A 56,716-nucleotide genomic window follows, 5' to 3' on the forward strand; every position below is an offset into this window, starting at 1 on the left:
TTTTTTTCACAACGAAACCCCAAATGTTGTTTTCTGTTCTTTGGAAGTCGTACTGCAGCAAAACGGCACGTGCAGCTCTGACCCACACAACGACAACTTGACAGAAAAAGGGGTACTTCTTCCCTAAAAAGTAGTAGGGAGCTGAACTCTTTACACGCATCGCACGCTGTGGTGTCCGGTGCAAGTGCTTGTGTGATCAACAGGTTTGAAAGTTAGGCTACTACACACAACTCGTTAGGACGACTACAGCGAGAGTAGAAGCATTCCCAAAAGCAACCCATCCCGACGGAAGGTCATTACTCCTGCAACCAAAGTGGCATCGGTCTGAGGTGCGCTACTCTTGCAGGCAGACGACACAGTGCCGCCAGAGCGAAAATCTTCTACCAACGGGAAGTCCCGCGCGTCCCGCGAGGAGCGCGCATTGCGTGCACCGGCGACCCGTCTCGCGTTCCTGCTCAGTCGATATCCAGCCATCTCACACACATTTTTCCTGCAGGAGATTCGCGGACTCCGTGAGCTGGGCCTGTCCATCGCCACGGCGTCGATCAACGATCCGGACCGCCGGTTCGATCAGCTCACGGCAAGCGAGCAGCAGGAGACACGCGCCACGTTTTATGTAAAGTCGATGCCACGGTCACGCGCCGTGCTGCAGTTGCTGGGCATCGCCCTCCGCTCGCCGAAGACGGTCTGGCGCGCACTGCGCGCTTCGCAGCAGATGGGGCCTGCATCCTTCGTCCGTCGTATCTATTCGCTGTTCTATGTCGGCGAGGCGCTCCTGCTGAGCCGTTGGATGCGGCAGCAGCGCGCTACCCATCTGCATGCGCACTTTGGTGGCGCCGTGGCTACGGTGGCGCTGATTGCCGCCGCAGCCGCACGGCTTCCCTACTCGCTGACCATCCATGGACCGGATGAGTTCTTCGACGAGCGGCACTTTCAACTGAAGGCCAAGCTGGAGCAGGCTGCGTTCGTGATCGCGATCAGCGACTTCTGCCGGAGTCAGCTGATGCGGATCGCCTCTCCCGAGGCTTGGCCGCGCTTCGACGTGGTGCGTCTCGGCATTCGGCCAGAGTTGCTGCCGCCGCGTCCTTCGCGTGCAAACGACGGGTCTGCTCCCGTGCGCCTTGTGATGGTGGGCCGGCTGGTGCCGGCGAAGGGCCCGATGCTGTTGCTCGAGGCATTCCGGAAAGCACGCGCGGCCGGCGCAGCGGTGACACTCACGCTGGTGGGCGACGGACCGGTGCGCCCGGAGATCGAGCGCTTCCTAAAGGAGCATGGGCTGTGCGATGTCGTGACGCTTGCGGGCGCGCTCAACCACGACCAGACCCTGGCCGCTGTGGCTGCGGCGGATCTGTTTGTACTCGCGAGCTTTGCGGAGGGCATTCCTGTCGCGCTGATGGAAGCGATGGCGCTGGGTGTGCCGTGTATCAGTACGCTGGTGGCCGGAATTCCCGAGCTGATCGTAAGCGGACGCGACGGCATCCTGGTGCCTGCGGGATCGGTCGAGGCGCTGACCGAGGCGATCCTCCAACTGGCGCGGGATCCGGAGCAGCGGCAGCGGCTGGGCGAATCCGGTCGCCAGCAAGTGCTGCGCGAGTATCTGCTCGACACCAATTTGCAAAAACTGGCGGAGACGTGGACGCGTCGGCTTTCTGCTGAGGAGACCCAATGACAGGAGACACCGCAGCGTTCGACGTTTCGATCGTGATCGTTTCGTTCAACACGCGCGACGTGTTGCGCGAATGCCTGGAGGCGCTCGCTCGTGAGTCGGAGGGCTTGCGCGTGCAGACGCTGGTGGTCGACAACGGATCGAAGGACGGCTCCGTCGAGATGGTGCGCGAGCGTTTCCCGCAGGTGGAACTGATCGAGACGGGCGAAAACCTCGGCTTCGGGCGCGCCAACAATCTAGGGTTTGAGCGAGCGCGGGGCCGCTACTTTGTCTTGCTTAACTCGGACGCGTTCCTCACGCCGGGCGCACTTCACCGCTCGATCCGGCATATGGACGAGACGCCGCGCGCGGGCGTCGGTGGCGGGCAATTGATGGGCCGGGATGGCAGCTGGCAGGCCTCGGGACGCCGGTTTCCGACCCTCGCGTCGGACATCTTCATGTACAGCGGCCTGTCGGGCCGTTTTCCCAAGTCGCGCATCTTCGGCAGTTACGACCGGACCTGGGTCGACCTGATGCAGCCGGCCCAGGTGGACTGGATCGTGGGCGCGTATTGCATCGTGCGGCCTGAAGCGTTGGCTGGCGCACGGGCCTCCGTAGGGCAGGCGTTTGACCCGCGCTTCTTCCTTTATTACGAGGAGGTCGACCTGTGTCGCCGGGTCAAGGAGGCTGGGTGGGAGGTCTGGTACTGGCCCGACATACTGGTGGTCCACATCGGTGGCGAGTCGTCCCGCACAGTCAAGCGTCTTGAAATGTCACGCAGTGGCGCGCAACTGACGCGTTGGCGCATGCGCAGCACACTGCTCTACTACCGCAAGCACCACGGACTGACCAGCCTTGGCGCCCGTGCGCTCGAGTTTGCCTGGAACCACTTCCGCGCGCTGCGCCGGGAGATGAGCCGCGATCCCGAACGACGCAAGGAGGCGGCGTACTTTCGCCAGCAGGCGGACCTGATGGAACAGGCCTGGCAGGAGACGCGAGGGGGCCGAAGTTCCCCACCCCAGCCCTGGTAGGGCGGCTGATCTGCGGCGGCGAACTCTGCTGCGCGCCAAGAAGCCGTAGGAACGGCCCACTCCGGTCCGAGACCCGGTGTGTGACTATTACGCACCCTGAGGGTACTTCAGGCCTCCCGCCAGGTCGAAAACGGCTCCTATACTGAGAGCGCAAGCGGCCCGCGTGGGCTGCGGGAGGCGCGACCATGGCGACGCAAACAGTATCCGGTTCGGAGTGGCTGGGCGGAGGCTCAATTTTGCAGCCAACCGAGACCGCATCGCAGGAGACCTTCCGCTCCAGCTTCGACGCACAGCCGTTCGAGTTTCACCACGCGCTGAGGGAGAGTCACCCGCTCTTCAATCTGGCGGCGATCCGACGCCTGCTGGAGGTCCCGTCGGTCAAGAACGGGATCGCTTACGATGCCGGCGATGTTCGGGTGGACCAGCGCTGGGATTCCCTGCCGCAGGAGAAGCCCCCGATCGAAGAGGTCTTCGACAACATCAGCAACTCGGGCGCGTGGATCGTGATGCGCCACGTCGAGCGCGTGCCAGAGTACAAGGCGATCCTTGATGAATGCCTGACCGAGGTGCGCCGCCTGAGCGGGCGTGAGGTCAGCCAGGAGGAGAAGAGCCGCGAGGCCATGCTGTTCATCACGTCGCCGCGCCGCGTCACGCCGTACCACATCGATCGCGAATGCAACTTCTTAATGCAGGTTGCGGGCGAGAAGATGATCAGCGTGTTTGATCGGAACGACCCGGAGGTGGTGCCGCAGCACGAGCTCGAGACCTTCTGGTCGAAGGACAACAACGCCGGGGTCTACAAACCGCACCTGCAGGATCGCGCGTTTGTCCGCACCATGCGGCCGGGCACTGGCGTGCACATCCCGGTGAACTTTCCGCACTGGCTCCAGAACAGCGACAATGTGTCGATTTCGCTCAGTATCAGTTACCAACACAAGGACTGGAGGCGCAAGAATGTCTACCAGGCGAACTACTATCTGCGCCGCATGGGCCTTAACCCAACCCCTCCTGGGCAGTCGGCCGCCTTGGACTCGACCAAGCGGGTGTTGATCGAGGCGCTGCAGCGGACGAAGCGACTGGTGAAGCCGAAGAAGTAATCCAGGGACAAGAGAGAGCAAAAAGAGGGGAGCCCGAGGGCTCCCCTTGCGCGTTTCAAACTTGTTGGTCAGCAGTCCGGGCTCAAGCAGCCTGCGCTCGCGGGGCGGGGGCATAACTGGCCCGCTGCGAGCGACGAACGAGATGCCGCTCCAGTCGCTTGGCCGTATAGGCAGAGCCATAGGCGAAGCGCATCATCGAGCCGAAGCTGAGTGCCGACGAGATGCCGATGAAATAAAGCCCGGGGATACTGCTCTCGAAGTGGCTGGAGAGCACCGGAATGTGATCCACGGTGCGGATCTGGCGCTCAAGGTCCGGTCGCAGAAAGGGCAAGCGGCGGAGATCGACGTGGTAGCCGGTCGAAGCCACAATGTGGTCGAAGGCAATCTGCTCGATCGACCCATCGCCGCGCGCGAATGCGACCAGCGGCCGGCCTTCGCGCATCTCGGCAGTGCGGACCTTGACGCTGGTCAGGACGCGAACCTTACCCTCGATGCGCTCCCGCATGGGCCAGCCGGCCGAGGGGCCGAGCAGCCGCTGCAGCAGGTCCATCCGCGTACGGGCGGGCAGGTAGCGGAACAGGTGAGGAAATTCGGTCAGCAGGCGCGATTTCCATCCCGGTCCGAGGCCCGATCCAGGACACCGCAGCTTCTCAAGCATGGTGCGCTCGCGGTCCACCGGCTTGGCATGAAATTTGAGTGCAGTCCGGCGGGAGGCGATCGTTACCTCCGCCCCGGCCTCCTGCAGCAGCGCGGAAAGGTCAATCGCTGAGGCTCCGCCGCCCACGACGAGCACCTTCTTGCCCGCCAGCCTGGACGGATAACGAACCTGGGAGGAGTGGCTGAGCACGTCCGATGGCAGACCGCGCAGCACCTCCGGAATCCATGGATAGTGTGAGATGCCAACGGCAAGGACGACGCGGCGTGCGACGAAGCTCTCGCCCGTATCGAGTGTCAAGACGAAGTTGCCGTCGCCGCGCTGCAGATTGACGAGCTTCGCGTTCTCCAACTCCGGGACCATGCGGCGCTGAAATTCGCGGCAATAGTTTGTGAACAGCTCAAGCGAGACCGGGATACATGTCGCGTGGTACGGCAGCTTGTGCTCTTCGCAGTAGTGGTGGAGCCGGAACTTACCCTGCGGATCGGAAAGGTCGCTGGCAAAACCGTCACTCTTCAGCAGCATGCCCTCGGGCATCTGCTCGGACCACGTCTCCATCACGCGTCCTACGATACGAAACGGCACTCCTGCGGCGTGTAGATGTGCTCCAAGTGAGAGTCCGTACGGGCCCGCGCCAACAATTGCCACTTCCGTGCTCTGCATCGATTCTCCGTCTGCCATAAAACCGCGAGGGATTCTCCTAACTGTCGCTCAACCCTGACTCAGATGTCTTCGGAAAGAGGAAGGCTGTCATGACATCGGTTTTCGTCCCGATGGTTACGATCAACGTAAAAATTTCAGCACAAGACTTTTTGCCAGTTCAATACAGGGGATCGCCGTCAATAGGACGGCGCTCAGCCGTCCGGGGGTTTGCCGCATCTCGTAAGATGGAGTGGAGCGGTTGCCCCTCGAAACTGCCATGGCTGAATCCTCCTCCAGCGCACCCATCTGCGCACTGCTGTTAGCCACGCAACGCTGGCCTACGGGCGCGCGCCTTGGGCTGGCGCTCGCCGCGGCGGGGTTCCGCGTCAGTCTCTGGGGACCTCACGAGCATCCGCTGCTGGCCACGAAGGCCTGCGCGCAACATTTCCCCAGTTCGATGTTCGAACCGATGGCCTCGCTCGAGTCTGCCGTGCTCGCAGCAAAGCCGCGACTGATCGTGCCATGTGACGATCTGGCCACGCAGCGCCTCCAGGCACTCGGCCATGACGCGATGACGAACAGTGGCAAGCGTGCACTGCTCTCGTTGATCGAGCAGGCGATCGGGTCGCCGGAAGAACTGGGCCGCTTAACGGCGCGCAGTTACGTTCTCGGAATCGCGGCGGAGGAAGGGATCGCGGTGCCACTCAACGCGCCGGTCCAGACGCCCGTGCAGTTGCGGACTTGGCTCGATGCAAATGGCTTCCCTGCTTTCCTCAAGGCGGACGGCACCTCCGGGGGCATCGGCGTGCGGCCGATCCACAACTATGAGCAGGCCCGCACCACGCTGCGGACAATGGATACGCCGCCGCACCCGTTGCGAGCGTTGAAGCGCTTCACCTTTGATCGCGACTCGACGCTTCTGGGACCGCTGGTGCGGCGGGAGCGACCGGCGATCAGCGTGCAGCGTGCGGTTCCCGGCCGCGATGCAAACAGTGCGCTGTTCTGCTGGCGGGGCAAGGTGCTGGCGTCGATCAGCGTAGAGGTGCTGGCGACCGCTTACATGCGCGGCCCATCGACGGTGTTGCGTCGCATTGAGCATCCTGCGATGGATCGCGCAGCAGACGTGCTGGCGGCTCGGCTTGGATTATCCGGCTTTTATGGACTGGATTTCATTCTGGAGGAGCAGACTGGCGCACCCTGGCTGCTCGAAATGAACGGCCGCGCCACCCAGATCTCGCACCTCGCACTGGGCGCAGGACACGATCTGGCTGCTGCGGCCTTCTCGGCGGTGACGGACACGCCTCTGCACCCGCGAGCGATTGTTACCCAGGCAGATACGATTGCGCTCTTTCCGCAGGAGTGGCAGCGCGATCCGGCGAGCCCGCTGCTCAAGACCGCCTTCCACGACGTGCCGTGGGACGCGCCGGGCTTTGTGCGCTTCTATGTCAACCAGCGCGGCGGATGGCGGCGGCTGCTGAGCCACCAGTACTGGCGCGAGCGTCGCAGCGGGAAGCAGATTCTCGAAGGCGCCGCGACCTCAAAGGCAGCCTCCCGCATTCCCTAGCGTCGGCTCCTCTACAGGCCCAGGCCGCCATCGACGCTGAGGATCTGACCCGTGATGAAGCGCGGCCCGGTGGCAAAGAAAAGCACTGCCGCGGCGACATCATCCGGAGTGCCGTTTCGGCGCATCGGCGTCTTCTCGATGAAGTGCTCGTAGCCGGCATCGACCTCTCCGTTGACGATCATGCCCGGTGCTACGCAGTTCACGCAGATCTCGGGCGCCCACGCCTTGGCCATGGTCTGAGTCAGCATGTGCAACGCTGCCTTGGACACACAGTAATGTCCATGGGTGGCCCACGGATGCAGCCCACCGAGCGACCCGATGTTCACGATGCGGCCCTGCCGCTGCTTCAGCTCTGCATGGGCGGCCTGCGCCATCAGGAACGGTCCGCGGGTGTTGGTGTTCAGCATCGCGTCCCACTGCGCTGGTTGGATCGACTCGAGCGGCTGGGTTGAGAAGGCCCCTGCATTGTTGACCAGCAGATCGAGCCGCCCCATCTCGCCCATGGCTGCATCGACCGCAGCGCGAACACTGGCGGGCTCGCCGACGTCGCACGGCACCGCGGCAGCGCGCACCCCGTACTCGCCGATGGCATCGACCGTCTGCTGGGCTTCCTGCTCGGAGTTGCGATACGTAATGACCACATCGGCTCCATGCTGCGCCAGCTTCAGAGCCAGCGCGCGGCCGATCCGCTTTGCCGCGCCGGTGATCAGCGCGACCCTTCCTTCGAGTTCAGGCATATAGAGCGATTCTACTCAGCGCGGCGCAGGTGAGAGCGCGACGCCGACACGCTGGTCTGCACAGCCGTAGTAGAGCCACCAATGCTCCTGGAACCAGACCAGCCCCTCGGCGAAGGTGGTGCCCGCGGCATATTGCCCGCTCTGCTCCCAGGGCAGCTCCGGGCGGAAGATGGGCTGATCCGTGCGGGCCAGCAGGTGGCGCGGATCGTCCGCCGAAAAGAGCGCCTCTCCGACTGAGTAAGTACCGGCTGCGAGCGCCGGGTCGCGCGGCAGTGTAGGGACGGGTGGGCTGGGAGCAGCCTTGTCGGTTGCGTTCTTGGCGTTCGCATTCTTGCCGTTGTAGAGCAGAACGATGCCCTTTTCGGTGAGCACTGGGGGCGGCCCCACCTCGGGCAGCCCGCTGTCGAACTTCCCTGCCCGCGCTCGCATCAGGACCAGCGGCTGGTGCTTCGCGTTCTCGACCGGGGACCAGTGGACCAGGTCGTCTGAAGTGGCGAGGTGGATCTCGCCTTCGCCCCAGTACATCCAGTAGTGCCCGTGAATCCTGACCGCGATGCATCGGCCATGCGTCACGCACTCGGTGACGATTCCCGCAGACTTGTACTTGAGGCCACCCCAGCGGCTCATCCCAAATGCCGGGCCGTGCTTGACCCAGGTGTGCAGGTCGCGCGACGTCGCGATGCCGACGCGGTAGGTCTCGCGATTCCACTGTGTGTAGGTCAGGACATAGCTGCCATCCGGTGCTTCGACCAGTCGCGGATCTTCGGTGCCGCCAGGCCACTCGCGTGACTGCTCGCTGTCCCTCGCCGGATAGAAGACCGGCGTCGCTTCACGTTCGAAGTTCAGGCCATCTGTGCTGGTCGCCAGGCCGAGGCGCGAGGTGTGCATGCCGATCTGCATAGCGCCGGAGTCGTCTTCCGCGCGGTAGAGCATCACTACCTTGCCGTTGCGCACGACTGCGGCCGGATTGAAGGTGTGGAGCGCCTCCCAGTGCACGGGCTTGCCGAGGATCGGGTCCGAAAAGACCGATTCGGGCCGGGCGGTGATGAGCGGCTCCGGGTGTGGAGGACGGGTGAGTGGTCCGATCTGCCATCCAGCGGGGATCCTCACAGAATCGCTGGACTGTTTGTTCGCGAGGGGCTGCGCGGAACTGGCGGTGAGCGGTACAAGCAGCAGCAGGGCGAATGGACTGAGCCACTTGCGAAAGGCGGTACGCTTGCCCGCCACTCTAGCAGCCGGAGCCTACAACAGACGGGCCCGAAGGAGGAAACAACAGCGATGAGCGGCTTGACTCGCTGTGCAGGCGGGACTAGTCTCGATTCAGAGGCGAACAAATGGCGAATACTCAGGCCCGCTCGCTCCCCCTCTTTCCCGATCTGTCGGCCACTCCACGCAGCGCCGGGCTCGCTCGTATGGCGGCTGACAGCAGTGCAGTGGATCGCGGCCACCTGGTCGAGTTCCGCTCGCTCCCGGTCCGCTCCATCCTGAATCGAACCACGTCGCGCCGGGGGCTGCACTTCGCCTGGAGCATCAATCCGTACCGCGGCTGCGAGTTCGCCTGCCGCTACTGCTACGCCCGCTACACGCACGAGTTCCTCGAGCTGCGCGATCCGGCAAGCTTCGAGCGGCAGATCTTCGTGAAGGACAATGCCGCGTGGCTGCTTCGCCAGGAGCTGCGGCAGGTGCAGCCTCATGAAGAGATTGCGATCGGCACCGCTACCGATCCGTACCAGCCGATCGAGCGTCGTCTGCGGGTGACGCAGAGCCTGCTTGCCGTGCTGGCCGAGCAGCGTGGGCTGCGCATCGGGATCGTGACCAAATCAGCGCTGATTGCGCGCGACCTGCGCTACCTCTGCCGGATCGCGAGCAACAACGAACTGGTGATTCACCTGACGATCACGACACCGGACGCCGAGCTGGCTCGCATCCTTGAGCCACGCGCGCCGAGACCCGATCTGCGATTTGCGACGGTGCGGCGTCTGCGGCAGGCGGGGCTGCGCGTTGGGGTGCTCTGCTCTCCGCTGTTGCCCGGCCTGACAGACACCGGCTCGGCGCTGAACCGGATGGCAGAGCTGGCGCGCGAGGCGCGGGCCTGTTTTCTGCATGCCAATCCGCTATTTCTGAAGCCGTGTTCGCGGGATACCTACCTCGCCTTCATCCGCGAGCACTTCCCGCAGTTGGAGCCGATGTATCGCGCGCGGTATGACGACGCGGCCTTTGTGCCGAAGGCGTATGCCGAGCGCTGCCGTGAGCTGCTACAAGCGGCCTGCCGCAAGCACGGGCTGTCCGAGCGTCGCGATGACGCATTGCTGACGCGCGATGTGGGGGTGCCGGCAGGCTTCCGTCCGTCGGAGCCGCAGCTCTTCCCGGCAAACGCATTGTGCGCCGTACCGCGCACGCCCGCAAACGCATTGTGCGCTGTACCGCGAAAGCCGCCGCAGTCAGTTGGCGTGCGCTAGCGGGTGACGATCACTTCGTAGAGATTATCTTTGGCGAGGAAGAACTTGCAGCCGTTGTACCGCTCAAAGGTCTTCTCGATGCTTCGATTGCTGAAGGAGCGGCGCAGCGGCACCGGGATGGACTCCTGCACATCGATGGCATCGCTCTCACCCACGTGATAGCGGCAGTAAGCGGTATTGTCGCCGGTCTGCTTGTTGTGAAAGAGGGCCAGCACCTTGCCGCCGGGCTTCATCGACGAGCGCAGTCGATCGACGACGGGCTGCACCAGCGGTTCAGGCAGGTAGTCGAGCGTGGTCCATAGCAGCACCGCATCGAACTCGCGACCGGAGAAGTCGAGGTTCTCGTCGAGGAACCGCTCGACATCGAACGTTGGGTCGGCGCCGTTCTCTCCCGGCTTCATCCAGTCCGGCTTCTGCGCGTCCGGCACCAGGTCGGCCATGTAGACGCTGTGACCGGCATTAGTCAGCAGATTGATATTGGTGGGCGACGTCGGGCCGATGTCCAAGATGCGCAGGCCGCTTTCGCTAAGCAACTGCTTCTTCAATGCGGACCATCCACTTGAATGCCGTGGCACGCGTGGTCCGTTCAACACCGTTGGTGTGCTGGACTGCGCGTCATCCTTGGATCGCTGGAAGGGATTCCTGAACACGAGTGGCTGTTGTCTCCGCGCCTGGCATGTGCCGCTGTCGCTTAGCCGGCGTTGGTGGACCGGTCTTACTTTGCCTCTGCCGGCTGATGCTTGGCTGAGGCGCCCTGCACCAGGTCGACCTTGCCCTTGAAGTTGGCATTTTCTTCGATCGAGAGGCGTGCAGCCGTGAGATCGCCGTTCAGAGTGGAGCCTTGGCGCAGTTCGACCTTGCCGCTCGCGCGTACATCGCCCTGCAGGGTGCCCACGACCACGACATCGCGCGCAGAGACATTCGCGGCGACCCGGGCGTTCTGCCCGATGGTCAACCGGCTGTCATTCAGGGTGATCGTTCCTTCGATCACGCCGTCGACGACCAGATCTTCGCTGCCGTTCACTTCTCCGCGGATCTGCACCGACTTGCCGATCACTGCCGCGCTGGACTCACCTGCCATGATGTCCCCATTATCTCCTGCTGACGTTCAGCGCTCCGCAACTGCGGACTGCCGTTCTGAGCGAACTATACGCAACGTACGGAGGACGCTGCAACCTCCGCACATGACACTGGTCGTGAATCGTGAAGGATATGTGGTGCCTGCTACCCTTGCGGGAAGCGAACCGTCCCATTCACATCCACATAAATATCGGAGAGCCTGCTTGATCGATTCCGCTGCGCGCTGTGTTCTCGTCCCTGCTGTGCTGCTCCTCGCTTTGCATGCTCCGGCCATGCGTGCTCAGTCCGAACCCGCGCCTCCGGAAGATCCAGTGGCGCTGGTGCGTTCGGCCTCCTGGAACGAGTTGCACGCGTCCAACAGCAGCCATCCATTCCGCTTCCGCCTGCGCAAGCAAGATGAAACCGGGGTGACCACGAAGGACATCGTCGAGACGAAGGATGGAGATATCGCGCGGCTAATCGCGGTGAACGATGCCCCGCTGACGCCGGAAAGGGCAAAGGCCGAACGAGCACGGCTCGATAACCTTGCCGCGCATCCGGAGATCCAGGCGCACCGCCAGAAGAAGGAGAAAGAAGACAGCACGCGGGAGAACGAGATGGTTCGCCTGCTGCCCGATGCCTTCCTTTACACCTACCGAGGCATCGCGAACACAACGAATGGTCCCGCTTACCGGCTAAGCTTCGAGCCGAATCCCCGCTTCATTCCGCCCGACCGTGAGGCGCAGGTGTATCACGGGATGGCCGGCGAGTTGTGGATCAACTGCGCGCAGAAGCGCATGGCGCGCCTTGATGCGCACCTCATCTCAGACGTGGACTTCGGCTGGGGCATGGTGGGTCGCCTGTACAAGGGCGGCACCATCCTGGTGGAGCAGCGCGACGTGGGCGAAAATCACTGGGAGAGCACGCACCTGAAGCTGAACCTGACCGGCAAGATCCTGATGGTGAAGAACCTGGTGATCCAGTCGACCGAAGACGGCTCGGAGTACAAGCCGGTCAGCCCCACGCTGACGTATCGCGACGCGATTCGCATCCTCGAAGGCGAGTGAAGCCGGTCTCGCTATTTGTGCGCATGGCCCAGCGCGAGCCGTAATCCGCTGCGGAAGGTGAACGGCAGCGCAGGAAATCCGATCGGCCCGATGTGCTGATCGCTCGTCAGATTGTCGAGCTGTGAGTAGATACCAAGCCGCGGCTCGATCTGGTAACTGCCGCCGATATCGATCTTCGCATACGCCTCGTCGAGGTTGCGATTCGGCAGCAACATCGAGTTATCGCCCGCGAGCGCTGAGTATGAGCTGAGAAACGTGGAGTCATCACTGCGGCTTGCAAAGCTTCCCTGCACCTGCGCGAACCACTTCGGCGTTGTGTAAGTGAGTCCGGCGAAGCCCACGTGCGGCGCGCGACGAAACGGCCGTGCACCGATCAGTGGTGAGGTGATGCCGATGGGGACGCCGGGAAAGAGCGGGTTCTCCTGCGGTCCGATCGCGTCCGACGAGAACGAGCGCTGCACCACGCCATCCGTATACGTGTAGCCGCCGCGGGCGAGCCAGTGCGAGCCTAGCGTGCCGGTCAGCTCCACCTCCGCCCCCTGCGTGCGATAGGCGAGTGAATTCAGGTCGGCGCCGCCGTACGTAGTCTCGACTGCTGTTGCCACCTGCTGGCTCACACCGAGTAGCGGCAAGGTGGATCCGCTGACAAACTCGATCTGGTTGCCGAATTGATTGTGGAAGTAAGTCGCGGTGAGCAGCAGGCGTTCGCTGAAGAGGCTCTGCTCAAGGCCGCCGTCGTAGCTGCGGCTCCCTTCCCCGCCGATGCGATGCACACCGAACTGCGGGATCAGGTGGCTGTAGCCATACTGCGTCAGGATGCTGTTGAGCGACGCGATCTGCGAACCCAGGTCGGGCTCCTGCACACCCTTCGCGAAGTTGAAGCGCAGCTTGGTGCCGTGCACGCGTCCCGCACCAGGACGGATTACGTAATACGAGAGGCCCACGCGCGGCTCGCCGACAGTGCCGTAGAGCTGGTTCTTCTCGATCTCTCCGCTCAGTGTGTAGAAGAAGCGGTTGCGGAAATCACCAGCAAATTGGCCGATGTATTCGTAGTTCGACCGGCCGATGCTCTCGGCCAGTCCGAAGGAGCGATTGTTGTAACTGCCGCGCTCATCGACGTAGCGGAATCCGACGAGGCCGGTCAGGTGTGGCGTGATGCGCAGATCACTTTGGAAGTAGAACTGATCGCGATTGTTAGCCATGTCGCTGGCATTCGGGTACACGCCGCCGAACTCCGTGCCGTAGTTCATCAGCACCTGGCCGGTGGCGCTGTAACCATTCGCACCCCGGATCACCACTGGCAGACCGTAGTAGTTGGTGTACGTTGAATCGCCCGTGCCGAAGGTGATCGGCACGCCCGCGGGGTACCATTGCGCGGTCTGCTCGCGCTTCCGTGTCAGGCCGTAGCGGAAGAGATTGTGCCACGTCTCGCTCGTCTGGTTCTCGAAGGTTGCCGACAGGTAGACGTTCTGATCGCTCTGCTTGCCATCGTTGGTCAGCGCCTGGAAATTGTACGGCCCGGGTACCCCTACGGCTGCGTTGGCATTGCGAGCGGTGACACGAAACAATGTCGACGCATTCAGCGCGTAGCCGAGGTTCGCAACCTCGCTGTTGAGGTGGTACTCGTCCTGGGGCAGCGTATTCGAGGAGCGCAGTGCAGATGCTGCGCCGTAGTAGTCCAGCTTGTGCCACGTGCCTGCGCCCTGCAGTTCATTGCGATAGGTATGGAAGTTGCCGCCGTCTCCTTCATAGAGCAGTGATGGGAAACTGGTTGTGCCGCGCGGTGTCTCCAGGCTGACCACGCCAGCGGCTGCGTCCGATCCATAGAGCGTGCTGTTCGCGCCGCGGTAGATCTCGAAGTTCTGGATGCCGGTTGAGGCGAGCGTGCTGAGGTCGAAGAAGCCGCCGATGTTCTCTACAGGATTACCATCGAGCACGAACCGGTTTGCGGACGAACTGCCGCCGCGCACGAACAGAGATGTCACGCCGCCGTACATGCCCTGCTGCACCAGCAAAGTGCCGGGCGACTGCCGCAGCGCATCAGCCAGGATGGCGCGATTGCGGAAGTCCGGCTCGGGCACCTTGGTGATGGCGCCGCTGACCTGAGCCTGCGGCGTGGGCGTGGCGCGCTCTGTCACGACTACCTGCTCGTTGACGCGGGCCGGCGCAAGCACGACGTTCTGCACCCGCGAGTCCAGCACGCCCGCGTAGAAGCTGCGGGTCGTGATCTCGCGGAAGGTCAGGCTGACCACCGTGACGGTGAAGTGTCCCGCGTAGCCGGTGTGCAGCGTGTAGGTCCCGTCGACATTGCTGCGACCGCTGCCAACGACCTTACCGCCGAGCAGCAACGCGAGATCCGCGCCAGCGACGGGCGCGCCCAGCATGTCCGTGACGCGTCCATGCACCTCGGCTGCGTACGTGCTTCCGGCGCTGGCCGTCATGAGTGCAAGCGCAAGCGATCCGCGCCAACGGCGCAGCAACGGCAACTTCATCAGTGTCTCCTGTTCCTGTGGGGCCCTGAAAGTGGTCGACACCCGGACCCGGCTTAGCCCGCGAGCTGCTCCGCGATCGACCGGGTGCGCGACGTCGGGACGTCGCCCGTATGCGCCGTGGTCACCGGCTCGATCAGCGCGATCCCGCACTCTTCGACAGCGATCGGATTGTGGCGCTTGCCGCGCGGGACGACGTGGAAGTCGCCCGGACCGAGCCGCACATCGCCATCTTCAAACTGCAGCACCAGTTCGCCATATAGAACGAGGAACAACTCGTCCTCATGCTCGTGCTGGTGCCACACGAACTCGCCTTTCAGCTTGGCGACTTTGACGTATTGGTCGTTCACACGCCCGACCACGCGCGGCGACCAGTATTCGGTCAGCTCCGCGACGGCCTGCTTCAGATTGGCTATCTGCATGTTCCTGTCCTCCGGCGGCGTGTCCGGGTGTCCTCTGAGCATCCTATATGGCGCGGCCGGCAGTATCTCGGGATGCCTTCCCAACGGCGGGCAAACCTCGTAAGCTGGCGCACACGTCGCCATGACCGCCACCCACACCGTTTCCGCCCCCGATCCGCTCGTCTCTCCAGTCTCACCATCGCAGCGCTATCTCGCCGTAGATGTGCTGCGCGGACTCACCATTGCGTTCATGATCATGGTGAATAACAACGGCAACGAGCACGCCTTCTGGGCCATGAAGCATGCGGACTGGAACGGCTTTACGCCCACGGACCTTGTCTTTCCGACCTTCCTCTTTCTGGTCGGCGCGTCCATCGTCTTCTCGACCGAGTCGCGGCTGGCGCGCGGCGTCTCCCGCCTGACGCTGTTTGCGCACACGGTTCGGCGCGCGGTCATCCTCTACCTGCTCGGCCTGCTGGTGAACAGCTTCCCTTTCTTCCGGCTGAGCACGATGCGCTACTACGGCGTGCTGCACCGCATTGCGATCTGCTACCTGATCATCGGAACGCTCTACATCTTTGTCAGGCGGCGGGAGGGCTCGGCTGCCGGTCAGCCCACGGTCGCTGACAAGGTCGCGCTCCTCGTCGCTTGTCTGGTCGGCTACTACCTGCTGATGCGGTTCGTGCCTGTGCCCGGCTTTGGCGTGCCCGGGCGCGATATCCCGCTGCTCGATCACGACCGCAACCTGGTCGCGTGGCTCGATCGCCAGATCTTCTCCGCGCCGCATCTCTACGAACAGACGCGCGATCCTGAAGGACTGCTCTCAACACTTCCAGCCCTCGGCACAACACTGATGGGCGTACTGGCTGGACTGTTCGTGCGCATGAAGTCGTTCAGCGACACACAGAAGGCGCTGCGCCTGGCTGCGGCCGGGGCTTCGAGCGTGATCGTCGGCGCGCTGTGGAATGTCATCTTCCCCATCAACAAGAAGCTGTGGACCTCCAGCTTCGTGCTCTTCGCCGGCGGCTGGTCGCTGCTACTGCTGGCCAGCTTCTGGTACCTGGTGCAGGTGCGCGGATGGCGCAAAGGCACGTGGCTGTTCATGGTGTTCGGCGCCAACTCGATCACGGCGTATGTGCTCTCTGAGTTGATTGCTCCGGGGTTCGGGAACGTCATGGTGGCGCCCCACGTCAGCGTGCTGCGCTGGATCGACCTGCGCATTGAGCATGTGATCGCGTGGCCGCCGCTGGCCTCGCTTGCCTATTCCGTGCTCTACATGCTGGTGTGCTGGCTGCTGGTGCTGCCGCTCTTCCGCAAGCGCATCTTCATCAAGATCTGAGTCGCTCGCTGGGGGGCAAAAAGAGGCATCTGCTGAGTGGCAGATGCCTCTTTGCTTTTTGCGTCGGACGCTCAGCTGCCGAGGATAGGAACGGCTCGGCTGGTGGACCCTGGAGCGAACTATCCCGGTGAGCGTCATCGAAGGCATAGCAGCCCGGACAACGCAGCGGACATTCTTTTGCGCATCGCTGCGCGCCTTCACACACTCCTAGCCTGACATACCCGCTGGACCATCTCGAGGCGACGGACCCGTGCCGCGTGGTTGAATAAAGGAGAGGACAACGAGCAAGTGCCCCTGAACTGCGGAATCGTCGGACTGCCCAACGTGGGCAAAAGCACCATCTTCAATGCGCTGACCTCGGCGAAGGCCCAGGCTGCCAACTACCCGTTCTGCACCATCGATCCCAACACCGGCGTGGTCACCGTGCCGGATGAGCGGCTGACGAAGATCGCAGCGATCTTCGAACCGCGGAGCCTGGTGCCCACCACGATGGAGTTCATCGACATCGCGGGTCTGGTCGCCGGCGCGTCGAAGGGCGAAGGCCTCGGCAATCAGTTTCTTGGACATATCCGCGCCACGGATGCAATTGCGCACGTGGTGCGCTGCTTTGACGACCCCGAGGTGATCCACGTCGCTGGAGGCGTGAATCCGTTGAACGACATCGAGGTGATTGAGACGGAGCTGATGCTTGCCGACCTGGACACGGTGGACAAGCGCATCACGCGTACAGAGAAGGCTGCGAAATCCGGCGACGCCAAGGTGAAGACAGAGTTGGCGGTGCTGCAGCGGCTGCAGCAGACGCTGGGAGCGGGCAAGCCTGCGCGTTCGCTCGAGTTGTCGATCGAAGAGCGGCCCATCGTGCGCGATCTGTTCCTGATCACGTCGAAGCCGCAGCTTTACGTTGCGAACGTAGACGAGGACGGACTCGCCGGCGGCAATGCGTACACCGCGGCGGTCGAGCAGCGTGCGGCAGCGGACGGCAGCCAGGTCGTGCTCATCTGCGGTGCGCTCGAGAGCGAGATAGCGCAGCTTGAACCGGCAGAGCGCATCGAGTTCCTCGCCAGCATCGGACTGGAAGAGCCAGGGCTGAATCGGCTGATCCACGCGGCCTATCGATTGCTTGACCTGATTACTTACTTCACAGCGGGCGAGCAGGAGGTACGTGCGTGGACGATTCGGCGCGGCACGAAGGCGCCGGGGGCAGCGGGCGTCATCCACTCCGACTTCGAGAAGGGCTTTATCAAGGCAGACTGCTACGCCTCAAGCGACCTCTTCGAGCTGGGCAGCGAGCAGGCGGTGAAGGAGAAGGGCCTCCTGCGCTCGGAGGGCAAGGAGTATGTGGTGAAGGACGGCGATGTGCTGTTCTTCAAGTTCAACGTGTAGCGCCTCTGCAGCAGTGGTGACGCGGTCGCAGCCGCGGGTACACTAGGCGCGAGTGGCCCTGTAGCTCAGATGGATAGAGCGACGGTTTCCTAAACCGCAGGTCGGAAGTTCGAATCTTCCCAGGGTCACCAGTTCCCTTCCGCCGGCAATCGTTCCGAGCAAGCACACCACCTTTACCGCGAACGCACACGCCACGTCCAGCGCGAGCGGGTGACTCTTCAACTTATGTGCGCCAGTAGTTGTTGGCGGCTGCAATGGTCTGGAATTCGATCGCGACGACTTGGCTGGCGGCGATCAGGCTGTCAGGGTTTGTCGCATAGCTGGGGCGACCTTGCTTGAGTACGTCAAGGTCCGGCTGAATGTTGTGGATCATGTGACGCGAAATGGTAATGGCGAGCCGGCGTCCTTCTTCGGGTGTTGCCGTGATCAAGGTTCCACCCGGGATGAGAACTAATTCGGATTCTGGTAGACGATTCATCGTGAGCTCCTCTGGCGTATGCCTGTTCGTATGGTCCGTGGTTGAGACGCAGTTACGCATGGCGAATGCTGTGATCTGGCCCGGTTGACCCGTGTGCGTCGCGGAGTCGTTGGTTCTCCATGATCAGCTCCACTACGATCTGGCGCAGGCTGGCATTCTCCTGCACCAATAAGCGGCAGCAGGGCTGCGATGGCACTGCTCTCAGGAGCGAGATCTCTCCCTCATGCTCATCCGAAAAGTGTCTGCGCATCGCGTCCAATCGGCTGCTCCTCGTCGTGCCAGCGACGCGGCCAAGTGGATCTCCGCGTCTGTATGCAAGCTAGGCAGAGATGCGGACGAGCGGCAGCCCAATTCGAGATGACCGCGAGTGCCACTTTCGTAGGGTGAGTGGATGGTACGCCCGCGCACCTCGAAAGAGGGGTGTCGCGGAACCGCTTCTGTAGCTGGTCAGTTGAGGCACGCGGGCCTATGTTCATAGATCAGGGAGAGTGGAATGCGAGCGATGCAATTGCGTGCCGGAGCGGGCGATGACCTGCTCATGGCAGTTGACGTGGAGAGGCCGGAAACTGCACCGAGCGAAGTATTAGTCGAGGTGCACGCAGCTGGAGTGATCCCGACGGAGCTCGACTGGTGGCCCAGCACGCATCATCCGGACGGGTCTCCGCGGCAAGACGCCGTGCCGGGTCACGAGTTCTCTGGCGTGATCGCCGGAGTCGGAAGCGACGTGCATCGCTGGAGCGTGGGCCAGGAAATCTACGGCATGAACGACTGGTTTGCGGCGGGAGCGATGGCGGAATACTGCACCGCGCTGCCAGCGAGCATCGCGACGAAGCCGGCATCGCTGAGCCATGCGGAGGCAGCGACGGTGCCCATCAGTGCGCTGACGGCATGGCAGGGTATGGTGGATCGCGCGCAAGTGCAACCGGGCGAACGAGTGCTGGTGCAGGGCGGCGCAGGCGGCGTGGGTATGTTCGCCGTCCAAGTGGCGCATCTGCACGGCGGGCGCGTGACGGCTACGACCTCAGCATCGACGCTGGACCTGGTGCTGAGCCTTGGCGCAGAGGACGCGATCGACTACCGATCCAACAACGGGCGGCCTGAGCTCGGCCAATTCGACGTGGTGTTCGACACTGTGGGCGGCGAGACTCGCAGCCGCCTGCCGGAGCTTCTCGCGCCCGGCGGTAGGCTCATCTCCGTGGCGGCCGACGCTGAAGTGACGACCGACCCGGTCGCGCGTGCGGCCTACTTCATCGTCGAGCCGAACCAGAGCCAACTGCAGCAGGTAGCGGCGCTGATCGATGCGGGGCGGCTGAAGACGTTTATCAAAGCCGAGGTACCGCTGGCCGACGCTGGACGGGCCTATGCGGGGCAATTAGCGACTCACAGCCGTTACGGGAAAGTAGTGGTGCAGGTGCGGCCGGGATGACTGCATCACCCTTCGGTTCGATAACTCCAGGTCTCGTCTCTAAGTCTCGTCCCTAGCAAGAGAGCTGTACGAGCCGCGAGGTGTTAGCGCGGCCGGACTATACTGATCGCCCGGTCGCACGTATCTGGCGTTGTCTGAGGTGCCATGACCAATGGAATGATCACGATCCTGACAGTGGACGACCATCCGCTTGTGCGCGACGGCATCCGCTTCGCTGTCGAGTCGCAACCGGATATGCAGATCGTGGCCGAGGCTGACAACGGGCAAAAAGCCGTCGAGTTGTTCGGGATCCATCATCCGCAGATCACGTTGATGGATCTGCAGATGCCGTTGATGAACGGCATCGACGCGATCCTGGAGATTCGGCGCAGTGCGCCAGGCGCACGCGTGCTGGTGCTCACGACATACTCTGGCGATGTACAGGCCGCACGAGCGCTCCGGGCTGGCGCGGCGGGTTATGTGCTGAAAGGTTCGCTTCGCAAAGAGCTAGTGCAAGCCATTCGGGATGTGCATGCCGGCCGGCAGCGCATTCAGGCAGAGATTGCGAGCGAGCTGGCGGAGCACTACTCCGCAGACAGCCTGTCTTTGCGTGAGGTCGAGGTGCTGCGCGGCGTGGCTGCAGGCTGCTCCAACAAGATTGTGGCTGAGCAGCTCCGCATTACCGAGGACACCGTGAAGGGACACATGAAGAGCATCATGGGCAAGCTACAAGCCAATGACCGCACGCATGCAGTGATGATTGCGATGAAGCGCGGCTTTCTTGATACGTAACACCGCAGCGCACCTAACAAAAACGGGAGGGCGGCCGGAGATGAGCAAGATCGTTCTTGCGAAGGCCATCCCTACCTGCATGCTCCTCTTATTAGGACTGCTGCTGCCCTGCCTGCGAGCCGCGGCCGAGGGCGAGCGATGGCACGCGGCATCCATGCGACTGCCCGCGCGTCAGGCCGCACCCCCGCTGGAGGACATGGCGCACACCAGCTGGACACGCCGCGACGGCGCGCCCAGTGACATCGCCGCCCTCGCGCAGACCAGCGAAGGCTATCTGTGGATCGGCTCACGACTGGGCCTGTTCCGATTTGACGGTTTGCAGTTTCAGTCCTACCCATTCCACTCGGGCGATCCGCAACTGCCGGCATCAGATATCTCCGCGCTGGCAGCGGATCGCGATGGCGGATTGTGGATTGGCTACCGCATGGGTGGAATCAGCTACCTGAAAGATGGCCGCAAGGTGGACTACGACCGGAGCAGCGGCCTGGTCGGCGAGTCGACGGAGCAACTGGTCTGCCGTGACGATGGCTCCGTCTGGGCCACTGCGGATGGGCGGTTGATGCACCTCGACGGCTCACGGTGGCAGAACTACTCGGCAGCCCACGGGCTCGATTCAGATGGCTTGTACAGCCTCTTCTTCGATCGCGACGGCGATCTGTGGACTGCGGCCAAGCAGCACGTGTATGTACTGCGACGGGGCGAGCGGCGCTTTGTTGCGGTAGCCGAACCGGGCACGACAGTGAACCAGTTTGCACAGCGGCCGGATGGGCAGATCTGGGTTACCGATGCGTGGAAGAGCGTGCGTCCGCTCGAGCCCGATGGCAAGCGGCCCCAGGGCCAGCCGCAGCCCGTCCGGGTCCCCGGCGTTCCCGTCATGGTAGTGGATCGACAAGGCAGCCTGTGGCTGGCGCATGACTTCGGCGGTCTGACCCGGATCCGCTTCCCCGGCGGCGATAGGCGCGAGGTGGACAACTACGGCGCTGGCAACGGGCTGACTGATGGACAGACCCGCGCACTGCTGGTGGATCGCCAGGGCAGCGTGTGGGTCGCGACTGCGCGTGGACTGGACCGCTTCCGTCACTCGCCAGTGCGGCAGTTCAGTGGCGTTCGCCTGGACTACTATCCGGCGCTGGCGGCCGACCGGACGCAGGGGATCTGGTTCAACGACATGGACAAGCCGCTGATGCGGCTGCGCAATGGACAACTCAGCTTCATCGGCGTGGGACACGGCAGCAGCACTCTGTTTCAGGATGGCTCCGGAGGCATGTGGCTGCTGGACCCGATCACGCATGAGTTCTTTCGTTACCCGGAGAGCGGTGGCGAGCCCGAGCGTATCGCGATGCCCGAGGTCGCCCGCGATGTGGAGACCTGGTGCCTGGGGCAGGATGTCGATGGCGCGCTGATGGCGGGATTTGAAGGGCACGGACTGTGGCGCTACCGCGGGCAATGGCAGCGGATGAGCGACTCGGGGCTGCCCCAGGAGTCTCCGCTGTCGCTGATGCGCGGCGCCTGCGGCCGGGTCTGGCTGGGCTACGCACACAACCAGGTGGCGCTTCAGGACGGCAGCGGCTGGCATCTCTACGGTCCGGCACAGGGGCTGGAACTCAACTCGGTCTTTGCCTTCTACGACGAGGGGGAATTGATGCTGGCCGGCGGGTCGGATGGACTCGCGTTTCGCGATAGGCGGGGATTCCACAATCTGCGCCTGCGGGAGCCTGGATTGCTGCGCGGGATCTCCGGCATTGTGCGCGACCGCTCTGGCGACCTTTGGTTGAATGCCGGGCTGGGCGTGCTGCGGCTGCCAGCGTCGGAGTTACAGGCCGCGCTACATGATCCGCACTACCCCATGGATTTTCAGCTACTGAACGAGCGAGATGGGCTGATTGGCTCGCCCGCGCAGACCAAGCCCACGCCTTCCGCGGTGATGGATCGCGACGGCACGTTGTGGTTTGCTACGTCAGGGCATCTGGTCTCTGTCGATCCTGCACAGGCACGGCTGGAAGGCGCAGCGCCCAATGTTCTGCTGCAGGCGGTGTTGGTGAACGGCAGCGTCAGGCGGCCTGCTAGCGACATGAGCATCGTCGAGGATGCGCACCGACTGAAGACAGTCGAGTTCGACTACATCGGCGTGGATCTGCAGGCGCCCGACCGCGTGCACTACCAGTACATGCTGGAAGAGCAGGACCGCGAATGGCAGGAGGTCGGCACGCGGAGGCAGGCGTACTACACCAACCTCGCACCCGGGCGGTACCGGTTCCGGGTACGCGCGGCCAGCGGCACGGGTCAGTGGAGCGAACTGTCTGCGCCGCTTGCGCTCACGATCCATCCGGCGTTCTACCAGACGGGCTGGTTCTACTTGGCGATTGCGCTGCTGGCGTTGGGAATGCTGTGGTTGATCTATCGAATCCGGCTGCACGCGATCACAGCCAAGATGCAGGAGCGGCTGGAAGAGCGCGCCGGGGAGCGGGTGCGCATCGCCCGTGACCTGCACGACACTCTGCTACAAGGTGTGCAGGGACTGGTGCTCAGGTTCCATTACGCCGCTGAAAAGCTACCGCCAGACGAGCCGGTTCGCGAACTGCTCATGACCGCGCTGGACCGTGCCGACCAGGTGATCGGTGAAGGACGGGACAGGGTTCGGCAGCTGCGCGCCGATCGCTCTGCGCCCGGAGATCTGGAGCGCGAGTTGGGGCGCGCGATCGAAGCATTGAAGGATGGAACCGCCGCGGAGATTACCTTGTCCGTGACGGGTCATCCGCGTCGGCTGCACGCTACCGTTCAGGACGAGCTCTACTGCGTTGGTCGGGAGGCGCTCACCAATGCGGTGCGCCATGCATCGGCGGCCAAAATTGTTGTCGAGCTCGCGTATGAGACTCGCGTTCTCAGCCTGCGCTGCTGCGATGACGGTTGTGGAGTAGATCAGGACATCCTGCAGGCCGGCTTTCGGCAGGGTCACTTCGGGTTTCTGGGCATGCGCGAGCGCGCCCAGCGGCTTGGCTGCAAGTTGGAATTGCGCAGCGCTCGGGATGCGGGCACGGCTGTGGAGGTGCGGGTTCCGGGACGACGTGCATACGCTCCGGAGAGCCGTGATAGCTGGGCGACGCTGCTGCAACCGGCAAGTGTTCTCGAACCTTCCACTGTCACAGCAGCCGCATCTGCCACGCCGGAGGCGGCCCCGGAGCGCTCTGACAAGCCAGCGAAGCTCTTCGGCGACTGAGATGCTCCGCACGCGCGAACTGCACGAGCCGTGCGGAGCAGAACAGAGACGGTAAGCTCTCAGAGCACAATCGTCGTGACAGAACTGGCCGGTAGCGAGAGACGCAGCGCCTGCGCAGCCAGGCGGCAGTTCACCCTCTTCTCTGTCGTGGCGTTGTTGGTCAGCACCAGCACGCGACTCCCGTCAGGATTCTGTGCTGCGACGTGGTCGACATCGCCGACGGTGCCACGCGTGGCGAAGACGCGCGCGCCACGCCGGATGTGCCGTCCATAGTGCGCGAAGGCCCAGTACATGCCGCTTTGCGTGATCTGCTGCGTTTGGGAGTTGAGCGTGACCACGCCGCCGCAGGAGAACGGCCCGATATTGGGCCTTCCCTTCTCATCGAGCACCAGGTTCCAGCTCACGATGCAACGCGACCAGTTGTTGAGAATGGTCGTGAACTTCGAAGACCACTTGGCCCAGTCGGTCTCGTAATCGGCATCCGTGTAGTCTGGGCCGCCTTCGGTCCAGTACGCGTTCTTGTGGGGGAACATCTCGTGTACGCGTGTCATGGATGATGGGTCGCCGTAGTAACCATGCCAAGCCACGCCATCGACATACTTTGCGAGGTCTCCATCCTCGAACTCATCGACCACGCGACCCCACAAGTTGTAATTGTGGTCGAGAATCCAGATCTTCGTGTCGAGCCCGCTTTTCTCGATTGCCGGCCCGAGATGATCGCGGATGAAGCCAATCTCGTATTCCTGTCCCCACATGGCCTGCGGCATGCGGCCGTCCTGGTCGGTATCGATCTCGTTCTGGACGGTGATTGCGCGGATGTTCACGTGCTCTGCGCGATAGCCTTCGAGGAATTTAACGAAATAGTCTGCGTAGGGCGCAAACGACGCTTTGCGCATCGATCCACCCAGCAACGTGTGGCTGGCCTTCATCCAGGCTGGCGGGCTCCAGGGTGAGGAAAAGACGTACAGGTCGGAATTTGCCTGTTGCGCCTCACGCAGCATCGGCAGGATGTAAGCGCGGTCGTGATCGAGGCTGAAGTGCGCCATTTGCGGATCAGGTTCTGTGGTGTCGTCATAGGTGTAGGCATCACGGGAGTAGTCGCTGGAGCCAATGGTGGTGCGTGCGATCGAGAGACCCAGCCCTTCGGTGCTGAAGCAATCCCGCAGCAGTGCCTGACGGGCGTCCGTCTTCATCTGCGAGAGCAGATAGCAGGTGGCATCCGTGAGTGCGGCGCCAAAGCCGAGGAGATCCTGAAACTGCTGTTCCGGCACGAGCTCGATAGTGTCTGCAGGCGTTGCGTCGCTCGCCGTTGACCAGTTCGGGAGCGTGAGCGGTCGCATCTTGCCGGAACTGGAGGTCTGCCAAGCACGGGGCGGCTGCGGCGCCGCCCAGGCAGCGAGCGAAGGAAGCGCAGCAAGCGAAGGGCCGGCCAGCAAGGCCTGGCCCAGAAACGTACGACGGCTCGTCTGTTGCGACAAGAGACACTCCGCAAGTCGGTAGGAATGCAGACAATGGATTGTCTGGGTAGTCCCGCGATTCTACCTTCTGCCGAGCCAGTTGGCGTCGCCTTTTCTCTGAGCCCGATGGGTTTCCCGTCCGGCGCAAGCCCCGGGATCAGGTGACTATCCGGACTGTCAGCGCCGAAAGCGGCGCTTCCAAGCTGAACCGGCAAGCGCGACGGCATCCTACTTGCTAACTCCCGCAGATATCTCTACAGAGCGTGCAGCATGAAACCAGTCGGTGATCCGGTTCCGCGCATTAACAACGAGCTCGCTGTCGGCGAGGACCTCGACTTCCAGCGGAAGTGGTGGTCGTTCGAACGAGTGGTGTACATCGTCTTTGTCGTCATCGTGCTGCTGGATGTGGCCGGCGTGTTCGGCCGTGGCTATTTCGCAAAAGCGGAAGCGACGATCTCTGGGGGCGCGGCGCACCTGAAATACGAGCGAGTGCAGCGCGTGGGCACACCTTCCATCCTCTCGGTCGAGTTTGCACCAGACACAGCGGAGCAGGGACAAGTGCACATCTGGATGGATGGCGCGTTAACGAAGGCTCTTGGCAATCAGCGCATCGTTCCGCAGCCAGTGACAACGACGCTCAACAAGAATGGGTACGAGTACAGCTTTCGCGCATCAGACCCGCCGGCGATGACACGCTTCGCTCTGCAGCCGATCAAGCCTGGGGTGTTTACGCTCAAACTACGCGTCGGCAACCGGTCCGAGAGCCAGTTGCATATCGTCGTCATGCCCTAGAGACGCTCAGGCAGCGCGGCCAGCCGTCTCACCTTTCCCTTTTCGCGCGGGACGCAATACATCGAGCAGCACCTGCTCACCTTCGCGCAGCATGGTGCTTGCATTCGCCATACGCTCCTCACTGTTGCCGGCCTCCGGCAACTGAGCAGCCTCGCGCATGGCGTGGGTCATCTTGCCTGTCATGTAGATCTCCAGAACTTCAGGGTGCACATAGCACTTCCGGCATACCGAGGGAGTGTTGCCTAATCGGCGCGCGACCTCCTGGATGGCCGTCACGACATTCCGCTTGGCCTGCGCCTGCGACTCGAAAGCCTCGGCCTCGCGAAGCAGTACGCACGCCATGACTGTCCCGGCCCAGGTGCGGAAGTCCTTCGCCGTGATGTCGCGCCCACTGATCTCGCGCAGGTACTCATTCACATCCTGCGAATCGATGGCATGCGTCTGCCCATCCTCGTCGAGATATTGAAACAGTTCCTGCCCGGGCAGATGCTGACAGCGCTGGATGATGCGTGCCACGCGGCGATCGGTTAACGCGACTCGATGGCGCACGCCGCTCTTGCCCTTGAAGCTGAACGTGACCTTCGAACCTTCTACCTTGGTGTGCTGATTGTGCAGAGTGGTTAGACCGTAAGACTTGTTGCTGCGCGCGTACTCGGAGTTGCCGACGCGGATCAGTGTGCTCTCAAGCAGGCGCACGACCGTCGCCAGGATCTTCTGACGCGGTAGACCGGGTAGGGCAAGATCGGTTTCGACGCGCTCACGAATCAGCGGCAGCGCCTCGGCGAACTCCATCAGGTGTTCGTACTTGTTACCGTCGCGGGTGGTACGCCAGTTTGGGTGGTAGCGGCTCTGCTTGCGGCCCTTGGCGTCGCGACCGGTGGCCTGCAGGTGTCCATTGGCCACGGGAGAGATCCAGACGTCGCGCCACGCCGGTGGGATGACGAGCGAGCGGATCCGTGCAAGCGTGCTCTCGTCGCGGATCACCTTGCCGTCGGTGCCCACATAGCAGAAGCCTTTTCCGGCACGCCGCCGCCGAATGCCGGGTCGCTCATCCGTGATGTAACGCAGCCCTGCTTCGCGAGCGGATTGTGCAGGCTCCGGCATGGCAGTTGCGGAAGGGTTGGTCGCCATTGTGCATGTGACCGCGGCAGAGTGCTGCGTTGGTCCCCGATCACTCTGATGCACAATTCAGGCAGCAGATGTGAGCGGCTCTGCGGACTTGGTCCCATCGTGTGGAAGTGCCGCGAGCCAGTCAGCGAAGGCGCTCTCCAGACACGCCAAGGCACCGGGCCAGTCTCCTGGCGACGGTTGTCGCATAAGTCGCAGTGACGGATACCACGGACTGGTCGTCCCCTCCGCCATCCAGCGCCAGTCCGCGGCATGTTGGAGCAACACAAACCCGGGCACGCCGAGCGAGCCGGCGAGGTGCGCCGCGAAAGTGTCCACCGTGACGACCAGGTCGAGTTGCGCGATAGTCGCGGCCAGCGCGAGGCAGCCCTCTGCACATCGGCCAATCCCCTGCCACTCCGCGCAGTGTTGGCCGCCCTGCAGATTGATCAGTGTGCAGCGACTCCGGGTAAGGACCGGCTGCAACAGCGGGAGCGGGATCGATCGTGCCGGGTCCCAGTCCCCTGCTGCCCAGACCACGCCCACGCGAGGCTGCCTGCCCCGAACGGCATGCTGCCTCAGCAGCCGCTGCGGCAGACGCAGATAACGCTCCGCAAGCGGCAGGTCGGCTAAGTTCGTGCGGAAGACATAGGGCAACTCCGTTACTTCCGCCTGGACATCCCAGCTTCCAAGCGCCGGGGGCGTGCTCCAGTCCGTGACAGATTCGACTCCGACGGCACAGCGGACCAACTCCTGCATGCGTGGCGGGACCTCCCACGTCACCGTAGCGGCGACGTCTCGGAGCAGCGATGCATAGCGCAGCCCCTGAACCAGATCGCCGAAGCCATGGAGGCAGCGCACCACGACACGCTTGCCGGTGAGGTCTTCGCCCTGCCAGTAGCGGTGCGGATCGGGTCGACCGCGCTGCCGTATGGCATCGCTCTGCTGCCAGCCGAGTTCATAATTGCCGCGGAGCATGAATGCCATCCAACGGCCGGCCGCGCAGGCATCCGGGTCGGCCCCGGCCTGCTCTGCTTGGTCGAGGGCCACCAGAGCGGCACCAAGCTCGCGCGCTGTCAGCCGCTGCTCGGCTGCAAGCAGCAGCGCCTCCGCTGCTGGTGAAAGCTGGCTCACCGAGACTGCCCCGGTCCAGGCGACGGGTAGACGCAGAAGGGCGCGTCCGGCGCCTCGGGCAGCGGCTCCCAGCGGCAGACGTAGACCTCGTCTTCGGGCTGCGCTTCGATCGAGAACCCGGACGAGCGGAGCATCGCCTCGGCACAGGCGCGGTTGGGAATCCACCAATTCGTCTCGTCGTGCGAGTAGCGCTGCTCCACGAAGTAGGCCTTCGGGTAGCCCGGCTCGTTGAAGTGCGCCTCCTCGCGGAAGTCGTAGTCCGGCTGCAGATCGGCAACGGCTCGGCTGCCGCGCTGCATGCTTTGAAAGAGCATCAGTTTGCGCGCGACGTGTTCGTGGATCAGATCCAGCGCCAGCAAGGGATGCCGCAGGTGGTACAGCACGCCCATAAAGATGACGAGGTCGAACTTCTCCCCGAGCGCGCCCACGTCCCACACACTCATGCGACGAAAGTCCACATCCATGCCTTCGACGGAAGCAGCGAAACGCGCCTGACGCAGGTAGTGCTCGTCGTGGTCGATGCCGACGACGCGCTCAGCGCCGCGGCGCTTCATCTCCAGGCTGTAGAAGCCAGCGTTGCAGCCAATGTCGAGCACAGACCAGCCGTGCATGTCCTCGGGCAGCGCATCGCGGAAGCGAGCGTACTTGACCGCCGGGTAGTCGCCGAGGAAGTGATAGGGCGCTGTCTGCACACCGCGCAGCCGCAAATTGTGGAACCACGGTCCGAGCGCTGCGACCTGCTCCTCGAGCTCTGCGGATGATGTGGCAGACGTTGGACTAGACGGGGGCGACGACACCATGGACTCCATCCTGTCTCTCCTCCTTGACGGCTTCGATTACCGGTTGCGAAGCTGCGGCTGCCGACTCCTGACCCTCCAGCAGACGCAGCGCGGCGCGGTAGCCATGCAGTGTGCCAACGTCCACGTAACCGCTGCCTGCACGAATGCCCACGGCTGAGCCGCCACGCCCCAACCACTCGTTCACCAGCGTGCCGAAGTACTCGTCCCGACGCTCCGGCTCGCACCACAACTTGTAAAGCGCATGAAAGACCGCGCCGGGCATTTTGAAGGCGCCCCAGACCCAGTTCGAACGCGCACCCTTCTGCTTGACTTGGATCTCACGCACTGAACCGTTCTCGTCCATGACGACGGCGTCGAAGAACTCCGGCCGCTCGGACGGGAAGAGCAGGAAAGAGAGCTGGTCGTCCGGCAGGCGCAGCAGACCGTTTTCAGGCATCCAGACGGTGTCCGGCAGTCCAACCATCACCGGCTCGTTATCGCGGATCAGTGGAGCCGCGCGGAAGATGGCATCGCAAAGCCCCGCAGGCTGTGGCTGCACAGCATAGACGATGTCAGCGCCCCACAGGCGGGAGCCGTAGTACTCGAGGATGTCGCCCTTGCCGGGCGAGATCACGAAGCAGAGCTTCTGCGCACCGCCGCGGATCATGCGCTCAACCAGGTATTCGCTGACGGCGCGTGGCCGCTCTGTGCCGTTCTCGACGCGGCTGCCAACCGGCAGCAGTTCCTTTGAAAACGCAAGCGGCTGGATGCGGCTGCCCACGCCGGCTGCTGGAATGACTCCCCACATCGGTCCTCCTCCTCTTTCGTGCTGCTCTCTAGGCAGCGCTGCCCCACGCCTCGCTTGTGGCCGCTTCGGTGGTGCCGAGGTTGCCGAGCAGCCGCTCCAGCTCATCCACGCGGCGGTCAGCGGTGTGGTCAGCCAGCGCACGTGCCTGGCCCGCTTCGCCGATGTGTCCGAGCTCTCGATCGGAGAGCGCCAGTGCGGCCAGCACGTCGTCTGCCGTATCGACACGTAGCAACTCCGTGCCGAGCGCGAAGAACGTCTCCAGGCCCTCCCAGTAGTCCGTCAGCAGGGTCGCGCCGCACGCGGCTGCCTCAAAGAGGCGGCCGGATGGACAGTATCCGTAAGCCGCCATCGCGCCGCGAGTCACGTTCAAGGTGGCGCGGCTCGATGCATAGAATGCCGGGTGCAGTGACGGCGGCAGGTGGCGGACGAAGAAGATGTTGTCGCTCCAGGGAAAGCCCTCGGGGTACTGCGCGCCGCCGATAACAAAGCGCTCTTCGGGCATGCGCTGCGCGGGTTTCAGAAGCAGTTCCTCAACAGCGCGCTGCCGGTCCGCCGCATAGGTGCCCAAATAGGAGAGCGTGGCGCGGAACTCCGGCATCGCCGGCATTGGACGATGCGTCTCCGGATCGACCCAGCCGTAGAGCGGCACGACGCGGCGCGCTCCAAGGCGGGACTGAAGCTCGGTGAGCGCACGGCCACCCGTATAGGAGAGCACCAGGTCGAAGCCAGCCAGCCCATCATCGGGAAGATAATCCACGCGGCCGCCCCCGCTCAGGGCTTCAAGCGTGACCGGTGTGTCGAGATCGTAAAAGGCCTTGACGGCTGCGTTCGAGCGAAGGATGAGCGCCGATGCCGCCGGTCCATCCGGACAGTAGCTGCTACACACAGCCAAATCCGCCCGATCGAGATCGCGCGCAGCCGAGCGCTGGACTTCCTCGAGCGAGTTGTAAAGGTGCAGCGTGATACCCGCCGGCAATTCAAGCTCGTCCCGCGTCGAGGCGTAGTACGGCACAACCTTCTCGTAGAAGGAAACCGTGTGGCCACGACGCGCCATCGCTCGCAACAGGGCGCGCCACAGGGTGGCGTGACCATTTCCCCAGGAAGAAGAGATGGTCAGGCCAAAGATGACGCAGTGCATAGAGACCTCAGCAGAACGTTAGCGAAGCAGGTAGGACAGCCGGGACGGGCGCTATTGCTGCTCAGGCTGCGCCCCGCTTGATGCCGCCGCGTGCTCCGCCTCGGCTGCTGGTCTTCTTGGCGGCGGGACGGCCGCTGGTCTTCTTGCTGCTTGCCGATTTTGCGCTTGTATTCTTGGCGGCACTCGTGGCCTTCTTCGTAGCAGACGACCGCCCGGACGAGGCGCTCTTGCTCGTCGCGCTGCGGCTGCCGGTCGAACCAGAGCTGCGCGAGGCGCTGCCGCGACTGCTGCTTGCGCTCTTCTTGGCGCCGGTGCTCTTGGCCTTTGCACTGCTGCTTTTCGTCTTCGCGCCGGCCTTCTTCGCGCTCGAGTTTGTACTGGTCCTACCCGCGGTACTGGTTCTACCCGCGGCTTTCGTACTGGTCTTATTACCGGACTTGGCACTGCTCTTGGCGCTCTTCGTGCTGCGGCCCTTGCCCGAGCCTTTCGACTGGGCGCTCGAGCGAGAGCTGGAGTGACCACTCGCGTGCTCGTCTTCCGGATAGATCAGCTTGTTGAAATTGCTCTGCGCGCCTTCGGCGGTCACATCCTGGTAGATCAGCTCCAGTCCGCTGGCATCGAACTTCTCGAAGAACTCGTCCCAGGAGATCTCCCGAAGGCTGGCGTCATTGTGGTTGGGTGCGTCGGGAAACTCAAAGCGAAGGATGCCGGTCTGATTGCCTCGGTGCGTACTTGCTACTTCGCAGGGCTTGGCGCCGCGCGCCTCCGCCCATTGCTGGATTTCTTCGTGATCTTGCGTCGTCTTCGACAAGGCCATGTCTTCCCTCGCAGTTGGACTACGAGTGAGAAGATTCTTCGCGTCGCAACGCAGGTTGTATGTACATAGAAGCTGCGCTGGACCAGATCATGTGCTGTCGTAGATCATGGCCGCCCGCGCTGCACAAGCGAACGAAGGCGCTCTCGCAAACCGTATCCACATGCAGACTCGCTTCGCCGCTTCGCTCCAGCGGACACTTAGAGGGCCGTCCGAGATGCGCCATTCGCCTACCGAAGCGCCGCAGCAAAACTAGGGTCCGTTCTGCTCCATCGCCAGGATGAACTCGCTACCCAGGCGAAGATGCACAGTGGGCGCGGTGCTGGTTAGCAGCGCGGTACACTGCGGTCCCGCCTCCGGGGTCATCTTGATTCCGCTGAGCCCGACCACGATTCCTGGGCGGACCGTCTTCGGCGGCCCGCCTGGATTGAGGTTTTCGTCTACGCCGGGTCCCAGGCTGTCGACCGCGTTGCTGATGCTCCTTCCGCCGCCCGTCAGTCTCGTTGGCATGGCATCGTGCAACGCCTTCCGTTCATCAGCCGGTCCAACCACGCCGAGCATTCGTAGCGAGAGTGGCTTCCTGTTCTGCCCCATACAGTCTCCCTGGTCGAAGAGGAGAGCCAGTTCGCTGGCGCCCTTGCTGCTCGACGACTCCAGCACCTTCCCATACAGGGTTGCGCCGGCCCGGAGTGTACAACCCGGTCCGATCCATTCATGCACGACCTTCAGGCTCACCGGCTGTCCCGGCTTCGCATGCTTGGAATCGAGCGATCCCATCATCTGCGCTTCAATGATTGCGTCGACAGGCAGATTGCCAGACTGCTGTGCGTAGCGGTCACAGGCAGCGCGCTGAACTGAGTCCCCTGCCGCGGCGCCGGAGGCCGCGATCGACATGGCTCCATTCGGAGCCGTTGCGTTCGGCAGATCAAGCCGAACCAGTCCATCGCGGTAGTCCATTTGGATTGCTGCGCCGTGAAGCATATCGAACCCAAGAAGCCCAGCTATCTCGAATCCGGCGCTTGCATCGATTGTCGATGGATCAAACTCCAGGACTCGAGCCTGGTTGTCGAAGGAGACGTTTGCGAACGTGAAATCGAAGTGGTCCCGGTAGATCTGGATGGTTCCCCCACCCACGGTCGCCAAGGAGTTCGTGAAGTTCATCCTGGTTGACGAGACCAGGTGAGCCACCTCCGATGTCATGGTGCTCATCCCCATGCCAGAATCCAGAGCAAACAACCGCCGCTCCCGGTTGTTCACCAGCACAGGAAGCAGCAGGAACTGTTGCCGATGGTAAACAGGCGCGTAGTTCGTTAATTCAGGCGCGGTAAACCGATCAAGTGGCAGCTTAAGCTCCACCGGGTTCGGCAACGGTGGCAACGGCGCAAGCGTTAATTTCGACGCCGGAAAATTCAACGAAATCAGATACGGAGAGAAGACATCCGTACCGATGAAGCCGTCGCCCTTGTTTGCAAAGGGCGTGTCGCTCACACCCACCAGGCAATCGCGAAATTCGAGCGGGCCGATGTGAAGGCTGTCTACATGGACCGTGTTCGGCATTTCGTTCGCGGCCTGCTCGAGACCATTCTCATCGGCTAACGCGCGGCTGATGTACAGACCGGACGCGCCCGTATCCACGATCAGCTTTGCTGCCTTGCGGGGCAGTTCGACGTCTAGTTGGTATGCGGCGACATGCCTGGCATCCTGATAGGAAGCCAGGAGCGGGAGCGCGATGGCGGATGTGATCGGACTGCTCTTGCACGTTCGTGAATCTTCCGTCAGATGGCCCATCAGATTGTCGATCGTCTCCTGGGCCTGCACCTTCTGATCCGGACTCAGGTCCATTGTGACGATCGCTTTCTGGAGACCTTCTACGTCGTGTGCCGCAGGGCCGACATGGAGCCAAGCCCGCGCTATATCGGGATCTGTAGGATCGATGTCGTACGCGGCCTGCAGTTCCCTGCGCTCCGATGCGTACATCGAATCGATACGAAAGATCCTGCTGCGCAGCAGATGGGCTCTGGGGTAACAGTCGTCTGCCTTGGCCGCAGCGCGCAGCGTCTCCATGGCCACCCAGGGCTGCCCCTTCCGGTATTGCACTTCCGCCAACGCCGTTAGAGTGACCGCGCTTGACGGATCGTGCACCACAGCCAGACTTGCCTGCGCGACGGCGTCGCTCACCCTGCCTTCATGCAGCAGCGTGCGTACCCTCGCAGCCGAGAGCACCGGGTCGTTCGGATTCTGCGACAACGATTGTGCGTAGAGCGATTCCGCGGCCTCGTAATGTCCCTTGGCGTACGCATCTTCAGCCGGGGAGGGGTCATGCGCGCTCACTACCGGGCAGTTCTGCTGGGCCTGAACAGAGAGAGCCACAAGTACCGGCAGGAAAACAGCAATCCTGATAAGCGCAATCCTGGTAATCGAAGACCTGAGTGGCATCGGCCCTGCCTCCCGTGAAGCTGCACAACTCTAATGCATCAGGCCAGAAGCTAGCGCTCCGTGACACGGTGACCTTGGCTGCAAGAGAGGGCACATTCAACCACAGCTTCCGTGATCGGCGAGCAAGTCGCTGCATCCACTAGCTTAGGTGACGGGTGACGAGTTCCTAAGCCACTCACGCGATATCATGAAGGTACCCCTATGCCGGACATTCATCGCAGACCTTCGGTCACCGTCCGCATCGGCGATGTGCGGGTGGGCTCTTCTGCCCCGGTCGTCGTGCAGTCGATGACGAACACGGACACCGCCGATATCGAGAGCACGGTGCAGCAGATCGCCGCGCTCGCCCGGGCCGGCTCGGAGCTGGTGCGCATCACCGTTAACAACGACGACGCTGCCAAAGCTGTGCCGTACATCGTGGATGGCCTGCGTGAGAAGGGCTGGACCACGCCAATCATCGGTGACTTCCACTACAACGGCCACCAGCTGCTGACGAAGTACCCGGCCTGCGCGCAAGCTCTTGCCAAGTACCGCATCAACCCCGGCAACGTCTCGATCGGCCGCAGGGACGACGACAACTTCCGCACCATGGTCGAGGTGGCGGTGAAGCACCAGAAGCCAGTGCGCATCGGTGTCAATTGGGGCTCGCTCGACCAGGCGTTGCTGACCCGCATGATGGACGAGAATTCGAAGCTCGCTGCACCGCTGGACGCGCGCGACGTCATGATGGAGGCGATGGTCCGCTCCGCGCTGGACAATGCTGAAGCAGCCGAGCGCTACGGCCTCCGCCGCGACCAGATCATTCTCTCCGCCAAGGTTTCGGGTGTCCGCGACCTGATCGATGTCTACCAGGCGCTGGCCGGCCGTTGCGATCACGCACTTCACCTCGGACTGACAGAAGCAGGCATGGGGATGAAGGGCATAATCGCCTCGACCGCCGGACTGGCTCCGCTGCTGCTCGCCGGGATCGGCGACACCATCCGTGTCTCGCTCACACCGACACCAGGTGGCGACCGCAGCGAAGAGGTTCGCTGCGCGCAGCAGATTCTGCAGGCGCTCTCGATCCGCTCCTTCGCGCCGCAGGTCACGGCATGCCCGGGCTGCGGCCGAACCACCAGCACCTACTTCCAGGAGCTGGCGCAGCAAGTGCAGAACTATCTGACCGAGTCCATGCCGGAATGGAAGAAGCAGTACCCCGGCGTCGAAGAGATGAAGCTGGCCGTAATGGGTTGCATCGTGAACGGTCCGGGCGAGAGCAAGCACGCCAACATCGGTATCTCGTTGCCAGGCACGTTCGAGGAGCCGAAGGCTCCTGTCTACATCGACGGCAAGCTCGCCGTCACGCTGAAGGGCGACACCATCATTGCGGATTTCAAGCGCATTCTCGACGACTATGTGTCCAGTCACTACGGCAAGCAGCAGCCTGAGCTGACCACTCACTAAGCACCACAGACGGGGGATACTCCGTCTCCGAGAAGCGCAGTACGCTGCTGTCATGCGCACGGCGCTTTTTGCTGCTCTCGTCGCTTCCCTGGTCTGTCCGCTGAGTTACGCGGCCCGCACGTGTCACGCTGCAGAGGATGCCGCCCGCTTTGCCGGCAAGGACACCTGCATCGCCGCCCATATCTACGATGTGGCCGAGCTGAGCGATGGCACCCGGTTCCTCGACACCTGCAGTCCACAGACGAGCGACGCCGAATGCCGGTTCACGATTGCGAGCCTGCCGGCAGACAAACGCGAGGCGGGAGAGCTTGCTGGACTGCTCGGGCACGACGTTCAGATTCGCGGAGTCGTGCACAGCATGGGCGACCGCCACCTGATCTACCTGAGCAGCGCGCGGCAACTGCATGGCGGCCCGGAGAAGTTCCGTCCCAACCCGAAGCTGCTGTCGGGCTTCAACGCAGAGAGTGAGAAGCCCCCTATTCACGCGCCATCCTTGAGCGGCAATCATCACTTCAGCGCGTTCAACCCGCGCCGCTAGCGGAGGCTGCCGGCGTTGGCCTTCAGTTCCGGAAGTGGATAGAACGTGCCACGCCACAGGACTCCCTTGCGGGCGATGGTGAGCACCGTGGAACGCAGCATGGCATACAGAAACAGCAGTGTGGCTGGTGGCATGGTGACGGCCCACAGCAGATTGCCGATGCTGCCCGGCTTCGCCTGCCTGCCCTGCCGATCGGTGAAGAATGGATGCCGCTGGTAGAGCGCCAGCACGCAGGCCAGCGAGATCCCGTTCGGCACGAGCCACCGGCGATCGCGCGGACTGAGCGCCAACCCGGCAAAGGGTAGCAGGAAGAGAACCGCAGTCGACGCTGTGCCGCCGAGCATCATCCCGAGATTGAAGCGGAAGGCGGAGAAGACATTCTTGGTCAGGTTCTCGACCACGCCCCAGGCGCCATGCGCCCAGCGGATGCGCACCAGGTTGCGCCCGGCGACAACATGCGAGCGAAAGCCGGAGTGCTTCACAAGGTAGCCCATGCGCAGGTCTTCGATCACCTCGAGCCGCAGCCGCTCCCATCCGCCCACGGCGTCGTAGGTGGACCGGCGCAGCATGTTGAATGCGCCCACTCCGACAGCGTCCCGCGTCGTGGGATCGGCGACACGCCATACTCGTGGACCCCAGATCGAGAGCACGTGGAGGAAGGCGAGCATCATGTGCTCGCCCGCTGAGGTGGCGACTGCCGTCGGAAGCAGAAGGAGGTGATCCACGCCACTCTCTTCTGCGTAGGCAAGAGCCCGGGTCAGCGCCTCGGGGGCGAAGACGACATCCGCGTCGGTGAAGAGCAGCCACTCGCCGCGGGCCTGCTCCACACCGCGAGCCATGGCGTGCGGCTTGCCCAGCCAGCGCTTGGGCAAGCACGTGATGTGCTCGACGTGGTAGCGGACCGGGGTCGACGCCGCTTCCTCGACTAGGCTGTCCATCACGCGGCCAGTCTCGTCAGTGGAGCGGTCATCTACCGCGATCACTTCGACATCCACATCACGTTGGCCCATCAGCGAACGCAGGCCGTCGGCTACGGCAGCGCCCTCATTGCGCGCGGGCACGATCACGCTGATCTTCCCCTTGGGGCGCTGCGGTGTACGGCGATTGAGGTCCGGCAAGCGCTGCATGCCGACCAGCGATTCGATGGTGCGCGCGGCCCACAGCAGCGCCACTCCCCAACCGAGCACCAGGCCGGCGGTTCTGAGACGACTCACGCGGGCAACTCCTCAGTGGATGGCGACGCGGGGGATGGCAACGCGGGCGCAAATCGCGCACCGTTGAACAGAATGGCCGCGGCGACGACGAGCGCGACCAACGTGATGGCCAGCCCCACTCGCAGCCCATGCCGGTCCGAAACAGCACCGATCAGCAATGGCGACGGCGCGTCGCCGAGCGCATGGATCAGAAACAGATTGAGCGCGATGGCGAAGGACCGCACCTGCGCGCCGACCGAGTTTACAATCGCCGCGTTCAGCGGACCGGTGTTGAGGAATAAAAAGAATTCAGCCACGAATACGGCAGGCACTAGCCAGGCACGCGGCCCGAAGAAGACCAGAAGAGCGGCCGGCAAGGTCAGGGCGGCGCTCCACGCCGAGAGCAGATACAGAGCGCGGCGGTTTGTCTTCAGCCACCGCTGCGCCATCCACGCGCCTCCCGCCGTCCCGAGAATGCCATCGACCACCGTGATGGCGCCGAGGATGCGGGTCGCCCCGGAGAGCGAGTAGCCCTCCACGCGGGAGAGGAAGGTCGGCAGCCACACCGAGATGCCGCCCATGGTGAAGACGAGCATGGCCATGCCCAGCGTCGCGCTCCAGTACCCGGGGTTGCGGAAGATGCCCGTCACTGTGGTGCGGTCGAGTGTGCGTGGCAGGGTGTCGGCAGCGCCGCGTTCGGGTTCCTTCACGAAGAGCAGGATGAGCAGCGCAATCAGCACGCCCGGCACGGCGCTGACCAGAAAGGGCGCACGCCAGCCGTGGCTCGAGCCGAGCTCGCCAGCGATGAGATAGCCGAGCGCGGCGCCGACCGGAATGCTGAGGTAGAAGACGCTGAGCACGCGGTTCCGTTCCTGCTCCGGATACATATCGGCAATCATCGCCGGAGCGAAGACGCTGAACGTCGCCTCACCGATGCCAACCAGTGCGTGCCGAAGGTAGAGCTGGCCATACGTGTGCACGGTGGCGGAGAAGAGCGTCGCAATGCTCCACAGCAGTGCGCCCGTGATGACGAGCGGCTTGCGCGAGATGCGATCTCCGAGCCAGCCGGTGAGTGGCGCGGCGATCATGTATGTCAGAAAGAACGCATTCGTCAGCGCGCCCATCTGCCGGTCGGTCGCATGGAACTCATGCTGCACCAGGGGCTGAACGCCGGGCAGTACGTAGCGATCGATGAAGTTCATCAGGTTGAGCGCGGTCAGCAGGGCGAGTGCCTGCGCGGCCCGCGGGTAGACAGGCGCACGCGACTCGAGGGCCGGCAGTGCGCCGTCCATGGTGGGGACTAGCGCTGGCTCTGCGGACGCGGCCAGCGCGCCGTGACGATGGTAGTGAGCCCGCCACGTGGCCGGAAGTCGCCCTTCACCTCAGCCCACTCGGGATCGCAGGCCTTCACCACATCGTCGAGGACCTGGTTTACGACGTTCTCCTGGAATATGCCCAGGTTGCGGTAGCAGAACAGGTATTCCTTGAACGACTTCAGCTCGAGGCAGCGCTCGCGCGGCATGTAACGCAGGGTGAGCACGCCGGCATCCGGCAAGCCTGTCTTGGGGCACACGGAGGTGAACTCCGGGTTATCGATGACGACCTCGTAGCCGCGAAACTGGTTCTCCCATGTGTCGATCTCGGGAAAGGACGCGGACAGGCCGGCGCGCGCATGTTCGTCGGTGTATCGCGGCGTGGTGACCATAGCCTTCATTGTACGCAAGGGTGCGGGCTGCATCTTTCTGACGCCAAAGCTGATTCGATCGCGTCTTATATACTCAACGACGGTCTGACGAATGGCAGAAAGTAGAAATGGCCGGGGCCGGACCCTCGCCTTGTGGACGCTGGCAGGACTCCTCGTACTACTGATTTACTTCGGAGTGCGCCGGCTGACCCGTGAAGAGCTCCCACTGCGCGTGGCCCATGCCACCGTGCAGGACCTTGTCACGACCGACAGCACCAACGGCAAGGTGGAGCCGCAGGCCAACTTCGAAGCCCATGCTCCTGCTGCGGGCACCGTTCAGAAGCTGTATGTTCACGCGGGCGATCAGGTGCCCAAGGGCAAGCTGCTGCTCTCGATCGACGATGCGGATGCCCGCTCTCACAGCGCCACCGCGCTCGCCTCCTTGCGGGGCGCACAGGCCGGCTATGAGGCCACATCACAGGGTGGCACGCAGGAAGAGCGCAACGCGCTCGCCGGAGAACTGGCCAAGGCACAGAGCGATCGCGATCAGGTGGAGCGCGACTTGGCTGCGGTGAAGAAGCTGTCGCAGCAGGGCGCAGCTTCGCCGGCCGAGGTGTCGTCTGCGCAGTCACGACTCGATGCGGCAAATCTTGGACTGGCCACGCTCGAAAAGCGGCGCAGCGCACGCTACTCGGCCGCCGACCTGCAGCACTCCCGCGCCGACCTCGAGCAGGCGCAGGCGGCCTACTCTGCAGCGGAAACAGTCGTTGCGGATTCCAATGTGCACGCGCCGTTTGCCGGGACGGTTTATTTCCTGCCCGTGTCGCAGTCGGAATATGTGCAGCCGGGCGCGTTGCTGTTATCCATGGCTGACTTGAGCAAGCTCCAGGTACGCGCTTACTTCGACGAGCCGGAGCTGGGCGCACTCCGCGTGGGCCAACCAGCCACGATCGTGTGGGACGCACTGCCCGACCGCAAGTGGCATGGAAGAGTCCTTCGCCTGCCCTCGACCATCATTACGTATAACAACACCCGCAATGTCGGCGAGGTGTTGTTAAGCGTGGACGATGCTGATGGCAAGCTCCTGCCCAGCACGAATGTGAAGGTCACGGTCACGGAACAGCAGTTGCGCGCAGTGCTCACGGTTCCGCGCGAGGCGCTGCACAGCGAGAACGGCCACAGTTACGTGTATCTCCTCGAAAACGGCGTGCTGCGCCGTCAGGATGTCACGGTGGGCGCGCTGAACCTGACCCAGGTGCAGATCGTGAAAGGTCTGAGCGACAACGCGACAGTGGCCCTGAGCACCACAAATGGAGAACCCCTCGCCGAAGGCGTGCCCGTGCACGTCGGTCACTGAGTTGTGCAATGCGAATCTTCGTTTCTCTGCTGCTTGCCCTTTCCGTTCCTCTTAGTCTGCCCGGATTGACGCAGGAAGACCGTACGGTGGTCCAGCGGGACCTGGCCCAGGGTCGCGCCGACCACGCACTGAACCTGCTGACACCTGCCACCGCCGCAGGCAGCCGCGATGCGGAGGCGCACCAGCTTCTCTGTCGTCTTTCCCTGCAGATCGAGCACTGGGACGACGCCGTGTCCGCCTGCGAGCGGGCCGTCAGGCTCGATGGGTCGAGCAGTATGAATCATCTCTGGTACGGCCGCGCGCTTGGAGAAAAGGCAGACCGCGTCTCGTTCCTCAAGGCGTATGGCCTGGCGAAGCGCGTGCGGACAGAGTTCGAGACAGCGGTCGCGCTCGACCCGCACAATGCCGAGGCGCTCTCGGACCTCGGCGAGTTCTACACCGAAGCGCCGGGCGTGGTCGGCGGGGGCAAGGACAAGGCTGAGAGCGTCGCGGATAAGCTCGATCCCCTTGACCGGGCGCGTGCGGAGGGACTGCGCGGACACATCGCCGCCAGTAACAAGGACACGACCGCTGCTGAAGAGCATTTTCGCAGCGCGATTGCGAGCTCACCGGAGCCGGCGAGCTACTGGATGGTGCTGGGATCGTTCTATCAACACCAGAACGACACCGTCCGCATGCAGGAGGCGATTCACGCCGGACTGCAAGCCCAGGGCGCACGCGGCGCGCCGCTGGTGGATGCCTCGCATCTGCTGCTGCGCGCACATCAGGACCCGAAGGAGGCGGTTCGGCTGCTGCGCGATTACCTCGCTTCGCCGGATAAGTCGGAAGACGAACCAGCCTTCCGCGTCCACCTCATGCTGTCGCAACTGCTGGCGCAGCAGGGTGACTCTACAGCGGCTGCCCATGAAGCAGATGCGGCGGCGATGCTGGCCAGCGTCTATCATCCAACAAGGCTGCCTGCGACCAATACCGGCCGGTAGCCCAGGACCGCGCGTCCGCAATCCTAGCTTTTCGAGATCGAGCCTTTGAGACCATCGCCCCTCGCAGCCATAGCCACGCTCGCCACTGCTCTGGTGGCTTCGGCTCCCGCGGCATCCGCGCAGATCTCGTTCTATACCGCCGTCGACCTCGCGCTGCGCAACTCGCACGAAGTGAAAATAGCGATGGCCGACGTAGATCGCGCCATGGCTGGTCTCTCGCAGGCTCGCTCCGCTTACATCCCCAGCATGAACATCGGCTCGAGCCTGGGCTACTCCTATGGCTTTCCCGTCGGTCAGCCGTCGATCTACAACGTGACCGCTAATTCCCTGCTGCTCTCGTTTTCTCAGCCGGATCTCATCCGCTCCGCGCGTGCTTCGGTGGTCGCGGCACGCGCAACGCTCAAGGACACGCGCGAAAAAGTGGTAGCTGATGCTGCTGTGACCTATGCCGAGCTCGCGACCGATGAGCAGGAGATCGCCGCAGTGGACCAGCAGCACACCTTTGGTGACCGGCTGCTCGAGATCGAGCGCGAGCGAAATTCGGCGGGGCTCTCCAGCCAGATGGACGTGACGCAGGCGGAGTTGATCAACGCGCAGCTCGAGTTGCGCCGGTTGCATATTCAAGATCACATACGCGTATTGCGGCTCCGCCTGGCGCACCTCACCGGACTCGCGGAGGACGCGCTCACGGCAGACCGCGCCAGCATCCCCGGCGCCCCCGTGCCGCCACAGGGTGACGCGCTGGCCACGATGACGGGGCGCAGCGATGCGGTCCATGCAGCGCAGGCGGAGGCGGCGTCGAAGCGGTATGTGGCGCTCAGCGACAAACGCCGCAACCTGCATCCGGAGATCGCGTTCGGTATCCAGTACAGCCGCTACGCGAAGTTCAATAACTACGCCGAGTACTATCTGCGCTTCCAGCACAACAATTTCGACGTTGGCATCAATATGAACCTGCCGCTCTACGATTCTTCCGCGCGTGCAAAGGCGCGGGGCTCGGCAGCCGATGCGGTGCATGCGGAGCAGCAGGCCCTACAGGTGGCGCTGCAACTGGACGAGCAGGCGCGCGAGCTGACGGGCAGCCTTGACGAACTGCGCGGACAGCAGAAGGTGGCCGGCCTGCAGAACGCGCTGGCTCAGGAAAATGTGGACGCGGTGCGGACGCAGATCGAGAACGGCTCAGGTAACCCAAACGTCACCCCCCTGACGCCCCGCGACGAGCAGAAGGCGCGGATCGAGGAACGGCGTCGTTTTCTCGACAAGCTGGATTCGGATTTCCAGCTCATGCAGGCGCAAATCCAGCTCCAGCGAGTGCTCGGCACCGCCGAAGACTGGGCCATGCAGGCGCCTCAGCCGCGCTCCACGCACCCCTGATCATCCGGAATTTCAGCCTGATCTGCACCCTCTTTGAGGCAGTTTTCTAGTGCCCGACCGTGCCTCGCTGGTACACTAGGGAGACTAACCATGCCATTGAAAACGCTGTTCCTGAACCCGCCTTCGTTTGAGAATTTCGACGGTGGCGCCAGCAGCCGCTGGCCCGCAACGCGCGAGATTGAGTCGTACTGGTACCCCGTGTGGCTGGCCTATCCGGCCGGTTTGCTCGAGGGATCGCGACTGCTCGACGCGCCTCCCCACCACGTCTCTGCTGAAGAGACGATCGAGATCGCGAAGAGCTACGAGTTCCTCGTGCTGTTCACCAGCACGGTGGGCTGGGCCGGCGACCACGCACTGGCCGAGACCATCAAGCGCAATAATCCGACGATCAAGATCGCGTTCGTTGGACCGCCGGTGACGACATCGCCCGATCGCGCACTGCTCGAGTGCCCGGCGATCGACTTCATCTGCCGGCGCGAGTTCGACATGTCCGTGGTCGAGTTTGCGAATGGCAAGCCGCTGTCCGAGATCCTCGGCATCAGCTATCGCAGCAGCGATGGCACGATCGCGCACAATCCCGATCGTCCGCAGCTCGAAGATCTCGATGCGATGCCCTGGGCGACCAAGATCTACAAGCGCGACATGGATGTGACGCGCTACAACGTGCCTTTCCTGCTCCATCCCTACATCGCGCTCTACTCGACGCGCGGCTGCCCGGCGCAGTGCACATTCTGCCTGTGGCCGCAGACGTTGAGCGGACACGCGTGGCGTAAGCGCTCCACCGATGACGTTGCCGCCGAGATGAAGTGGGCGAAGGAAAACTTCCCCGAAGTGAAGGAATTCTTCTTCGACGATGACACCTTCAACATCCAGAAGGCACGCACCGTCGAACTCTGCGAGAAGCTGAAGCCGCTCGGCATCACCTGGTCCTGCACCTCGCGCGTCACTACAGACCGCGAGACGCTGAAAGCCATGAAGGATGCCGGCTGCCGCCTGCTGATTGTCGGCTACGAGTCGGGCGACCCGCAGATTCTCAAGAACATTAAGAAGGGCGCGACCGTCGAGCGTGCCCGTGCGTTCACGAAGGACTGCCACGACCTCGGCCTGACCGTTCACGCCGACTTCATCCTCGGTCTGCCGGGCGAGACGAAGGAATCGATTCGTAACACGATCAACTTCGCCAAGTCGCTCGACTGCGAGACTATCCAGGTCTCTATCGCACACGCGTATCCGGGCACGGAGTTCTACGACTACGCCGAGAAGAACGGCTTCATCACGAACTACAACATGTCCGACTCGGGCGGCCACCAGATGGCGCACATCGAGTACCCCGGGCTGCCGGCTGACTATGTGCTCGAGATGGTGCACCGCTTCTACGACGAGTACTACTTCCGCCCCAAGGCTGCTGCGCGTGTGGTCTGGAAGGCGATCGTCAACCGCGACGTGCCGCGCCTCTATCAGGAAGCGAAGAGCTTTATGAAGCTGCGTGCACAGCGCAATCGCATCGTGAAGGACAAGCGCCAGCAACAGGCCGGCGAGGCAGCGCCAGCAGCACATGCCGGTGACTGATCGCATGTCCTTAACAGCAGCTCGAGGGGCGGCCTGCGTGGCCGCCCCTGCTGTATCCAAAGCTCAATGACCCCGCGCCGCTATCTCATCCTCGCCCTCGTTGCGCTTACCTCTGCGCTGGGCGACACATTTCTCGACGTGGGGATGAAGCAGCTCGGTCCTGTGTCGATCCATCACCTGAGTACGTTGCTGCTCGCATTGAAGATGCCGTGGATCCTGGGTGGCATCGTGCTGCTGCTCGGCTTCTTTGCCTCTTATCTCACCGCGCTCTCGTGGGCCGATGTCACCTTTGTGCTGCCCGCCACCTCGTTTGCTTATGTCGTCGTCGCCCTGCTCTCTCGCTTCTGGCTGCATGAGCAGATCACGCCAGCGCGCTGGCTGGGCATTTTCTGCATCGTTGCGGGGGTCGGATTCGTGACCCGCGGCCCCGCGTATACCGAGCAGGCGGCGAATGCTGCGCTACCGGGCACCCAACCGAAGCTCGATACCGAGCTCGAAGCGTGCGCTGCTGGTAGCTCAGCGGCCGAGACGACCGGAGTCAAGCGATGATCGACGCTGTAAGCAGCCTAGCGCTCGCGGCAATGATTGCTGTGAATGTGATCACCGCGACAGCAGGCGACATCCTGATTGCGTCCGCACTGCGTCGCATCGGCGACCTGGATGACGTGAAGGCACGCAGCGGGCTGTTGGGCGCAATCCGCGCCGTGCTGAGCGAACCGCGCTTCGTCACCGGTGTTGCGGCTATGGCCATCAGCTTCTTCTCTCTGCTGTTCACCCTCAGTCACGCGGACGTCAGCCTGGTCGCGCCGGCGGCTGGATCACTGACCTTTGTGACGAACGCGATCGCTGCACGCGTGTTTCTCAAGGAGCGCGTGGACCGTCGGCGCTGGGTGGCGGCGCTATTCGTCTGCATCGGCGTCGCCCTGCTGAAGCACTAGAGCCAGACCATGGGACGCTACCACGCTCGTCGGCTCCGGCAGGACTGCGGGCTCGCCGCAATCGCCGCAATCCTCACCGCCTTGGCATTCTGGCTCACGCCGCCGCCGGACTTTCGCCACCGCGCGAGCATGGCAACTGCGTACAGTGCACTGTTCTTTTTGAGCTGGTCACTACTGCTCGGTCCCTGGCATGTCTTGCGGCGACGCCCGCTGCCCGTCAGCTTCGATCTCCGTCGCGACACGGGTGTCGCTGCCGGGCTGCTTGCACTGCTACACACCGGCATCGGCCTCACGGTTCACCTGCGCGGCCGAATGTGGATGTACTTCCTGCGCCGGCTCCATCCGCCACGTTTACAGACGAATGCGTTCGGCGCAGCCAATTACACCGGCCTTTCGGCCGCAGCCGTTCTTCTCATGCTTCTGGCGATCTCGAACGACATCTCGCTCCGGCGCATAGGAGGGCCACGCTGGAAGAACCTGCAACGCTGGACGTACGCAGCCTTCGCTCTCACGGCTGCGCACGGCATCCTGTTTCAGACGGTCGAGAACCGCAAATCCGCGTGGGTGGTGGCATCTGCGATGCTTATCCTCGTCACGGTCGTGGGGCAAGCCCTTGCATTCGTACGGCGCAGACGAGCAATGCGCATCAGCGCCAAGTAGGCAGATTTCCGGATAATGCACGATCGAGATAAGTAGCCGCGCTGATCAGAGCAAGATGCGTGAGCGCTTGCGGGAAATTCCCGAGGTGCCGACCGTTCCTGCCCAATTCCTCCGAGTAAAGTCCGACGTGGTTCGCATAGCCGAGCATCTTCTCGAAAAGCAGCCGCGCCTTGTCGAGCTCACCTGCGCGCGCCAGGCATTCGATGAACCAGAACGAGCACGCAGTGAATGCGCCCTCCGTTCCTGTGAGGCCGTCGGGCGTCTCGTTCGCCCGGTAGCGATACACGAGCGTATCGACCGTAAGCTGCTTCTCGATCGCGCGTAGCGTGCCAAGCCAGCGCGGGTCGCGCGGACTGATGAACCGGATCAGCGGCATCAGCAGAACTGCCGCGTCGAGGGTGTCCGATCCCTCGTGTTGCACAAACGACTGCAGAGGCTCACTCCAGAAGTTCTTATGGATGTCGTCTGCGATCGCATTCCGCGTGCTGAACATCCAGTCGAGCGGGCCGGGCAGCGAGCGCTTTTGAGCGAGGCGAATGGCTCGATCGAACGCAACCCAGCACATCATGCGCGAGTGAAGAAAATTGTGCCGACCGCCACGCACCTCCCAGATTCCCTCGTCCGGACGATTCCAGTTCTTCGCCAGCCACTCCAATACGCGCTTCATCGACAGCCAGCCATCGTGGCTGATGCCCTCGCCGTATTTGTTGGCAAGATAGATCGCGTCGAACATCTCACCGTAAATATCGAGTTGCAGTTGCTTATAGGCTGCGTTGCCGATCCGGACCGGCCGGGAGTCCATGTAACCGCTGAAGTGATCGAGCGTCTGCTCGTCCAGCTTGTGCCGCCCATCGATGCCGTACATCACCTGCAGCGGCCCCTGCTCGGAGTTGTAGTCCATCAGCGAGCTCAACCACTTTTGAAACTGCTCTGCCTCTTCGATGTAGCCGAGCCGCATCATTGCGTACAGCGTGAACGACGCGTCGCGCAGCCAGACATAGCGGTAGTCCCAGTTGCGCTCTCCCCCGATCTGCTCCGGTAGTCCAAAGGTTGGCGCCGCAATGATCGAGCCATACTCGTGATCGGTCATCAGCTTCAGCGTCAGCACGGAGCGCGTGACCATCTCGCGCCAGCGGCCGCTGTACCGGGAGCGTCCGGCCCAGTCGCGCCAGAAGTTATTGGTCTGTTCGAAGCGGCCGTGGAGCAGCGTCTGATCGAGCGGACGGCTCAGTTCAGGGCAGTCCTCGCTGAAGCAGATGTATGCCGTGTCGCCCTCATCAAGTGTGAAGGTCGTCTTCACTCCGTCGCCGCTGATTTCAAGCGGGAACGGCGCCTTGAGCACCATCGCCGGCTGGTCTCCGCCGTCCGGTCGAAACACGACGGCATCATCGCGCTTCTCTACAGTGTGCGAGCGTCGTGCGTAATCGAAGCGAGGAAAACAGCCAAGCAGGAACGTGATCTTGCCCTGGATCACGCGAATGCCACGCACCAGTTGATTCGGTGCGTTATCCCGCAGGATGGGCATGAAGTCTGTAATCTCGGCGATGCCGTGATCCGAGAGAAAGCGCGTCAGCAGGACATTGCTCTGCGGAAGGTAGAGCTGCTTACTCCGCTCACCATCCAGTTCGGGTTTCACACAGAAGTAGCCGCCCTTGTCAGCGTCAAGGAGCGCCGCAAAGATCGTCGGCGAATCGAAGCGCGGAAAGCAGCAGAAATCGATGGATCCCTGCATGCTGACCAGGGCGATGGAGCGCATATTGCCGATAACGCCGTAGTCTTCGATCGGGCGGAAGTCCATGCTGTGCGTGTTCCCTCCGGCTCATTGGATGCGCATTGTGCATCGCCAACGCGTCAGGGCAGCAGACGCATCAGCCCACGGCGCGGAAGGTCAGGCACAAGATACTTCGCCGTGCGACCGGATTGCCGCGCGATCGCTTCGGCTGCCAGATAGCCGCTGCGCGCCGCACTCTCCATCGTGGCTGGCCAGCCGGTAGCCGTCCAATCACCAGCAAGGTAGAGACCGGGCCACTCCGTCTCTGCGGCGGGCCGCAGCCTGTCGAGCCCCGGAACGATGGAGTAGGTTGCTCGCATCTCCTTGACCACAGCTGCCTTGATCAAACGCGCCTCGCGCACAGCAGGAAAGAACATCGCCAGCTCACGTGCCGCGAGGTCGATGATGGCCTGCCGCTCCATCGAGACAAGCGACTTCGATGCACTCACCACGAGCTCGATGAGGTATCCCGCGCGTTCATGCTGACGTTCGGGCTGCAGCCGCGATGTGTTGTAGAGCCACTGCATTGTTGTATCGAGCAGCACGGCGTGGTCAAGATCCGTGATCTCGCGATCGAACCACAAATGAATGCCGGTGAGTGGCGAATGATCGAAGCCAGTGAGCAGTTCGCGCAGACGCTCCCGCTCGTCACCAGCTGGCAGGATCGGCAGCATTTTCGCGAGCCCTTCGAACGAGAGCGCCAGCACAACAGAGTCGAAGGAGCGCTCTTCCCCGCTCACCTTGAGCTTCCATCGCTGGGTAACGGAGTCAAAGCGAAGGGCTTCGACCGATGAGCGCAGCCGGATGGTGCCACCTGCGGATTCGATGGCCGAGGCCACATACCCGTAGAGCTCACTTAACGGCACACGCGGCACGCCCATGTGGCCGGCCTGCGCGGAATAGAGAAATGCCTCACGGAACACCTTCGCCGCGTAGCGCAGCGAGATGCGTTCCGGATCCTCGTTGAGTGCGCTGAAGAGAACGGGCTTCCAGAAGTGCTCAATGGCACGCTCGGTCTGGCCAGTGTGCTTCATCCAATCCGCGAAGTTCTCCTCATCGTGCTCAAGCCGAGTACCGCGCAGAAAGACGGCAATGGCGCGTGCGATGGCGAGCTTATCGCGAATGCCGAGGGCACCAGCGGTGAGAAACGAAGGGGTGGTGTGAAGCGGGGCCGGCAGTGGCGACGGCGCGAGGCGGGTGCGACGGCCGCCAGGCTCGAGGAAGGTGATCGCGTCTGACCAGCGGATACGGTCAGAAGCATCTGCCCGCTTGAGCAGATCAATGAGATTCGTGCAACAGCCGAGCACAATATGCTGGCAGTTATCGATGACCTCACCGACTCCGGGGTGAAGGTACGACGACGCGCGGCCCCCGACGTAGGGACGCCGCTCAAACAGCTCGACGGCAGATCCATCCTGGGCCAGCGCACAGGCAGCAGCCAGCCCGGCGACACCGGCTCCCACAACGGCAACGCGCTGTGGCTGAGCGCTCAACGAGACAGACCCGCCGCCGCTGGGCGTCGCGAGCGTGCCCGGAGAAGCAGCATGCGCGTCATTCCACCGGAGAGCATCGCCAGCTTCTGCCAGGTGGGCACCTGAATGCGTGCACTGAAAACATCGAACTTGTTAGCTTCTATGCGCGAGAGTAGACGCGCATAGATGTTCACGAGCACGCGCAGCGCGGGCCGACTGTCGGCATCGATGAGAGGCAGCAGCCGGTCGGCGGACTGGTAGTAGAAATGCGCCCGGCGTGCAACGCCGGCCAGAACGCGGCGCTGTGCATCGGTGACATCGCTCCCGGTACGCACGGTGGCCAACTCCGCAGGGCTGGTGCCCGCGGCATCCAGCTCGTCAGCGGGGATGTAGACTCGGCCACGCTCAGCGTCCTCGCGCACATCCCGCAGAATGTTGGTCAACTGGAAGGCTATGCCGGTCTCCTCAGCCAGCTTCTCCGCATCGGTTCCATGGCTTCCCTTCTGATAGCCAAAGATATGGATGCAGACCAGCCCGACAACCGACGCAACGTAATAACAGTAGCGATAGAGATCAGGGAAGGTTGCGAATGTGTCGAGCCCTTCCTCGTTGCGGCGATTCTCGGCTTCAGGCCGAAGGTCCATCGCCGTGCCCTGGATCAACTGCTCGAGTAACTGATCGGGGATCGAGAAGCGATGCTGGGCATCCCGCACTGCAATGAAGACCGGGTCATAGAGTGCAGCATCGGTGCGCCACTGCTCGGTCCAGTGCGCGAGTTCGGCGCGGCGGGTGGCGTGGTCCTTACTTTCGTCGTCGGAGATGTCATCCGCGCGGCGCATGAAGGCATAGATCGCGCACATCGCATCCCGCTTCTGTGGTGGCAGCGCAATGAAGGAGTAATAGAAGTTTCGTGCTTCACGCTTCGCGATCGCCCGGCAGTTCGCGTACGCGGCGTCAATCTCGCGCTGGGAGATCAAGCAAGACTACTCCCCGGGCGCAGACCCGGCACATACCGGCCCGCGAGCGCCACCCCGAGCAACCGCACCTTGCGCGCCTTCGAGATCACTGGACGCCGGGTGAGCACATCGTAGTCCTGTTGCTCGATCGCACGCAGTATTTCAAGGCCGCCGCGCGTGAACAGATCGAGATCCACCGCAAGTTCGCGATCAACAATACGAATCAGCGGAGCGCCACGACAGAACATCGTGCGTGCGTCGGTCACCTGCTGACGGAGCAGCGAGCGAAACGACGGAGTGGCTCGACGCTCTGCAATCATCGCTTCTGTCACACCCGCGGTGCTCATTGCATCTTGCGGAAGGTACACGCGTCCACGATCCCAGTCCTGCGCGACATCCTGCCAGAAGTTCGCTAACTGCAGCGCGGTGCAGGTCTCATCGGAGAGACGGAAGCGCTCCTCATCGCGATATCCGCATGCATAGAGAACGAGTCGCCCTACGGGATTGGCAGAGTACCGGCAGTAGTTGAGCACTTCGTCCGTGTTCGCGTACCGAGTCACAATCTGATCCTGCCGAAATGCGACCAGCAGATCGGAGAACGGCTCCTGCGGAATGTCACACACGCGGATCGTTTCGCGCAGCGCAACGAAGACCGGGTGTCGCGCCTCACCGCGATAGCAGGCGTCCAGCTCCTGCTGCCACAGTGCGAGCAGAGCCAGCGCCTGCTCCGCACTCCCTACCTCATCACCAAGATCATCCGAGATGCGGCAGTACGCGTAGATACTGTGAAAGTGCGGCCGTAGACGCGTCGGCAACAGGCGCGAGGCGACGTGGAAGTTTTCGTAATGCGTCTCGGCCAGGGTGCGGCAATACTGCTGCGCTTCGGCAAGAGTCGGCGCTATGTCGGGAATGCGATACGAATCCGGCAGCGCAGCCCAGCCCTGCTCGATCAACTGCTCGGTCGCGGCAGCCGCAGCCGTGCTCATGGCAGGATCACCGTTTTAATCTCGTTGGTGCGGTGCAGCATCCCGGCGAACACGGCAGCCAGGTCGCGCAGCGGCGCGTGTCCAGTAATGAACGCATCCGCATCGAAGCGCCGATCTGCGATCAGCTCGAGCGCCTGCCGGCACACCGCGGGCGTGTGATGGAAGCTGGCCTTCAGCTCAATATCGTTGTAGTGCAGATGATTGGTGTCTAGCTCTACGCGCGTTCCCTGTGCGGGGCCGCCGAAGAAGTTCACCAGTCCGCCACGACGCACCATGTCGACCGCCCACTGCCAGGTCAACGGCAACGCGACACACTCGACCGCAATGTCGACGCCGCGATGATCAGGCGTGAGCGCGCGCACAGCGGCAACGGCGTTGTCGACGCGCGTGGTCTGGATCACCTGCTTCGCGCCGAGGCGCCGGGCGGCCTTCACCTGCTGGTCGTGCTTCACGACCGCGATCACGTTCGCTCCGCTCAACGAAGCGGCGTGGATCATCAGCAATCCGATCGGCCCCGCGCCAATGACGGCCATCAGGTCACCCGGGCGCACGCGGCTCTCCTCAAGGCCGCGCAGTACGCAGGCCAGCGGCTCGGTTAAGGCCGCGTGCTCATCGGTGACACGCGATGGCACAGGGAGGGTGTTCTTCTCAACTATACGCGCAGGAACACGGATCCACTCGGCGTAGGCGCCATTGTTGAAGAGCAGATCCTCGCAAAGATTCTGCTGTCCGCGTCCACACCAGTAGCAGCGATCGCATGGGGCAGAGTTGAGTGCGACCACGCGCATGCCCGGCTCAAACTGCGTCACTCCTTCGCCGACAGAGGCGACTACCCCCGCCAGCTCATGGCCAAACAGAGCGGGCATCTTCAGCATGCGGGCGTGATAGCCACGGCGGAAGACCTTCAGATCGGTGCCGCAGGTCAGCGCGGCGCGGACGCGGACGACGATCTCCCCGGGACCGGGGATCGGCCGCTCTACCGCTTCGATCCGAATATCTTCCTTGCCGTACAGGACGGCTGCCTGCATACCGATCCCCATACCCTTATTTTCTCACTTTGGGCCGGTCGTCAACGGCCCGGCTCGATCATGACCTTCATAGAGTCCGGGTGCGGCACGGACGCGAACTGGATTGCCTCCGCCGCCTCGGAGAGCGGAAAGCGGTGCGAAATCAACCGGGTCAGGTCGTAACCATTCCGGTAGCCGTCGATCACCATCCGGACGCCCTCGTCCTGGATCTCGGCCGAGGAACTGTAGGAGCCCATCAAGGTCTTTTCATCCATGCAGACGGTCGCCGGGTCAAAGGTCGCATCGCCGTGCTGTGTCTGGGCAAACAGCATGATCCGGCCCCCGCACCGCGCGGCGTCCATGGCTGTCCGGATCAGCCCATTGCCGCCAACCGCCAGCATCACCGCGTCCGCACCACGCCCTTCGCTTTCGGCACGAACCCGCTCGACCACGTTCTCCGTGCTGGCGTCGATCGGGTGCTCCAGACCATAGGTACGCGCAATCGCGTGCCGCTGCGGGTAAAGATCGGAGGTCAATACCTTGGCTCCGGTCCGCCGGGCCAGGGTGGCCAGCAGTATCCCAATCGGGCCCTGTCCAATGACCAGAACTGTTTCGTCCGGCTGCAGGTTCAGCACCCGGACGCCTTTGTAGGTAGTGTTCAGCGGCTCAATGAACGCAGCCTGTTCAAAGGGCAGGTCCTTTGGCAGCTTGATGAGCCCGCGGCGAACAATCCAGTCCATGACGCGGATGTACTCGGCAAAGCCGCCGCCGGATGGCTCATATCCCGCCGTACAGCCCACGCGCTTGTAGTCGTTGCACTGGGCAAAAGTCTTCTTGCGGCAGTAGTAGCAGTCGCCGCAGGGCGAATGGTGGAAGGCCATGGCGTGATCGCCCACCGTCCAACCCTCAACGTCCTCGCCCACAGCGGCGACGATGCCGGCGATCTCGTGCCCAAAGATGCGTGGGGCAGAGTGTGAGCCGCTGTGGATCTTCTTCAGGTCCGTCCCGCACACGCCGCAGGTGACTACCTGTAGCAGGATCTCGCCGCGACCGATGCGCGGCACTGGCACGCTCTCGACGCGTACATCGTTCACCCCGCGATACACCGCGGCCTGCATCGTCTCCGAAATCGACCGCACGGTGACGGTCTCCTGTTCAACGGTGGCTGTCTGCATAGTTCCCCTGGGTCGTCCCTGCCTCACGGGACTGAATCGTGGATAACCAGCGCTGGACGGTGCGACCCAGCGCCTCAGCGCCGCTCCGGCCGTTCCTGCCCATGCGCAGCAATGGTGCAATATATCGCGGCCGCGGCAGTACATACGTGACCAGTTGCGGCAAACGCAGTTGATGATCGACCACGAACTGGTTCAGATCGGGCAGCTCTTCATTGGCGCTGTCGGTAATCGCCTTCCAGCAGAAGAACGGGATGTTCTGCTCCTGCGCGAGCTTCGCGACGGCTGCAGCTTCCATGTCAACCAACGACACGCCCCACTGCTCCGCACGGCTGCGCTTTTCCTGGCGACCGAGGATGCGCGGCGACGTTACGAGCTTGAGCGCGTTGGCTTCGTTCGCTGTGCGGTAGCGGTTGCCGCCCACCTCGTCGATGACTTCGCCGACGTCGTAAGTCTTCCCGGGCTGAACACCGCAGGACGTCGCGCCGGCCCAGCCAATGGACACAAGCGCGTCGAGCGCGCCATGGGAAGCAAGCTGCTCGACAGCCCGCTTTGCGTTCTCTACGCCCATGCCGCCAGCGATTGCCAGCGCGGCGAACTGCCCGTGCTGCTGCAGGTACGTGCCGTCTGGCTGGCGCACCCAGCCCCGCACCAGCGGCTTCAACTCAGCGGGGAGAGCGGCGACGATGCCAACGCGATAGCTCATGACTGCGGCGCATATCCGTGCGCGCGAAACCAGTCAATGGCGCAGCGAAGCGCCGCATACACCGGCACCACGTGGAACCCAAGGTCGCGCTCTGCCTTGGCGGAGGAGGCGAACATCTTCTTACGGCCCATGCGCACGGCCTCGACTGTAGCGCGCGGCTCTTTGCCGCGCAGCCGACCGGTGACCGTCTCGTCAAAGAAGGCGAACGCCATAGCCAGCGCGTGCGGCACCTTCATCGTCGGTGAGGGAAGACCCGTGATCGCAGACATTTTGTCCAGTATCTGCTTCAGGGAGAGATTCTCGCCACCTAGAATGTAGCGGTCACCTGGAGTGCCACGCTCGAGCGCCGCGACATACGTGGTCGCGACTTCCGTTACGTCCACCAGGTTGAGTCCCGTATCGACGTAGGCCGGGAAGCGCCGGTTGAGGAAGTCGACGATGATCTGCCCGGTCGGGGTCGGCTTCAGATCGGCGGAACCGACGGGCGTGGTCGGGTTCAGGATGATGACGTTCTGCCCGGCGCGCGCGGCGGCGATCGCCTCCTGCTCCGCGAGGTACTTCGAGCGCTTGTAGTGGCCGATCATGTCATCGAGCGACACTGGCGAGCTCTCATCGACGATCGTTCCGTCGGAGCGGAAGCCCATCGTCGCCACGCTCGACGTGTAGATCACGCGCCGCACGCGAGCTTCGCGGGCCGCGGCCAGTAGCTGTCGCGTGCCATTGACGTTGGCGGCGTACATGGCCTGCGGATCGCGCACCCAGAGACGGTAGTCTGCGGCGACATGGACCAGCACATCGCAATCAGCAAGCGCGGACTGAAAACTAGAGACGTCCCGCAGATCACCAATTACGGTGTCACCGCTCAGACCAGCGAGATTATCGAGCCGGCTCGTAGAGCGAACGAGAAGGCGCAACCGTGCACCAGATTGAGCAAAGGCCTGCGCTACGTGGCTACCGACGAACCCGGTTGCACCGGTCAGAAAGACGTTCATGCGAAGTGAACCGCTGGCGATGTGCGGAACGGCCGGAGGTCGTGCGGGCGCAGCATCGGTTAGTCGAGCGACTCCGCCTCGATGCCGATTCCCTTCTCACCCGCCGCCTTCTTCTCCCAGTACTTCTTCACCCAGGCATCGAAGGTCTTGCCGGCCGCGGTATCGCGTCCTGTGAAGGCAAGCGCTGCGATGTCGCTATATGGAATCGAGAGCTTCTCGGTGGAGCCCGGGCGTAGCACGCGGACGGCAGACGCGGCGAGCGTCGGACCAGTGCGACGGTCGAAGATGTAGCCCTCGACGGTCGAACCGTCCTTGCGCGTGATCGTCACATCGCCGCGATAGTCGAAGGCCTTCTCGAGCGCGAGGCGGGTCTCTTCGTCGCTCGCGAGCGACGGGATCCAGCCCTGTAGATCCTCGCGCTCGCGTCCGGCAGCGACTTCGACTTCGTCTGGATTGAGGTGCGGCTGCGTCTCGGTCGTCATGGTCAATCTCCAGAGACGCCCTGCAGCTCGACCGAAGAGGTCTTCGCAGGCGTAGCGCCGATCTGCACCAATGGGGCCGGGTGCGCAGGCTTCCACTCGTTCAGCAGCTTCTGCGCGCCCTGGTCGGGATACAAATTCAGGAGCGCTCGCGCGGTCTGGAGCAGGCCCTTGAACGAGCCGAAGGTGTAATTCACGCCAGAGGCCTCGTAGCCAGAGTGCACCATGCAGTTGGCACAGCGCGGATTGCCGCTCTCCGTGCCGTAGTTGGCCCACTCGACCGAGTCCATCAGCTCCTGAAAGGTGTCGGCGTAGCCGTCCTGCAGCAGGTAGCAGGGCTTCTGCCAGCCGAAGATGGAGAACGTCGGCATGCCCCACGGCGTGCAGCGCAGCTCCTTCTTGCCCATCAGGAATTCCATGAACATGGGCGACGCATTGAAGGCCCAGCTCTTCTTGCGATTCGACAGGATGGCGCGGAAGAGCTTGCGCGAGCGAGCGCGGCCGAGAAAGTGCTTCTGGTCCGGCGCCTTGTCGTAGGTGTAGCCGGGCGAGACCATCATGCTTTCGACGCCAGACTCCATCAGCTCGTCAAAGTGCATACGCACACTGTTCGGATCGGCGCCGTCGAACAACGTCGTGTTCGTCGTGACGCGGAAGCCGGCAGCGACGGCAGCGCGGATGCCCTCCATCGCGATCTCATGCCCCCCCTCGCGGCAGACAGAGAAGTCGTGATGCTCCTTCTGCCCATCCACGTGCACGGAGAAGGAGAGGTACTTGCTCGGCCTGAAGAGGTGCAGCTTCTCTTTGAGCAGCAGCGCGTTGGTGCACATGTAGACGTACTTCTTCCGCTCGACAAGGCCGGCAACGATCTCCGGCATCTTCGGATGGAGCAGCGGTTCGCCGCCCGGGATGGCGATCATCGGCGTGCCGCACTCATCGACCGCGCGGAAGCACTCCTCGGGCGAGAGCTCAGCCTTCAGGATGTGCGCCGGGTACTGGATCTTGCCGCACCCGGCGCAGGCCAGGTTGCAGCGAAACAGCGGTTCGAGCATCAGGACGAGCGGATAGCGCTTGCGGCCCTTCAGCTTCTGCTTCAGGACGTAGCTGGCAACAGTCCAAGCCTGGGAAATCGGAACTGCCATGGATACTTGTTCTCCTCTCCGCCCTCAGGCGGCAGGTGTCTGCGCTTCGCTTCGAAGCGCTACTGGTCCGGCGCCTGCATGGCGCGGTGATAATTGGTCAACGCGAGCAGCGGAAACACATCGCGATACGTGTGATAGGCGAGGTAGAAGACGCGCGGAAAGCCGGTGCCAGTGATGATGGCTTCGCGCTGGCGGCCTTCGCCCATGCTCTCGTCCCACGATCCGTCTTCACGCTGCCGCTGGAGCAGCCAGCGCACGCCCTTGGCGACCGAGTCGCTGCGATTGTCCCCCGCCGAGAGTAGCCCCAGGACCGCCCACGCGGTCTGCGACGGTGTGCTGACGCCAACGCCACGCGTGATCGGATCGTCATAG

Annotated in this window: 51 protein-coding genes and 1 tRNA gene (1 of these 52 cut by a window edge); 22 read left to right on the forward strand and 30 right to left on the reverse strand. The window is 63.1% G+C overall.

Features of this window, described 5'->3' with window-relative positions:
* Positions 1-421: 421 nt before the first annotated feature.
* The 3 genes from AC5IJH_RS06055 (at position 422) to AC5IJH_RS06065 (ending at position 3,773) form a co-directional block, all read left to right on the forward strand.
* Positions 422-1,669 (forward strand): glycosyltransferase family 4 protein, encoded by a 1,248-nt coding sequence (locus AC5IJH_RS06055; RefSeq protein ID WP_491901911.1) that lies wholly within the window; start codon positions 422-424, stop codon positions 1,667-1,669.
* Positions 1,666-2,676, forward strand: a complete 1,011-nt coding sequence (locus AC5IJH_RS06060; protein WP_491901912.1) for a glycosyltransferase family 2 protein — start codon at positions 1,666-1,668, stop codon at positions 2,674-2,676. The genes AC5IJH_RS06055 and AC5IJH_RS06060 overlap by 4 nt, the downstream gene beginning before the upstream one ends.
* Positions 2,677-2,861: 185 nt before the next feature.
* Complete coding sequence (locus tag AC5IJH_RS06065; RefSeq protein WP_491901913.1) at positions 2,862-3,773, forward strand: transcriptional regulator; 912 nt, start codon at positions 2,862-2,864, stop codon at positions 3,771-3,773.
* 82 nt (positions 3,774-3,855) lie between these two features.
* Here the strand turns inward: AC5IJH_RS06065 and AC5IJH_RS06070 are convergent, their stop codons facing one another.
* Positions 3,856-5,091 carry an NAD(P)-binding domain-containing protein gene (locus AC5IJH_RS06070; RefSeq protein WP_491901914.1) on the reverse strand — a complete coding sequence of 412 codons (1,236 nt, stop codon included), beginning with the start codon at positions 5,089-5,091 and terminating at the stop codon, positions 3,856-3,858.
* Between the two features lie 256 nt (positions 5,092-5,347).
* On the opposite strand from AC5IJH_RS06070, the gene AC5IJH_RS06075 reads away from it, so the two are divergent.
* Entirely contained in the window at positions 5,348-6,634 is a 1,287-nt protein-coding gene (locus tag AC5IJH_RS06075) for a hypothetical protein (protein WP_491901915.1), read from the forward strand.
* Between the two features lie 11 nt (positions 6,635-6,645).
* Here AC5IJH_RS06075 and AC5IJH_RS06080 read toward each other — a convergent pair whose 3' ends face one another.
* On the reverse strand, positions 6,646-7,371 hold the full coding sequence (locus AC5IJH_RS06080; protein WP_491901916.1) for an SDR family NAD(P)-dependent oxidoreductase: 726 nt from the start codon (positions 7,369-7,371) through the stop codon (positions 6,646-6,648).
* 15 nt (positions 7,372-7,386) lie between these two features.
* Entirely contained in the window at positions 7,387-8,598 is a 1,212-nt protein-coding gene (locus AC5IJH_RS06085; RefSeq protein WP_491901917.1) for a glycoside hydrolase family 130 protein, read from the reverse strand.
* Positions 8,599-8,705: 107 nt separating this feature from the next.
* Here AC5IJH_RS06085 and AC5IJH_RS06090 point away from each other — a divergent pair, with 107 nt between their 5' ends.
* Positions 8,706-9,830: an SPL family radical SAM protein gene (locus tag AC5IJH_RS06090; RefSeq protein WP_491901918.1), complete on the forward strand. Its 1,125-nt coding sequence runs from the start codon at positions 8,706-8,708 to the stop codon at positions 9,828-9,830.
* On the opposite strand, the gene AC5IJH_RS06095 is transcribed toward AC5IJH_RS06090, so the two are convergent.
* Positions 9,827-10,375, reverse strand: coding sequence for a methyltransferase domain-containing protein (locus AC5IJH_RS06095; protein WP_491901919.1), 549 nt, complete (start codon positions 10,373-10,375; stop codon positions 9,827-9,829). The genes AC5IJH_RS06090 and AC5IJH_RS06095 overlap by 4 nt on opposite strands.
* Positions 10,376-10,545: 170 nt before the next feature.
* A complete protein-coding gene (locus tag AC5IJH_RS06100) occupies positions 10,546-10,911 on the reverse strand; it encodes a bactofilin family protein (RefSeq protein WP_491901920.1) in 366 nt (121 codons plus the stop codon).
* A 271-nt stretch (positions 10,912-11,182) separates the two neighbouring features.
* Between AC5IJH_RS06100 and AC5IJH_RS06105 the strand changes: the two genes are divergently transcribed.
* Positions 11,183-11,956: a hypothetical protein gene (locus tag AC5IJH_RS06105; RefSeq protein WP_491901921.1), complete on the forward strand. Its 774-nt coding sequence runs from the start codon at positions 11,183-11,185 to the stop codon at positions 11,954-11,956.
* A gap of 11 nt (positions 11,957-11,967) precedes the next feature.
* Here the strand turns inward: AC5IJH_RS06105 and AC5IJH_RS06110 are convergent, their stop codons facing one another.
* Together AC5IJH_RS06110 and AC5IJH_RS06115 are read right to left on the reverse strand one after the other, a co-directional pair.
* Positions 11,968-14,448: a TonB-dependent receptor gene (locus tag AC5IJH_RS06110; RefSeq protein WP_491901922.1), complete on the reverse strand. Its 2,481-nt coding sequence runs from the start codon at positions 14,446-14,448 to the stop codon at positions 11,968-11,970.
* Positions 14,449-14,501: 53 nt separating this feature from the next.
* Positions 14,502-14,867, reverse strand: a complete 366-nt coding sequence (locus AC5IJH_RS06115; protein ID WP_491901923.1) for a cupin domain-containing protein — start codon at positions 14,865-14,867, stop codon at positions 14,502-14,504.
* A 121-nt stretch (positions 14,868-14,988) separates the two neighbouring features.
* Here AC5IJH_RS06115 and AC5IJH_RS06120 point away from each other — a divergent pair, with 121 nt between their 5' ends.
* The 3 genes from AC5IJH_RS06120 (at position 14,989) to AC5IJH_RS06130 (ending at position 17,699) form a co-directional block, all read left to right on the forward strand.
* Positions 14,989-16,185, forward strand: coding sequence for an acyltransferase family protein (locus AC5IJH_RS06120; protein ID WP_491901924.1), 1,197 nt, complete (start codon positions 14,989-14,991; stop codon positions 16,183-16,185).
* Positions 16,186-16,473: 288 nt separating this feature from the next.
* Positions 16,474-17,568: a redox-regulated ATPase YchF gene (ychF, locus tag AC5IJH_RS06125; RefSeq protein WP_491901925.1), complete on the forward strand. Its 1,095-nt coding sequence runs from the start codon at positions 16,474-16,476 to the stop codon at positions 17,566-17,568.
* Positions 17,569-17,622: 54 nt separating this feature from the next.
* Positions 17,623-17,699 (forward strand) — tRNA-Arg (locus AC5IJH_RS06130).
* Between the two features lie 92 nt (positions 17,700-17,791).
* On the opposite strand, the gene AC5IJH_RS06135 is transcribed toward AC5IJH_RS06130, so the two are convergent.
* Positions 17,792-18,046: a hexameric tyrosine-coordinated heme protein gene (locus AC5IJH_RS06135; protein WP_491901926.1), complete on the reverse strand. Its 255-nt coding sequence runs from the start codon at positions 18,044-18,046 to the stop codon at positions 17,792-17,794.
* Positions 18,047-18,539: 493 nt separating this feature from the next.
* On the opposite strand from AC5IJH_RS06135, the gene AC5IJH_RS06140 reads away from it, so the two are divergent.
* The 3 genes from AC5IJH_RS06140 (at position 18,540) to AC5IJH_RS06150 (ending at position 23,460) form a co-directional block, all read left to right on the forward strand.
* Positions 18,540-19,472, forward strand: coding sequence for an NADP-dependent oxidoreductase (locus tag AC5IJH_RS06140; RefSeq protein WP_491901927.1), 933 nt, complete (start codon positions 18,540-18,542; stop codon positions 19,470-19,472).
* A 144-nt stretch (positions 19,473-19,616) separates the two neighbouring features.
* Entirely contained in the window at positions 19,617-20,243 is a 627-nt protein-coding gene (locus AC5IJH_RS06145) for a response regulator (RefSeq protein ID WP_491901928.1), read from the forward strand.
* 40 nt (positions 20,244-20,283) lie between these two features.
* Positions 20,284-23,460, forward strand: a complete 3,177-nt coding sequence (locus AC5IJH_RS06150) for a sensor histidine kinase (protein ID WP_491901929.1) — start codon at positions 20,284-20,286, stop codon at positions 23,458-23,460.
* 59 nt (positions 23,461-23,519) lie between these two features.
* Here the strand turns inward: AC5IJH_RS06150 and AC5IJH_RS06155 are convergent, their stop codons facing one another.
* Positions 23,520-24,938, reverse strand: coding sequence for a glycoside hydrolase family 30 protein (locus tag AC5IJH_RS06155; RefSeq protein WP_491901930.1), 1,419 nt, complete (start codon positions 24,936-24,938; stop codon positions 23,520-23,522).
* 249 nt (positions 24,939-25,187) lie between these two features.
* Between AC5IJH_RS06155 and AC5IJH_RS06160 the strand changes: the two genes are divergently transcribed.
* Complete coding sequence (locus tag AC5IJH_RS06160) at positions 25,188-25,709, forward strand: hypothetical protein (RefSeq protein ID WP_491901931.1); 522 nt, start codon at positions 25,188-25,190, stop codon at positions 25,707-25,709.
* A 6-nt stretch (positions 25,710-25,715) separates the two neighbouring features.
* On the opposite strand, the gene AC5IJH_RS06165 is transcribed toward AC5IJH_RS06160, so the two are convergent.
* From AC5IJH_RS06165 to AC5IJH_RS06195, 7 genes are all read right to left on the reverse strand, one after another.
* A complete protein-coding gene (locus tag AC5IJH_RS06165) occupies positions 25,716-26,813 on the reverse strand; it encodes a DNA topoisomerase IB (RefSeq protein ID WP_491901932.1) in 1,098 nt (365 codons plus the stop codon).
* 84 nt (positions 26,814-26,897) lie between these two features.
* Positions 26,898-27,950 carry a hypothetical protein gene (locus AC5IJH_RS06170; protein ID WP_491901933.1) on the reverse strand — a complete coding sequence of 351 codons (1,053 nt, stop codon included), beginning with the start codon at positions 27,948-27,950 and terminating at the stop codon, positions 26,898-26,900.
* Positions 27,947-28,759 (reverse strand): TIGR04290 family methyltransferase, encoded by an 813-nt coding sequence (locus tag AC5IJH_RS06175; protein WP_491901934.1) that lies wholly within the window; start codon positions 28,757-28,759, stop codon positions 27,947-27,949. Before AC5IJH_RS06175 ends, AC5IJH_RS06170 begins: the two co-directional genes overlap by 4 nt.
* Positions 28,728-29,537, reverse strand: a complete 810-nt coding sequence (locus AC5IJH_RS06180) for a nucleotidyltransferase family protein (RefSeq protein WP_491901935.1) — start codon at positions 29,535-29,537, stop codon at positions 28,728-28,730. The genes AC5IJH_RS06175 and AC5IJH_RS06180 overlap by 32 nt, the downstream gene beginning before the upstream one ends.
* 28 nt (positions 29,538-29,565) lie before the next feature.
* Positions 29,566-30,675 (reverse strand): CgeB family protein, encoded by a 1,110-nt coding sequence (locus tag AC5IJH_RS06185; RefSeq protein WP_491901936.1) that lies wholly within the window; start codon positions 30,673-30,675, stop codon positions 29,566-29,568.
* A gap of 61 nt (positions 30,676-30,736) precedes the next feature.
* On the reverse strand, positions 30,737-31,492 hold the full coding sequence (locus tag AC5IJH_RS06190) for a hypothetical protein (protein WP_491901937.1): 756 nt from the start codon (positions 31,490-31,492) through the stop codon (positions 30,737-30,739).
* A 249-nt stretch (positions 31,493-31,741) separates the two neighbouring features.
* Positions 31,742-33,859: a tetratricopeptide repeat protein gene (locus AC5IJH_RS06195; protein ID WP_491901938.1), complete on the reverse strand. Its 2,118-nt coding sequence runs from the start codon at positions 33,857-33,859 to the stop codon at positions 31,742-31,744.
* Between the two features lie 267 nt (positions 33,860-34,126).
* Between AC5IJH_RS06195 and ispG the strand changes: the two genes are divergently transcribed.
* Together ispG and AC5IJH_RS06205 are read left to right on the forward strand one after the other, a co-directional pair.
* A complete protein-coding gene (ispG, locus tag AC5IJH_RS06200; protein WP_491901939.1) occupies positions 34,127-35,368 on the forward strand; it encodes a flavodoxin-dependent (E)-4-hydroxy-3-methylbut-2-enyl-diphosphate synthase in 1,242 nt (413 codons plus the stop codon).
* Positions 35,369-35,420: 52 nt separating this feature from the next.
* Positions 35,421-35,906, forward strand: coding sequence for a hypothetical protein (locus tag AC5IJH_RS06205; RefSeq protein ID WP_491901940.1), 486 nt, complete (start codon positions 35,421-35,423; stop codon positions 35,904-35,906).
* On the opposite strand, the gene AC5IJH_RS06210 is transcribed toward AC5IJH_RS06205, so the two are convergent.
* Genes AC5IJH_RS06210 through queF form a run of 3 tightly spaced genes read right to left on the reverse strand, consistent with a single transcriptional unit; the run spans position 35,903 to position 38,804 of the window.
* Positions 35,903-37,120: a glycosyltransferase family 2 protein gene (locus AC5IJH_RS06210; RefSeq protein ID WP_491901941.1), complete on the reverse strand. Its 1,218-nt coding sequence runs from the start codon at positions 37,118-37,120 to the stop codon at positions 35,903-35,905. The two genes, AC5IJH_RS06205 and AC5IJH_RS06210, sit on opposite strands and share 4 nt — an antisense overlap.
* On the reverse strand, positions 37,117-38,391 hold the full coding sequence (locus AC5IJH_RS06215) for a spinster family MFS transporter (protein ID WP_491901942.1): 1,275 nt from the start codon (positions 38,389-38,391) through the stop codon (positions 37,117-37,119). The genes AC5IJH_RS06210 and AC5IJH_RS06215 overlap by 4 nt, the downstream gene beginning before the upstream one ends.
* An 8-nt stretch (positions 38,392-38,399) precedes the next feature.
* Positions 38,400-38,804: a preQ(1) synthase gene (gene queF / locus AC5IJH_RS06220; RefSeq protein WP_491901995.1), complete on the reverse strand. Its 405-nt coding sequence runs from the start codon at positions 38,802-38,804 to the stop codon at positions 38,400-38,402.
* Between the two features lie 91 nt (positions 38,805-38,895).
* Here queF and AC5IJH_RS06225 point away from each other — a divergent pair, with 91 nt between their 5' ends.
* The 7 genes from AC5IJH_RS06225 to AC5IJH_RS06255 all read left to right on the forward strand — a co-directional run bounded on the left by AC5IJH_RS06225 (position 38,896) and on the right by AC5IJH_RS06255 (position 45,661).
* Positions 38,896-40,140: an efflux RND transporter periplasmic adaptor subunit gene (locus AC5IJH_RS06225; protein ID WP_491901943.1), complete on the forward strand. Its 1,245-nt coding sequence runs from the start codon at positions 38,896-38,898 to the stop codon at positions 40,138-40,140.
* 8 nt (positions 40,141-40,148) lie between these two features.
* The gene (locus tag AC5IJH_RS06230) at positions 40,149-41,120 is read left to right on the forward strand and encodes a tetratricopeptide repeat protein (RefSeq protein ID WP_491901944.1); all 972 of its coding nucleotides are present in this window, start codon (positions 40,149-40,151) and stop codon (positions 41,118-41,120) included.
* 93 nt (positions 41,121-41,213) lie between these two features.
* Positions 41,214-42,494 (forward strand): TolC family protein, encoded by a 1,281-nt coding sequence (locus AC5IJH_RS06235; protein ID WP_491901945.1) that lies wholly within the window; start codon positions 41,214-41,216, stop codon positions 42,492-42,494.
* A 90-nt stretch (positions 42,495-42,584) separates the two neighbouring features.
* Entirely contained in the window at positions 42,585-44,063 is a 1,479-nt protein-coding gene (gene hpnJ, locus AC5IJH_RS06240; protein ID WP_491901946.1) for a hopanoid biosynthesis associated radical SAM protein HpnJ, read from the forward strand.
* A 66-nt stretch (positions 44,064-44,129) separates the two neighbouring features.
* Positions 44,130-44,612: an EamA family transporter gene (locus AC5IJH_RS06245; RefSeq protein WP_491901947.1), complete on the forward strand. Its 483-nt coding sequence runs from the start codon at positions 44,130-44,132 to the stop codon at positions 44,610-44,612.
* Positions 44,609-45,001, forward strand: coding sequence for an EamA family transporter (locus AC5IJH_RS06250; RefSeq protein WP_491901948.1), 393 nt, complete (start codon positions 44,609-44,611; stop codon positions 44,999-45,001). The genes AC5IJH_RS06245 and AC5IJH_RS06250 overlap by 4 nt, the downstream gene beginning before the upstream one ends.
* A 9-nt stretch (positions 45,002-45,010) precedes the next feature.
* Entirely contained in the window at positions 45,011-45,661 is a 651-nt protein-coding gene (locus AC5IJH_RS06255; protein WP_491901949.1) for a hypothetical protein, read from the forward strand.
* On the opposite strand, the gene AC5IJH_RS06260 is transcribed toward AC5IJH_RS06255, so the two are convergent.
* The 11 genes in view from AC5IJH_RS06260 to shc are tightly spaced (at most 59 nt apart) and all read right to left on the reverse strand, a layout consistent with a single transcriptional unit that may run on beyond the window.
* Positions 45,648-47,459, reverse strand: coding sequence for a glycoside hydrolase family 15 protein (locus AC5IJH_RS06260; RefSeq protein ID WP_491901950.1), 1,812 nt, complete (start codon positions 47,457-47,459; stop codon positions 45,648-45,650). The genes AC5IJH_RS06255 and AC5IJH_RS06260 overlap by 14 nt on opposite strands.
* 53 nt (positions 47,460-47,512) lie before the next feature.
* Positions 47,513-48,925, reverse strand: coding sequence for a hydroxysqualene dehydroxylase HpnE (gene hpnE, locus AC5IJH_RS06265; protein ID WP_491901951.1), 1,413 nt, complete (start codon positions 48,923-48,925; stop codon positions 47,513-47,515).
* The gene (locus AC5IJH_RS06270; protein WP_491901952.1) at positions 48,922-49,881 is read right to left on the reverse strand and encodes a phytoene/squalene synthase family protein; all 960 of its coding nucleotides are present in this window, start codon (positions 49,879-49,881) and stop codon (positions 48,922-48,924) included. Before AC5IJH_RS06270 ends, hpnE begins: the two co-directional genes overlap by 4 nt.
* Positions 49,878-50,846 (reverse strand): squalene synthase HpnC, encoded by a 969-nt coding sequence (gene hpnC / locus AC5IJH_RS06275; protein ID WP_491901953.1) that lies wholly within the window; start codon positions 50,844-50,846, stop codon positions 49,878-49,880. Before hpnC ends, AC5IJH_RS06270 begins: the two co-directional genes overlap by 4 nt.
* Positions 50,843-51,874, reverse strand: coding sequence for a zinc-dependent alcohol dehydrogenase (locus AC5IJH_RS06280; protein ID WP_491901954.1), 1,032 nt, complete (start codon positions 51,872-51,874; stop codon positions 50,843-50,845). Before AC5IJH_RS06280 ends, hpnC begins: the two co-directional genes overlap by 4 nt.
* Before the next feature lie 41 nt (positions 51,875-51,915).
* Positions 51,916-53,028 carry a zinc-dependent dehydrogenase gene (locus AC5IJH_RS06285; protein ID WP_491901955.1) on the reverse strand — a complete coding sequence of 371 codons (1,113 nt, stop codon included), beginning with the start codon at positions 53,026-53,028 and terminating at the stop codon, positions 51,916-51,918.
* Positions 53,009-53,731, reverse strand: coding sequence for a phosphorylase family protein (locus AC5IJH_RS06290; protein WP_491901956.1), 723 nt, complete (start codon positions 53,729-53,731; stop codon positions 53,009-53,011). Before AC5IJH_RS06290 ends, AC5IJH_RS06285 begins: the two co-directional genes overlap by 20 nt.
* Positions 53,728-54,723, reverse strand: coding sequence for a hopanoid-associated sugar epimerase (hpnA, locus tag AC5IJH_RS06295; RefSeq protein WP_491901957.1), 996 nt, complete (start codon positions 54,721-54,723; stop codon positions 53,728-53,730). The genes AC5IJH_RS06290 and hpnA overlap by 4 nt, the downstream gene beginning before the upstream one ends.
* A 59-nt stretch (positions 54,724-54,782) precedes the next feature.
* The gene (locus tag AC5IJH_RS06300; protein ID WP_491901958.1) at positions 54,783-55,205 is read right to left on the reverse strand and encodes a hypothetical protein; all 423 of its coding nucleotides are present in this window, start codon (positions 55,203-55,205) and stop codon (positions 54,783-54,785) included.
* A gap of 2 nt (positions 55,206-55,207) precedes the next feature.
* Positions 55,208-56,344: an adenosyl-hopene transferase HpnH gene (gene hpnH / locus AC5IJH_RS06305; protein WP_491901959.1), complete on the reverse strand. Its 1,137-nt coding sequence runs from the start codon at positions 56,342-56,344 to the stop codon at positions 55,208-55,210.
* A gap of 59 nt (positions 56,345-56,403) precedes the next feature.
* Positions 56,404-56,716 carry the 3' end of a squalene--hopene cyclase gene (shc, locus tag AC5IJH_RS06310; RefSeq protein ID WP_491901960.1) on the reverse strand. Its footprint extends 1,832 nt past the window's final position, so only the last 313 of its 2,145 coding nucleotides appear in the window; its start codon lies off the right edge, out of view — the gene reads right to left on this strand; its stop codon occupies positions 56,404-56,406.

The sequence above is a fragment of the Candidatus Dedyshia acidiphila genome (assembly GCF_051025295.1).
Lineage (GTDB): Bacteria > Acidobacteriota > Terriglobia > Terriglobales > Acidobacteriaceae > KBS-83.

Coding starts and splice junctions, on each gene's coding strand:
- AC5IJH_RS06060 (WP_491901912.1), top strand. CDS start 1,666: ATGACAGGAGACACCGCAGCGTTCGACGTTTCGATCGTGATCGTTTCG.
- AC5IJH_RS06065 (WP_491901913.1), top strand. CDS start 2,862: ATGGCGACGCAAACAGTATCCGGTTCGGAGTGGCTGGGCGGAGGCTCA.
- AC5IJH_RS06070 (WP_491901914.1), bottom strand. CDS start 5,091: ATGCAGAGCACGGAAGTGGCAATTGTTGGCGCGGGCCCGTACGGACTC.
- AC5IJH_RS06075 (WP_491901915.1), top strand. CDS start 5,348: ATGGCTGAATCCTCCTCCAGCGCACCCATCTGCGCACTGCTGTTAGCC.
- AC5IJH_RS06080 (WP_491901916.1), bottom strand. CDS start 7,371: ATGCCTGAACTCGAAGGAAGGGTCGCGCTGATCACCGGCGCGGCAAAG.
- AC5IJH_RS06090 (WP_491901918.1), top strand. CDS start 8,706: ATGGCGAATACTCAGGCCCGCTCGCTCCCCCTCTTTCCCGATCTGTCG.
- AC5IJH_RS06100 (WP_491901920.1), bottom strand. CDS start 10,911: ATGGCAGGTGAGTCCAGCGCGGCAGTGATCGGCAAGTCGGTGCAGATC.
- AC5IJH_RS06105 (WP_491901921.1), top strand. CDS start 11,183: ATGCGTGCTCAGTCCGAACCCGCGCCTCCGGAAGATCCAGTGGCGCTG.
- AC5IJH_RS06110 (WP_491901922.1), bottom strand. CDS start 14,448: ATGAAGTTGCCGTTGCTGCGCCGTTGGCGCGGATCGCTTGCGCTTGCA.
- AC5IJH_RS06115 (WP_491901923.1), bottom strand. CDS start 14,867: ATGCAGATAGCCAATCTGAAGCAGGCCGTCGCGGAGCTGACCGAATAC.
- AC5IJH_RS06120 (WP_491901924.1), top strand. CDS start 14,989: ATGACCGCCACCCACACCGTTTCCGCCCCCGATCCGCTCGTCTCTCCA.
- AC5IJH_RS06135 (WP_491901926.1), bottom strand. CDS start 18,046: ATGAATCGTCTACCAGAATCCGAATTAGTTCTCATCCCGGGTGGAACC.
- AC5IJH_RS06140 (WP_491901927.1), top strand. CDS start 18,540: ATGCGAGCGATGCAATTGCGTGCCGGAGCGGGCGATGACCTGCTCATG.
- AC5IJH_RS06145 (WP_491901928.1), top strand. CDS start 19,617: ATGACCAATGGAATGATCACGATCCTGACAGTGGACGACCATCCGCTT.
- AC5IJH_RS06150 (WP_491901929.1), top strand. CDS start 20,284: ATGAGCAAGATCGTTCTTGCGAAGGCCATCCCTACCTGCATGCTCCTC.
- AC5IJH_RS06160 (WP_491901931.1), top strand. CDS start 25,188: ATGAAACCAGTCGGTGATCCGGTTCCGCGCATTAACAACGAGCTCGCT.
- AC5IJH_RS06165 (WP_491901932.1), bottom strand. CDS start 26,813: ATGCCGGAGCCTGCACAATCCGCTCGCGAAGCAGGGCTGCGTTACATC.
- AC5IJH_RS06175 (WP_491901934.1), bottom strand. CDS start 28,759: ATGGAGTCCATGGTGTCGTCGCCCCCGTCTAGTCCAACGTCTGCCACA.
- AC5IJH_RS06180 (WP_491901935.1), bottom strand. CDS start 29,537: ATGTGGGGAGTCATTCCAGCAGCCGGCGTGGGCAGCCGCATCCAGCCG.
- AC5IJH_RS06185 (WP_491901936.1), bottom strand. CDS start 30,675: ATGCACTGCGTCATCTTTGGCCTGACCATCTCTTCTTCCTGGGGAAAT.
- AC5IJH_RS06190 (WP_491901937.1), bottom strand. CDS start 31,492: ATGGCCTTGTCGAAGACGACGCAAGATCACGAAGAAATCCAGCAATGG.
- ispG (WP_491901939.1), top strand. CDS start 34,127: ATGCCGGACATTCATCGCAGACCTTCGGTCACCGTCCGCATCGGCGAT.
- AC5IJH_RS06205 (WP_491901940.1), top strand. CDS start 35,421: ATGCGCACGGCGCTTTTTGCTGCTCTCGTCGCTTCCCTGGTCTGTCCG.
- AC5IJH_RS06215 (WP_491901942.1), bottom strand. CDS start 38,391: ATGGACGGCGCACTGCCGGCCCTCGAGTCGCGTGCGCCTGTCTACCCG.
- queF (WP_491901995.1), bottom strand. CDS start 38,804: ATGGTCACCACGCCGCGATACACCGACGAACATGCGCGCGCCGGCCTG.
- AC5IJH_RS06225 (WP_491901943.1), top strand. CDS start 38,896: ATGGCAGAAAGTAGAAATGGCCGGGGCCGGACCCTCGCCTTGTGGACG.
- AC5IJH_RS06230 (WP_491901944.1), top strand. CDS start 40,149: ATGCGAATCTTCGTTTCTCTGCTGCTTGCCCTTTCCGTTCCTCTTAGT.
- hpnJ (WP_491901946.1), top strand. CDS start 42,585: ATGCCATTGAAAACGCTGTTCCTGAACCCGCCTTCGTTTGAGAATTTC.
- AC5IJH_RS06245 (WP_491901947.1), top strand. CDS start 44,130: ATGACCCCGCGCCGCTATCTCATCCTCGCCCTCGTTGCGCTTACCTCT.
- AC5IJH_RS06250 (WP_491901948.1), top strand. CDS start 44,609: ATGATCGACGCTGTAAGCAGCCTAGCGCTCGCGGCAATGATTGCTGTG.
- AC5IJH_RS06255 (WP_491901949.1), top strand. CDS start 45,011: ATGGGACGCTACCACGCTCGTCGGCTCCGGCAGGACTGCGGGCTCGCC.
- AC5IJH_RS06260 (WP_491901950.1), bottom strand. CDS start 47,459: ATGGACTTCCGCCCGATCGAAGACTACGGCGTTATCGGCAATATGCGC.
- hpnC (WP_491901953.1), bottom strand. CDS start 50,846: ATGAGCACGGCTGCGGCTGCCGCGACCGAGCAGTTGATCGAGCAGGGC.
- AC5IJH_RS06280 (WP_491901954.1), bottom strand. CDS start 51,874: ATGCAGGCAGCCGTCCTGTACGGCAAGGAAGATATTCGGATCGAAGCG.
- AC5IJH_RS06285 (WP_491901955.1), bottom strand. CDS start 53,028: ATGCAGACAGCCACCGTTGAACAGGAGACCGTCACCGTGCGGTCGATT.
- AC5IJH_RS06290 (WP_491901956.1), bottom strand. CDS start 53,731: ATGAGCTATCGCGTTGGCATCGTCGCCGCTCTCCCCGCTGAGTTGAAG.
- hpnA (WP_491901957.1), bottom strand. CDS start 54,723: ATGAACGTCTTTCTGACCGGTGCAACCGGGTTCGTCGGTAGCCACGTA.
- AC5IJH_RS06300 (WP_491901958.1), bottom strand. CDS start 55,205: ATGACGACCGAGACGCAGCCGCACCTCAATCCAGACGAAGTCGAAGTC.
- hpnH (WP_491901959.1), bottom strand. CDS start 56,344: ATGGCAGTTCCGATTTCCCAGGCTTGGACTGTTGCCAGCTACGTCCTG.